This window comes from Streptomyces sp. NPDC001157, from assembly GCF_053598255.1.
The window spans coordinates 1-50,225 of record NZ_JBSFJW010000051.1 but is presented as its reverse complement, the minus strand read 5'-3'; the positions used below and the strand labels follow the sequence as shown (position 1 = coordinate 50,225).

At 69.7% G+C, this 50,225-nt stretch carries 42 protein-coding genes; 17 read left to right on the top strand and 25 right to left on the bottom strand.

From position 1 onward, the window contains the following. Positions 1-126 precede the first annotated feature (126 nt). The 4 genes from ACWDAG_RS44015 to ACWDAG_RS44000 all read right to left on the bottom strand — a co-directional run bounded on the left by ACWDAG_RS44015 (position 127) and on the right by ACWDAG_RS44000 (position 3,742). On the bottom strand, positions 127-2,349 hold the full coding sequence (locus ACWDAG_RS44015; protein WP_450701196.1) for a HelD family protein: 2,223 nt from the start codon (positions 2,347-2,349) through the stop codon (positions 127-129). A 156-nt stretch (positions 2,350-2,505) separates the two neighbouring features. After that, positions 2,506-2,820 carry a thioredoxin family protein gene (locus ACWDAG_RS44010; protein WP_450701193.1) on the bottom strand — a complete coding sequence of 105 codons (315 nt, stop codon included), beginning with the start codon at positions 2,818-2,820 and terminating at the stop codon, positions 2,506-2,508. Continuing rightward, complete coding sequence (locus tag ACWDAG_RS44005) at positions 2,817-3,203, bottom strand: MerR family transcriptional regulator (protein ID WP_450701192.1); 387 nt, start codon at positions 3,201-3,203, stop codon at positions 2,817-2,819. The genes ACWDAG_RS44010 and ACWDAG_RS44005 overlap by 4 nt, the downstream gene beginning before the upstream one ends. Before the next feature lie 29 nt (positions 3,204-3,232). Then, a complete protein-coding gene (locus tag ACWDAG_RS44000; protein ID WP_450701191.1) occupies positions 3,233-3,742 on the bottom strand; it encodes an Lrp/AsnC family transcriptional regulator in 510 nt (169 codons plus the stop codon). 45 nt (positions 3,743-3,787) lie between these two features. Between ACWDAG_RS44000 and ACWDAG_RS43995 the strand changes: the two genes are divergently transcribed. Both ACWDAG_RS43995 and ACWDAG_RS43990 read left to right on the top strand, forming a co-directional pair. Next, a complete protein-coding gene (locus tag ACWDAG_RS43995; protein WP_450701190.1) occupies positions 3,788-4,705 on the top strand; it encodes an NAD-dependent epimerase/dehydratase family protein in 918 nt (305 codons plus the stop codon). Between the two features lies 1 nt (position 4,706). Further along, on the top strand, positions 4,707-5,603 hold the full coding sequence (locus ACWDAG_RS43990) for an aldo/keto reductase (protein ID WP_450701189.1): 897 nt from the start codon (positions 4,707-4,709) through the stop codon (positions 5,601-5,603). Positions 5,604-5,630: 27 nt separating this feature from the next. Here the strand turns inward: ACWDAG_RS43990 and ACWDAG_RS43985 are convergent, their stop codons facing one another. From ACWDAG_RS43985 to ACWDAG_RS43975, 3 genes are all read right to left on the bottom strand, one after another. Next, a complete protein-coding gene (locus ACWDAG_RS43985; RefSeq protein WP_450701188.1) occupies positions 5,631-7,220 on the bottom strand; it encodes an AAA family ATPase in 1,590 nt (529 codons plus the stop codon). A gap of 101 nt (positions 7,221-7,321) precedes the next feature. Continuing rightward, on the bottom strand, positions 7,322-8,104 hold the full coding sequence (locus ACWDAG_RS43980; protein WP_450701187.1) for a DUF2127 domain-containing protein: 783 nt from the start codon (positions 8,102-8,104) through the stop codon (positions 7,322-7,324). A 223-nt stretch (positions 8,105-8,327) separates the two neighbouring features. Then, entirely contained in the window at positions 8,328-9,710 is a 1,383-nt protein-coding gene (locus tag ACWDAG_RS43975) for a cation:dicarboxylate symporter family transporter (protein ID WP_450701186.1), read from the bottom strand. 221 nt (positions 9,711-9,931) lie between these two features. Here ACWDAG_RS43975 and ACWDAG_RS43970 point away from each other — a divergent pair, with 221 nt between their 5' ends. Both ACWDAG_RS43970 and ACWDAG_RS43965 read left to right on the top strand, forming a co-directional pair. Next, positions 9,932-11,593: an ATP-binding protein gene (locus tag ACWDAG_RS43970; protein WP_450701185.1), complete on the top strand. Its 1,662-nt coding sequence runs from the start codon at positions 9,932-9,934 to the stop codon at positions 11,591-11,593. A 148-nt stretch (positions 11,594-11,741) separates the two neighbouring features. Further along, positions 11,742-12,437: a response regulator gene (locus ACWDAG_RS43965; RefSeq protein WP_450701184.1), complete on the top strand. Its 696-nt coding sequence runs from the start codon at positions 11,742-11,744 to the stop codon at positions 12,435-12,437. Here ACWDAG_RS43965 and ACWDAG_RS43960 read toward each other — a convergent pair. Beyond that, positions 12,434-14,806 carry a tetratricopeptide repeat protein gene (locus ACWDAG_RS43960; RefSeq protein WP_450701183.1) on the bottom strand — a complete coding sequence of 791 codons (2,373 nt, stop codon included), beginning with the start codon at positions 14,804-14,806 and terminating at the stop codon, positions 12,434-12,436. The two genes, ACWDAG_RS43965 and ACWDAG_RS43960, sit on opposite strands and share 4 nt — an antisense overlap. Before the next feature lie 91 nt (positions 14,807-14,897). Further along, complete coding sequence (locus ACWDAG_RS43955; protein WP_450701182.1) at positions 14,898-15,434, bottom strand: hypothetical protein; 537 nt, start codon at positions 15,432-15,434, stop codon at positions 14,898-14,900. Positions 15,435-15,460: 26 nt separating this feature from the next. Here ACWDAG_RS43955 and ACWDAG_RS43950 point away from each other — a divergent pair, with 26 nt between their 5' ends. From ACWDAG_RS43950 to ACWDAG_RS43930, 5 genes are all read left to right on the top strand, one after another. Then, complete coding sequence (locus ACWDAG_RS43950; protein WP_450701181.1) at positions 15,461-16,321, top strand: 5'-methylthioadenosine/S-adenosylhomocysteine nucleosidase family protein; 861 nt, start codon at positions 15,461-15,463, stop codon at positions 16,319-16,321. 163 nt (positions 16,322-16,484) lie between these two features. Beyond that, complete coding sequence (locus ACWDAG_RS43945) at positions 16,485-18,395, top strand: tetratricopeptide repeat protein (RefSeq protein WP_450701180.1); 1,911 nt, start codon at positions 16,485-16,487, stop codon at positions 18,393-18,395. Between the two features lie 316 nt (positions 18,396-18,711). After that, a complete protein-coding gene (locus ACWDAG_RS43940) occupies positions 18,712-20,085 on the top strand; it encodes an extracellular solute-binding protein (protein WP_450701179.1) in 1,374 nt (457 codons plus the stop codon). Positions 20,086-20,101: 16 nt separating this feature from the next. Next, positions 20,102-21,052, top strand: a complete 951-nt coding sequence (locus ACWDAG_RS43935) for a carbohydrate ABC transporter permease (protein WP_450701178.1) — start codon at positions 20,102-20,104, stop codon at positions 21,050-21,052. A gap of 8 nt (positions 21,053-21,060) precedes the next feature. Continuing rightward, positions 21,061-21,900, top strand: coding sequence for a carbohydrate ABC transporter permease (locus ACWDAG_RS43930; protein ID WP_450701177.1), 840 nt, complete (start codon positions 21,061-21,063; stop codon positions 21,898-21,900). Positions 21,901-21,929: 29 nt separating this feature from the next. On the opposite strand, the gene ACWDAG_RS43925 is transcribed toward ACWDAG_RS43930, so the two are convergent. Next, complete coding sequence (locus tag ACWDAG_RS43925; protein ID WP_450701176.1) at positions 21,930-22,370, bottom strand: PPOX class F420-dependent oxidoreductase; 441 nt, start codon at positions 22,368-22,370, stop codon at positions 21,930-21,932. 187 nt (positions 22,371-22,557) lie between these two features. Between ACWDAG_RS43925 and ACWDAG_RS43920 the strand changes: the two genes are divergently transcribed. Then, positions 22,558-23,280 (top strand): XRE family transcriptional regulator, encoded by a 723-nt coding sequence (locus ACWDAG_RS43920; RefSeq protein WP_450701175.1) that lies wholly within the window; start codon positions 22,558-22,560, stop codon positions 23,278-23,280. A 16-nt stretch (positions 23,281-23,296) separates the two neighbouring features. Here ACWDAG_RS43920 and ACWDAG_RS43915 read toward each other — a convergent pair whose 3' ends face one another. Next, positions 23,297-24,322, bottom strand: a complete 1,026-nt coding sequence (locus tag ACWDAG_RS43915; protein ID WP_450701174.1) for an ATP-dependent 6-phosphofructokinase — start codon at positions 24,320-24,322, stop codon at positions 23,297-23,299. 251 nt (positions 24,323-24,573) lie between these two features. Here ACWDAG_RS43915 and pta point away from each other — a divergent pair, with 251 nt between their 5' ends. From pta to pyk, 3 genes are all read left to right on the top strand, one after another. Further along, complete coding sequence (pta, locus tag ACWDAG_RS43910; protein WP_450701173.1) at positions 24,574-26,673, top strand: phosphate acetyltransferase; 2,100 nt, start codon at positions 24,574-24,576, stop codon at positions 26,671-26,673. Continuing rightward, the gene (locus tag ACWDAG_RS43905; protein ID WP_450701172.1) at positions 26,670-27,875 is read left to right on the top strand and encodes an acetate kinase; all 1,206 of its coding nucleotides are present in this window, start codon (positions 26,670-26,672) and stop codon (positions 27,873-27,875) included. The genes pta and ACWDAG_RS43905 overlap by 4 nt, the downstream gene beginning before the upstream one ends. A gap of 140 nt (positions 27,876-28,015) precedes the next feature. Beyond that, on the top strand, positions 28,016-29,443 hold the full coding sequence (gene pyk, locus ACWDAG_RS43900) for a pyruvate kinase (RefSeq protein ID WP_450701171.1): 1,428 nt from the start codon (positions 28,016-28,018) through the stop codon (positions 29,441-29,443). A gap of 79 nt (positions 29,444-29,522) precedes the next feature. Here pyk and ACWDAG_RS43895 read toward each other — a convergent pair whose 3' ends face one another. From ACWDAG_RS43895 to ACWDAG_RS43865, 7 genes are all read right to left on the bottom strand, one after another. Continuing rightward, complete coding sequence (locus tag ACWDAG_RS43895) at positions 29,523-29,909, bottom strand: hypothetical protein (protein WP_450701170.1); 387 nt, start codon at positions 29,907-29,909, stop codon at positions 29,523-29,525. Continuing rightward, positions 29,906-30,298, bottom strand: a complete 393-nt coding sequence (locus ACWDAG_RS43890; protein ID WP_450701169.1) for a hypothetical protein — start codon at positions 30,296-30,298, stop codon at positions 29,906-29,908. Before ACWDAG_RS43890 ends, ACWDAG_RS43895 begins: the two co-directional genes overlap by 4 nt. A gap of 20 nt (positions 30,299-30,318) precedes the next feature. Beyond that, positions 30,319-34,107, bottom strand: coding sequence for a hypothetical protein (locus tag ACWDAG_RS43885; protein WP_450701168.1), 3,789 nt, complete (start codon positions 34,105-34,107; stop codon positions 30,319-30,321). Between the two features lie 442 nt (positions 34,108-34,549). Further along, positions 34,550-35,881 (bottom strand): hypothetical protein, encoded by a 1,332-nt coding sequence (locus ACWDAG_RS43880; protein WP_450701167.1) that lies wholly within the window; start codon positions 35,879-35,881, stop codon positions 34,550-34,552. After that, positions 35,871-36,428 (bottom strand): DUF6114 domain-containing protein, encoded by a 558-nt coding sequence (locus ACWDAG_RS43875; protein WP_450701166.1) that lies wholly within the window; start codon positions 36,426-36,428, stop codon positions 35,871-35,873. The genes ACWDAG_RS43880 and ACWDAG_RS43875 overlap by 11 nt, the downstream gene beginning before the upstream one ends. A gap of 131 nt (positions 36,429-36,559) precedes the next feature. Next, entirely contained in the window at positions 36,560-37,222 is a 663-nt protein-coding gene (locus tag ACWDAG_RS43870; protein WP_450701165.1) for a DUF6230 family protein, read from the bottom strand. Positions 37,223-37,867: 645 nt separating this feature from the next. Beyond that, positions 37,868-38,848 carry a tetratricopeptide repeat protein gene (locus ACWDAG_RS43865; protein WP_450701164.1) on the bottom strand — a complete coding sequence of 327 codons (981 nt, stop codon included), beginning with the start codon at positions 38,846-38,848 and terminating at the stop codon, positions 37,868-37,870. Positions 38,849-39,078: 230 nt separating this feature from the next. On the opposite strand from ACWDAG_RS43865, the gene ACWDAG_RS43860 reads away from it, so the two are divergent. Continuing rightward, positions 39,079-39,708, top strand: coding sequence for a TetR/AcrR family transcriptional regulator (locus ACWDAG_RS43860; RefSeq protein ID WP_450701163.1), 630 nt, complete (start codon positions 39,079-39,081; stop codon positions 39,706-39,708). A 23-nt stretch (positions 39,709-39,731) separates the two neighbouring features. On the opposite strand, the gene ACWDAG_RS43855 is transcribed toward ACWDAG_RS43860, so the two are convergent. Further along, entirely contained in the window at positions 39,732-40,733 is a 1,002-nt protein-coding gene (locus ACWDAG_RS43855) for a trypsin-like serine peptidase (RefSeq protein ID WP_450701162.1), read from the bottom strand. 106 nt (positions 40,734-40,839) lie between these two features. After that, complete coding sequence (locus tag ACWDAG_RS43850; RefSeq protein WP_450701161.1) at positions 40,840-42,540, bottom strand: acyl-CoA mutase large subunit family protein; 1,701 nt, start codon at positions 42,538-42,540, stop codon at positions 40,840-40,842. Between the two features lie 157 nt (positions 42,541-42,697). Here ACWDAG_RS43850 and ACWDAG_RS43845 point away from each other — a divergent pair, with 157 nt between their 5' ends. After that, entirely contained in the window at positions 42,698-42,952 is a 255-nt protein-coding gene (locus ACWDAG_RS43845) for a hypothetical protein (protein WP_450701160.1), read from the top strand. Positions 42,953-42,998: 46 nt separating this feature from the next. Here the strand turns inward: ACWDAG_RS43845 and ACWDAG_RS43840 are convergent, their stop codons facing one another. Genes ACWDAG_RS43840 through ACWDAG_RS43830 form a run of 3 tightly spaced genes read right to left on the bottom strand, consistent with a single transcriptional unit; the run spans position 42,999 to position 44,101 of the window. Next, a complete protein-coding gene (locus tag ACWDAG_RS43840; RefSeq protein WP_450701159.1) occupies positions 42,999-43,337 on the bottom strand; it encodes a DUF3817 domain-containing protein in 339 nt (112 codons plus the stop codon). A gap of 43 nt (positions 43,338-43,380) precedes the next feature. Next, complete coding sequence (locus ACWDAG_RS43835) at positions 43,381-43,890, bottom strand: MarR family winged helix-turn-helix transcriptional regulator (RefSeq protein ID WP_450701158.1); 510 nt, start codon at positions 43,888-43,890, stop codon at positions 43,381-43,383. A 10-nt stretch (positions 43,891-43,900) separates the two neighbouring features. Further along, the gene (locus ACWDAG_RS43830) at positions 43,901-44,101 is read right to left on the bottom strand and encodes a hypothetical protein (RefSeq protein WP_450701195.1); all 201 of its coding nucleotides are present in this window, start codon (positions 44,099-44,101) and stop codon (positions 43,901-43,903) included. Here ACWDAG_RS43830 and ACWDAG_RS43825 point away from each other — a divergent pair. Together ACWDAG_RS43825 and ACWDAG_RS43820 are read left to right on the top strand one after the other, a co-directional pair. Beyond that, a complete protein-coding gene (locus tag ACWDAG_RS43825; protein WP_450701194.1) occupies positions 44,066-44,926 on the top strand; it encodes a DUF5937 family protein in 861 nt (286 codons plus the stop codon). The two genes, ACWDAG_RS43830 and ACWDAG_RS43825, sit on opposite strands and share 36 nt — an antisense overlap. A gap of 102 nt (positions 44,927-45,028) precedes the next feature. Then, positions 45,029-46,027 carry a glycoside hydrolase family 6 protein gene (locus ACWDAG_RS43820; protein ID WP_450701157.1) on the top strand — a complete coding sequence of 333 codons (999 nt, stop codon included), beginning with the start codon at positions 45,029-45,031 and terminating at the stop codon, positions 46,025-46,027. Between the two features lie 41 nt (positions 46,028-46,068). Here ACWDAG_RS43820 and ACWDAG_RS43815 read toward each other — a convergent pair whose 3' ends face one another. After that, on the bottom strand, positions 46,069-48,048 hold the full coding sequence (locus ACWDAG_RS43815; protein ID WP_450701156.1) for a galactose oxidase-like domain-containing protein: 1,980 nt from the start codon (positions 48,046-48,048) through the stop codon (positions 46,069-46,071). Positions 48,049-48,052: 4 nt separating this feature from the next. Further along, on the bottom strand, positions 48,053-49,849 hold the full coding sequence (locus tag ACWDAG_RS43810) for a glycosyltransferase family 2 protein (RefSeq protein WP_450701155.1): 1,797 nt from the start codon (positions 49,847-49,849) through the stop codon (positions 48,053-48,055). Positions 49,850-50,225: the final 376 nt, after the last annotated feature.

Genomic DNA, 50,225 nt, shown 5'->3' with positions numbered 1-50,225 from the left:
GAACGGCCTCGTCCTCAAACGCCGGACGGGCTGAAAAAATCAGCCCCTCCGGCGTTTGAGGAGCGGGGGTCCGGGGGCTGGCCCCCGGGTCGGGACGGGAAGGGGCGGAGGGGGCGAAATCAACCATTACCCCAGCGCCGCAGCCAACGCCTTCGGCAGCGCCCGACTGTGCAGCACCCCCAACCGCTGCGTGGCCCGGGTCAACGCCACATACAGGTCACTCGTGCCGTACAGCCCGGGCTCGACCACCAGCACCGAATCGAACTCCAGCCCCTTCGCCCCGCGAGGATCGAGCAGCACCACCCTCCGCGTCAGATCAGGCGCCTCCCCCGCCACCACCCCGTCCAGCCGAGCGGCCAGCTTCCCGTGCAGATGCCGCGGCGCAATCACCGCAAGCCGCCCCTCCGCAGGCGTCAGTTCCTCCACCGCCTTGGCGACAGCGCCGGGCAGATCATCGGTCGCCCGCGCCCAAGGCCGAACGCCGGTGGCCCGCACCGAACTCGGCGGTTCAAAGCCCGGCTGCTCGGCCCGCACCACCGCCGCCGCGACCTCCATGATCTCGGCCGGAGTCCGGTAGTTGACCCCCAACCGGGCGTGCTCCCAGCGGTCCTCGACATACGGCTCGAGAATCCCCGCCCAGGAACCGACCCCCGCCGCCTCCGCGGTCTGCGCCGGATCCCCGACCAGCGTCATCGACCGCGTCGGACTGCGCCGCATCAGCAGCCGCCACGCCATCGGCGACAGCTCCTGCGCCTCGTCGACGATGATGTGCCCGAACGCCCAGGTCCGGTCGGCCGCCGCCCGCTCTGCGGCGCTGCGGTGGTCGTCCTCCTCCTGCCGCTCGGCGAACCGCTCGGCGTCGATGATGTCGTGCGCGGACAGGACCTCGGAGTCCTCCTCGTCCTTGTCCTCGAACTCGTAGGTCCGCGAGGCGTACGAGACGTCGAGCACACCCTGTGCATACGCGACCTGCGTCTCCCGCTCCCGCTCGGCCCGCGCCCGCGCCACCCGCTCGTCCACGCCGAGCAGTTCGGCCGCCTCGTCCAGCAGCGGTACGTCCGCCACCGTCCAGGCCCGCGTCACCGGACGGCGGATCGCGGCCGCGTCCTCGTCGGGGAGATAGCCGACGGGATCGGCGAGGAAGTCCGCGACCAGGCGCTGCGGGGTCAGCCGCGGCCACAGCTGGTCGATGGCGGCCCACACTTCGGGGTTCTCGGCGATCTCGTCCCGGATCTGCGTGATGTCGCTCGGGTCCAGCAGACTGCTGCCGTCGAAGGGGTCCGTCCCGACCCGCTCGGCGTACATCTCGGTGAGGGTGTTGAGGATGTGCCCCTCGAAGTGCTCCCGGGCCACGTTGTGCGGCAGCCGGGCGGCACGGGTGCGCTCGCGGGCCATCTTCACCAGGCCGTCGTCGAGCATCAGGATCTCCCGGTCGTGCTCGATCGCGATCACCGGGTCGGGCAGCGCCTGCCAGTCGCGCACGGCCTCGGCGAGCACGTCCGCCATGTCGGCGCGCCCCTTCACCGCGGCCGCCGCGCGGCTGTCGCTCGCCGTCGCCTTCACTCCGGGGAACAGTTCCCCGACCGTGGCGAGCAGCACGCCCGTCTCGCCGAGCGAGGGCAGCACCTCGCCGATGTAGCCGAGGAAGGCGGGGTTGGGGCCGACGATGAGCACGGCCCGCTTGGCGAGCAGCTCCCGGTGCTCGTAGAGCAGATAGGCGGCCCGGTGCAGGGCGACGGCGGTCTTGCCGGTGCCCGGACCGCCCTCGACCACCAGCACTCCCCGGTGCGGCGCCCGGATGATCTCGTCCTGCTCGGCCTGGATGGTCTGCACGATGTCGTGCATACGGCCGGTGCGCGCGGCGTCCAGGGCGGCGAGCAGCACCGCGTCGCCGGTCGGGTCCTCATGGCCGGTCCGCTCCTGGTCGCCCAGGTCGAGGATCTCGTCGTGCAGGGCGGTGACCCGGCGCCCCTCGGTGGTGAGGTGCCTGCGCCGGCGCAGGCCCATCGGGGTGTGGCCGGTGGCCAGGTAGAAGGGGCGGGCGACATCGGCACGCCAGTCGATCAGGACCGGCGTGCGCTCGGCGTCGTCGGTGCGCAGCCCGATACGGCCGATGTGGTGCCGGGTGCCGGAGGTGAAGTCGATGCGGCCGAAGCACAGCGAACCGTCGACGGCGTTCAGCGCGGCGAGCAGCCCGGACCGCTCGGCGACCAGGATGTCCCGCTCCAGCCGGGCCTGCATGGGCGTGTTGCCCTGGGCGAGCGCATCCGTGACGCCGGCCTCGGTGTGGCCGCGCAGGGCGTCCACGCGCGCGTACAGGGTGTCGATGAATTCCTGTTCTCTGCGAATTTCATCGCTGTTTGACAATTCCACTCCCGGGCAGATACAATGACGCCAGTGAACTTCTTAGCGACCCAATCCCCTTGAAGTCGCGAATCATTAAACTTACACAGAGAAATCCCCCGAGCGCAATTGCCCGGGGGATTTCTTCTGTACTGCGTGAGGTCAGAGGACCTCCGCCAGCTCGGCCAGCAGCCGCCGCTTGGGCCGGGCCCCCACCATCGACTTGATCGGCTCACCGCCGCGAAAGACCATGAACGTGGGCATCGAGAGCACCTTGTAGGCGTTCGTGGTCTCCGGATTGCGGTCCACGTTCAGCTGCACCACCTTGAGGCGGTCGGCCTCCTCGGCGGCCAGGGCGTGCAGGACCGGCCCCATCTGCCGGCACGGCGGGCACCAGTCCGCCGTGAACTCCACCAGCACCGGCACCTCGGACCCGATCACCTGCGCCGCGAAATCCTCGTCCGTCACATCGATCACAGTTCCCGCCCTCCCAGTTCGCACAACGGTGGTTCCCCGTCGGCCACGGCCAGCCGCACGGCGATCCGCGCCCGCACGGCCTGCAACTCGCCGATCAACGCGTCGAGTTCGTCCAGCTTGCGCCGGTAGACCGCGAGCGAGGCCGGACAGGAGTCGCCCTCCGGGTGCCCGGCCCGCAGACACTCCACGAACGGCCGCGTCTCCTCCAGGTCGAACCCGAAGTCCTGCAGCGTCCGGATCTGCCGGAGCAGCTTCAGATCGCTCTCGTCGTAGGTGCGGTACCCGTTCCCGCCGCGCCGCGCGGACAGCAGCCCGCGCGACTCGTAGTACCTGAGCGTCCGCGTCGTGGTCCCGGCCCGTGCGGCCAGCTCGCCGATTCGCATGCGTACGACCGTACGACTTGACGCCGACGTCAAGGCAACAGCGGTTTCCGCTCCACCGGGGAGGTGAGCACGATCGAGGTCGTCGTGCGGCCCAGGACGGAGACCTCTTCGAGGATCTCCTCCAGGTGGACCGTGTCGCGGACGGCGGCCTTGAGGATCCAGCAGTCCTCGCCGACCACGTGGTGCACCTCGGTGATCTCCGGCCGTCCGATCAGCTCCAGGGTGCGGGGGTGCTTCAGGTTGTAGCCGCCGTGCGGGTTGACCCTGATGAACGCTTGGATGCCGTAGCCGAGACGGGCCGGGGCGACCCGGGCGCCGTATCCCGTGATCACGCCCGCCGCCTCCAGCCGCCGCACCCGCTCGGTGACCGCCGCCGGGCTGAGGCGCACCCGGCGGCCCAGCTCACTGAGCTTGATCCGGCCGTCGGTCTGGAGCAGTTCCAGGATCTGCCGGTCCAGCACATCGAAGGCCACCGAGGTTTCGTTGGCGGTGGCGCGCAGATGCCGCGGTTCTTTCGGTACGGCGGCCTGAAATCCCATGGTTCCCCCTTCAGGACGTGGACATACGCCGGGAGAATTATGGTCATGAAGAAGACGCGAGAGGTACTGGTCATCGGCGGCAACCGCTATTTCGGCAAGCGGCTGATCGCACGTCTGCTGGCCGCCGGAGACCAGGTGACGGTCCTGAATCGCGGTTCTTCACCACCCCCCGCCGGGGCAATTCACCTGATCGCCGACCGGAACGACGAGAATTCCCTGCGCGAGGCTCTCGGTCCGCGCACGTTCGACGTCGTCGTCGACCAGGTCTGCTACACCCCGCGCCAGGCGGCGATCGCCCGCCGCGTCTTCACCGGCCGCACCCGGCGCTATGTGCTGACGTCGACGGTCGAGGTGTACGAGTACGAGGACTCCCCCGCACTGGTGAGGGAGGCGGCCGTCGATCCGCGTACGGTCTCCGTCGACCTCGAACTCCCGTGGGACGACGAGGACTTCCTCGAAGCCCACTACGGCGAGGGCAAGCGCCAGGCGGAAGCGGTCCTGACGGCCGCCGGACCCGGGTTCCCGTACGCGGCCGTGCGTGTGGCCCATGTCCTGGGCGGCGAAGACGACTTCACGGGACGTGTGGACCACTACGCCGAGCGCATCCGCAGCGGCGAACCGATCTCCGTGCCCCTCACGAACCGGCCGGCCACCTACATCCACGTCGAGGAGATCGCCGACTTCCTGTTCTGGGCGGCGGGCGAGGACTTCACAGGCCCCGTCAACGCGGCCTCTCACGGGCTGCTCACCACGGAGGAACTGTGTGCCGCGGTGGCGGTGCACTTCCCGGAGGGCAGGACGATCCTTCGGCCCGTGGAGGTCGGCGAGGTCTCCCCGTTCTCCTTCACCCGCTCCTACGGCATGGACAACTCCCGGGCCGCCCGGCTCGGTTTCACCTTCGGTGAGGCGCGGCGTTGGCTGCCGGGAGCAGTAGCAGAGACACTGCGCAAGGACGGCAACTGACATGCGTTTCCGCACCCTTGGCGATCTGCGGGTGAGCGCGATCGGCCTCGGCGCCATGCCGCTGTCCATCGAGGGCCGCCCGGACGAGTCCCGTGCCCTCGCCACCGTGCACGCCGCCCTCGACGCGGGCGTGACGCTGCTCGACACGGCGGACTCCTACCACCTGCCCGGCGCCGAGCCCGGCCACAACGAGCACCTCGTCGCCCGGGCCCTGGCCGCGTACGGCGGCGACACGGCGGACGTACTGGTGGCCACGAAGGGCGGCCGGGGCCGCCCGGCGGACGGCAGCTGGACCGTGGACGGCACGCCCCGCCATCTCAAGGCGGCGGCCGAGGCCTCCCTGAAGCGGCTGGGCGTCGAGGCGATCGGCCTCTACCAGCTGCACAAGCCCGATCCGGCGGTGCCCTTCGAGGAGTCGGTCGGCGCGCTGCGCGAACTCCTGGACGAGGGCACGATCCGGCTGGCCGGCGTCTCCAACACCGACGTGGACCAGATCCGCACCGCGCACCGGATCCTCGGCGACCGTCTGGTCTCGGTACAGAACCAGTACTCTCCCGCCGTCCAGGACAGCGCGGCCGAGCTGCGGCTGTGCGAGGAACTGGGGCTGGCCTTCCTGCCGTGGAGCCCGCTGGGCGGTATCTCCCGCAGCTCCCTGGACGGGCCGTCGAGGAGCGAGGGCGAGGTCCGCTTCGGGGCGTTCCACTCCGTGGCGGCGCAGCGCGGTGTCAGCCCCCAGCAGGTCTGCCTGGCCTGGCTGTCGGCGCGGTCCGAGGTCGTCGTCCCGATCCCGGGGGCGAGCCGTCCGGAGACGATCCGGGACTCGTCGGCCGCGGCGGACCTGGTGCTCACCGGGGAGGAGCTGGCGCGGCTGGACGAGGCGGTCGCGCCGGCCTGCTGAGGCGTCCGGTGTTCGGACGTCCGCACGTCAGCGGGGATACGGGCCGGGACGGGGGCGGAGCAGCCACTCCCCTGAAGGGGGTCCGCCATGGCCCCGTACGTCTGCGTCGTCGTCCTCGTCCCCGTCCTCGGCCGAGAACCACTCCTCGTCCTCGCTCCCGTCCCGCACGCCGAGCAGCCGACGCGTGAGGCGGTCACGGTCGGACAGGAGCTCGTCGAGGGCCGCCCGTACGTCGGCCGGTTCGGTGCGGGGGGCCTCGCGTTCCGCGCCGATCAGGACCGCCCGCCGTACCAGCTCCTTGGTGAAGGAGGCCGTCGTGCCCTCCGTCCGGGTCACGACCTCCTCGGTGATGTCCTCGTCGAGGCCGAGACCACCGCCGTAGAGAGCGAGCAGGGCGGCACGGCCCTCCGCGTCCGGGAGGGGGATCTCGACGGCGAGGTCGACGCGGCCGGGGCGCTGGACGAGGGCCGGTTCCAGCAGGTCGGCGCGGTTGGTGGTGAGGAGGAACGCGACGTCGGCGTCGTCGCCGAGGCCGTCCATCTCGTTCAGCACCTGGAAGAGCAGGGGCTGTTCGCCGCCTCCGTAGTCGCGGGCCTCGGCGATCAGGTCGCAGTCCTCCAGCACGACCAGGGCGGGCTGGAGCATCCGGGCCAGCGCGCAGGCCGGGCCGATCGCGCCGATGCTCTCGCCGGACAGGATCACCACCGTGAACTGCGGGAGGTGGGAGAGGAGATAGCGGATGGTGTGGGTCTTGCCGGTGCCGGGAGGGCCGTAGAGGAGGAGGCCGCGGCGCAGATGCTGGCCCGCGGCGCGCAGCTGTTCGCGGCGCCGGGCCACCCCGACCACCTGGCGTTCCACGCGCTCCAGGAGTCCGGCCGGCAGGATGATGTCGTCCCGGGTGAGGCCGGGGCGGCGGTGGAAGCGGAACGGGCCGAGGCCGTGGCCGAACTGGGAGCCCTCGAAGGAGAGGACCTGCCCGCGGAAGACGTTGTGCTCGCGCACGAGGGCGTCGATCTCGGCGAGCAGGCGGTCCGCGAACTCCTTCTCCCCGGCGAGGACTTCGATCTCCACCTTGTTGCGGCCGTACTCGTCCTGCGGGCCGCGCAGCAGGACGGCGAAGCGTTCGTCGCCCTCCGCGCCGAGGTAGAACCCGCAGGAGACACAGGCCAGTTCCTCGTCGGCCGAGACCGGCATATGGGCGTAGTCGACGGCGCCGATCACGAAGCGGTCGTAGCGGTCGGCGGCCTCGATGATGTCGCCGAGGGTGAGCTCTCCGTGGTGCTGGGCGCCGCGCATGCCGACCAGCTCGTAGGAACGGCCGTCGGCGGCGAACCAGCGCTCCAGGGCGAGATGGACGTTGGGCAGGTCGTACGGTGCGTACGCGGCCTTGACCACCGGGCGGTCGGTCGGCGCCGAGCCCAGGTGCTCGCGCAGCCGCTTGGCGAGGTCGCGGCTGCCGTCGGCGTCACTGCGCTTCGGGCGGGCGACCGCCGTCAGGAACTCGTGGAACAGCTCGTTGATCCGCTCCAGCGAGAGCGGCGAGGGCTCGCGCCCCGCGCCGTACCGCTTCTCGTACTCGTCCGAGCTGATGATCTCCAGCCCGTCGGGCTCCCCCATGTCCGCCTCCGTGTGTGCGACTGCGCGGCCCCCGAGGCTCTCCAGCCTGGGACCCTACGGGCTCACGGGTCAAAGGATTTGGGCAGCCAGGAGGAGACGACTCAGACGGCCTGGCCGGTGTGGGCCGGCACCCCTGCCGACTCCTCGACCTCCAGCAGCGACGCGCTCTCCCGCTCCTCCTCGAACGCCCTGCGGCCGCCCCGGAGCCCGAACAGCCGCTTGGCGAGGGCGATGTAGAGGACGGCGAGGATGTTGAGGACCAGCGTGCCGATCTTCAGCCAGCTGATGTGCTCGGTGAGTTCGTAGATCTCCAGGGGGAGGAAGGCGGCGGTGGCGACCACCGTGAGGTACTCCGCCCAGCGCTTGGCGTACCAGAGGCCGACCGCCTCCACGAGCTCGATCAGGGCGTACGCCAGCAGCAGTGCGGCCACCAGGAGCAGCGTGGAGTGCTTGTAGCCGAAGGTCTTCTGTATCGTGCCGACGATCGGCGAGTGGTCGAGGTCGTAGTGGAAGTGCCGGAAGACGGGCCGGAAGACGTCGAGGTACTCGTCGAAGAGCCGGCGCACCGAGTCCTGGCTGTTGCTGAACTTCCACACGGCCAGCGCCACCAGCACGATGAAGACGCCGCGCACGGCCCGCTCGATCGCCAGGAAGCGCAGGATGAACAGGTCCCGCAGGACCTTGCCGCGCGGCACGAGGGGCGCGTGGTCCGCCGGTCCCGAGCCGTGCGGCTCGCCGAGCACGAAGTCGCCGCAGCGCAGACAGCGCCAGACGTCTCCGAGGGCGGTCTGCGCGTGCAGCCGCGCCTTCAGTCCCGGCTCGAGGGGCGCATAGGTGATGTGCCCCTTGCGGGCACATGTGCGCCGGTCCCAGTCGATCTTCATCCCCCGTGCCTCCAACCAACGAAACGCGTCGCGCGTGTACTGCACCGGCGCGGCACGCTAGTGGACTTCGGTAAGAGATCGGTGAGGATCGCTGGGCATGAGCAGGAGGAGATGACGAAGCCGAGCGGTCGGGTCCACGAGGGAGGAACCCGACTGCTCGGCGTTCTCGGCCGGGCGACCGACCGACGGGGGGTGTGCCGGCCGCCCGGAGTCCCGGCGGGGCTCAGGCCTTCGCCAGCTCCTTCTCGCCGCCCTGCTCCGGCACCTCGATGTGCGGCTCGACGTCCTCGTCCAGGAGGGTCGTCTCGTCGAAGGGCAGCTCACCGGCGAGGACCCGGCCCACGCGCTCCTTGTCGATCTCCTTGGTCCAGGTGCCGATCAGGACCGTGGCCACGGAGTTGCCCGCGAAGTTCGTCAGGGCACGGGCCTCGCTCATGAAGCGGTCGATGCCGACGATCAGGCCGACGCCGTCCACCAGGGCGGGCTTGTGCGACTGCAGACCGCCGGCCAGGGTCGCGAGGCCGGCGCCGCTGACACCCGCCGCGCCCTTGGAGGCGAGGAGCAGGAAGAGCAGCAGCGGGATCTGCTCGCCGATCGCCATCGGCGTGCCCATGGCGTCGGCGATGAACAGCGAGGCCATGGTCATGTAGATCATGGTGCCGTCGAGGTTGAAGGAGTAACCGGTCGGGACGGTGATACCGACCACCGACTTGCTGACACCGAGGTGCTCCATCTTCGCGATGAGGCGCGGCAGCGCGGACTCGGAGGAGGAGGTCGACAGGATCAGCAGGAACTCACGGCCCAGGTACTTGAAGAGCCTGAAGATGTTGAGCCCGGAGACGATCCGCAGCAGGGCGCCGAGCACGATGAAGACGAAGAGGAAGCAGGTGACGTAGAAGCCGAGCATCAGGATGGCCAGCTGCTTCAGCGCGCCGAGACCCGCGGATCCGGTGACGGCGGCGATGGCACCGAAGGCGCCGACGGGGGCGGCCCACATCACCATGCCGAGGATGCGGAAGACGAGCTTCTGGAGGTGCTCCACACCGCGCAGGATCGGCTGCCCGGCCGAGCCCATGGCCTGCAGCGCGAAACCGGTGAGCAGGGCGACCAGCAGGGTCTGCAGCACCTGCTGCTGGGTGAAGGCCGAGATGAAGGTCGTCGGGATGATCGACAGCACGAAGTCGACCGGCGGCAGCGCCTCACTGTCCACCTGGTCGTGCCCGGAGGCCTTGATCGCGTTGGTGATGTGCAGCCCGTCGCCCGGGTGCAGGATGTTGCCGACCACCAGGCCGATGGTCAGCGCGACCAGCGACATCGCCACGAAGTAGCCGAGCGCGATACCGCCGACGGCGCCGACCTTGGCGGCCTTCCGTACGGAGCCGATACCGATCACGATCGTGCAGAAGATGATGGGGGAGATCATCATCTTGATCAGGTTCACAAAGCCCGTACCGAGCGGCTTGAGCTCCACGCCCACGCTCGGCCAGATCAGCCCCACGGCGATACCGAGGGCCACCGCTGCGATGACGGCGATGTAGAGATAGTGGGTGCGGTCCCGCTTCCCAGCGGGTGCGGCAGGTGCCGTATCGGGGGTGCTGGCGGCCACGGCTGCCCTCCTTGACGTCTTCGTCGGCATCACCGGCGTGCGGCTCACGTCCGGATGGAGATGGGGATGGGGGTGCGGATCTCTGTGCCGGGAACGGTGGCTGGAACCTGATGCCCCGCTTCCACTCGCTCCCTCAATGCCGTGACTATGTCGTGCCCTGTGAGGGCGGTCACCCTTCCGTTCATTTAGTTCATGCTTAACCTGCGAGGCACACTGACGGCATGCGCATCCCCGTCCCGCGCCCCCGCAGCCTGGCCGCCCAGCTCTTCGCCATGCAGGCCGTGCTGATAGCGGTGCTCGTGGCCGGATACGCACTGTTCACCTACGTCAGCGACAAGCAGCAGGCCGAGGACGCGGCACGCCGGCAGGCCCTGGCGGTGGCCCGCTCGATCGCGGACGCTCCGTCCGTACTGGCGGCGACCCGCACCCCCGACCCCAGCGCGCAGCTCCAGCCGTACGCGCTGCGGGTGATGCGCGACGCCGACGTCGACTTCGTCACGATCATGAACCGCCAGGGCATCCGGTGGACCCACCCCAACAAGAAGGAGATCGGCAAGCACTTCCTCGGCAACATCGAGCGGTCCCAGAACGGCGAGACCATCACCGAGACCTACAAGGGCACCCTCGGTCTGTCGGTCCGCGCGGTCACCCCCATCGAGGACGCCGACAAGCGGGTCGTCGGCCTGGTCAGCGCCGGCATCAAGGTCAAGGCGATCAGTGATCGGGTGCAGGGCCAGGTCTCGGCCCTCCTCAGCGTCGCCGCCGGCGCCCTCGCCCTGGGTGCGATCGGCACGTACGTCGTCAACGCCCGCCTGCGCCGGCACACCCACGGCATGAACGCGACCCAGCTCAGCCGGATGCACGACTACCACCAGGCCGCGCTGCACGCGGTGCGGGAGGGGCTGCTGATGCTGGACGGCCAGTACCGGGTGGCTCTGATCAACGACGGCGGCCGGGAGCTGCTGGGCGTCGGCCCCGAGGGCGAGGTGGTCGGGAAGTCGGTGGCGGATCTCGGGCTGCCCGGCCCGCTGACGGGGGCACTGCTGGCGTCCGAGCCGCGGGTGGACGAGGTGCATCTGACGGCGGACCGCGTCCTCGTGGTCAACACCTCCCCGGTGTCGGGCGGCGAGCGCCGGGGAACGGTCGTAACCCTGCGCGATGTCACCGAACTCCAGTCCCTGATGGGCGAGTTGGACTCCGAGCGGGGCTTCACACAGGCTCTGCGCTCGCAGGCGCACGAGGCGGCGAACCGCCTCCACACCGTCGTGTCGCTCATCGAACTCGGCCGCGCGGAGGAGGCGGTGGACTTCGCGACGGCCGAACTGGAACTGGCCCAGGCACTGACCGACCAGGTGGTGGCGGCGGTGAGCGAGCCGGTGCTGGCAGCCCTGCTGCTCGGCAAGACGGCGCAGGCCAACGAGCGAGGCGTGGAGCTGGTCGTCTCGGAGGACAGCCGCCTCGACGACGGCCTGCTCCCGCCGAGCCTCCCGGCCCGCGACCTGGTGACGATCCTCGGCAACCTGATCGACAACGCGGTGGACGCGGCGCAGGGCAGCATCGGCGCCCGGGTGACGGTGACGGCGTACGCGGAGGGCACGGAACTGGTGATGCGGGTCGCGGACACCGGCACGGGGGTGGATCCCGCCCATGCCGAGCTGGTATTCCAACGGGGGTTCTCGACCAAGCCGTCCGGTCCGGGCGGCCGGGGCCTCGGGCTGGCCCTGGTACGGCAGGCGGTCACCCGGCAGGAGGGCACGTTGACGGTGGCGGAAGGTACAGAGGGTGGGGCGGGCGGTGCGGTGTTCGAGGTACGGCTGCCTCTGGACACGGGCGCCTCTCCGGCCGAGGCGCCCGGGCGTGCCGCGGTGAGAGGTGACGTATGACGACTCGGCAGCGCATCCGCGTTCTCGTCGTGGACTCCCCGGCTGCGCAGAGACAGGGACGCGCCGCCGCGTTCGAAGCACGACTGCCTCCAGACGCAGCCGCCCGGCCCACCGAAGCGACCGGGCACGCCGCCACGAGAGGTGACGCATGACGACCCAGCAGCCCATCCGCGTCCTGGTCGTGGAGGACGACCCGGTGGCCGCCGACGCGCACGTCATGTACGTCGGCCGGGTGCCGGGCTTCGTGGCCGTGGGCAAGGCGCACACGGGCGCGGAGGCGCGGCGGCTGCTGGACCGTACGCCGGTGGATCTGCTGTTGCTGGATCTGCATCTGCCGGATGTGCACGGGCTGCAGTTCGCGCGGTCGCTGCGGGCGGCCGGGCATCACGCGGATGTGATCGCGGTGACGTCGGCGCGGGATCTGACCGTGGTGCGGGAGGGGGTCTCGCTGGGCGTGGTGCAGTACGTGCTGAAGCCGTTCACCTTCGCGACCCTGCGGGACCGGCTGGTGCGGTACGCGGAGTTCCATGCGGCGGTGGGGGAAGCGAGCGGGCAGGACGAGGTGGACCGGGCGTTGGCTTCGCTGCGGGCGCCGTCGCCTGCGGCGCTGCCGAAGGGGTTGAGTGCGCCGACGCTGGAGCGGGTGACGGTCGCTCTGCGGGATTCCGGGGAGGGGCTTACGGCAACAGGGCTGGCCGAGGTGGTGGGGATTTCGCGGATTACTGCTCGGCGGTATCTGGAGCATCTTGTGGATGCGGGGCGGGCGGCGAGGGCTCCGCAGTATGGGACTGTGGGGCGGCCGGAGTTGCAGTATCGGTGGGTTCGGGGGGAGTTGGGGCGTTAGAGGGTGGGGGTGTCGAGGGCAGCGGCCCAAATGCGGGCTTGGGCGGCCTCGGTGGGGGCGTTGGCGCGGGTGAAGGCGTCGGCGGCCTGGAGATAGGCGGCGCGGGCCTCGGCGGGGCGGTGGGCTTCCTCGTAGGCGCGAGCCAGGTTCCCCAAGGTCTGCCCCTCGCCGTACCAGTCGTCGAACTCCCGGCAGATCTCCAGGTCCTTGCCATACGCCTCGATCGCCTCCTCCACCCTGCCCTCCTCCGCCAGGGCGAGGCCGAGGTTGTTCCACGCCCTGGCCTCACGGTGGCGGTCCCCAACCGCCTGATACAGGTCGCGGGCCCGGGTGTGGGCCTCGATCGCCTCCTCCGCCCGGCCCGCCTCTCGCAGCGCGTTGCCGAGGTTGTTCCACGCCATGCCCTCACGGTGGCGGTCCCCAACCGCCTGATACAGGTCGCGGGCCCGGGTGTGGGCCTCGATCGCCTCCTCCGCCCGGCCCGTCTGCCGCAGGGCGAGACCGAGGTTGTTCAACGCCGTGGCCTCACGGTGGCGGTCCCCGGCGGCCTGGTGCAGGTCGCGGGCCCGGGTGTGGGCCTCGATCGCCTCCTCCGCCCGGCCCGTCTGCCGCAGGGCGAGACCGAGGTTGTTCAACGCGTCGGCCTCGCCGACCTGGTCCCCGGCCTGCTGCGCGGCCGCCGCTGCCGCCTGCGCGACGGCGGTCCCGTCGTCGAAATACCGCCGCCAACGCAGGTACTCCTCCAGGCACGAGGCCAGCCCCACCCCCGCCTCGGCGAACCGCTCCTCCCGCGCCCACCCCGCCGCCGCCACCAGACCCGCCCGCTCCCCGTCAAACCACGCCAACGCCCCCGCCCGGTCCCCGAACCGTTCCGGCTCGTCCATCCCCGGCAGCCACTTCAACCGGTCGTCCGCCGCATCCGCCCGCCGCCAGTAGAACCAAAGCACCCGCTCCCGAGCAGCCTCCCCCTCCTCCCGCAACCCCACATCCCCCGCCACTACACCCACCCCAAACACCCGCACCAAGTCATGCACCCGCCACCACCCACGCCCACTCCCCCGCTCAACAAGATGGGCACGAGCCAGCGCCTTCAGCTCCCGTACCGGAGGCATCTCCGCGCCGACCAGTGCGGCGACCACCTCATCACTCACGTCGGGCCCCGGCGCAAGGGCGAGCAGCCTCAACAACCGCGCCTGCTCGGGCGGCAGACGACGGTAAGAGAGTTCGAAGGCGGCGCGAACGTTGCGCTCACCGTCGTCGAGGTGGTCGAGGCGATCACGGGACTCGGCAAGCTCAGCGACGAGTTCGGTCACCGGCATCCCGGGGTCTTCCGCTAACAGAGCGGCCGCAATCTGCAAGGCCAGCGGCAAGTGCCCACAGATCCGTGCAAGTTGCTCAGCCGAGTCACGATCGTCGGCGATCCGGGTGTCGTGCGGATCGGCGATCCACAGGGCACGTTCGAGGAGCTCGTGCGCCTCCTCCGGTGTGAGCTGGTCCAGAGACAAGAGCCGCGCCCCCAGTTGGGGCAGCCGGTCGCGGGAGGTGACAATGACATGATGCCGGGAGTCCCCCGGCAGGAGGGGCCGCACCTGGTCCGGTGACGAGGCGTTGTCGGCGAGGACGAGTACCGCACCGCGCTCCCGAGCCCGCGCGTCGAGAGTCGAGCGATAGAGGGCCGCACGCTCGTCCGCCGTGGCGGGGATGTGTTCCGGAGGGATGCCTAGGGCGCGGAGGAGGGCCTGAAGGGCTCGGTCGGCGGTGACGGGCTCGGGGCCGTAGCCGTGCAGGTCGAGGAACAGAAATCCGCCGGGAAACCAGTTCCGCTCGCGGGCCAGGTGGGCGGTCTCGACGGCGAGCGCGGTCTTGCCGATGCCGCCGAGGCCGGACACGGCGGCGACGAGGACGGCGGGTGACTCGGAGGAATCGGCCGTGGCCGGGTCCAGCGCGGACAGCAACGCCGCCGTCTCCTCCGCCCGACCGGTGAAGGCACCGGCCCTCGGCGGCAGACCGGCCATCGCCTCGGGTACGGCGGCGGCACCCTGCTGGATCACCACCTGTACGCCGACCACCTCACGCAGGAATACCCCGCCCCGGAAGTCGGCGTGATCACCGTCGTACCAGGAGTTCCCGCTCCCCGGCGCGTGCCGCTCCATGACCTGCGCCACGGCACCGGCGACACCCCGAGGATCGGTGGCGAGCAGGTCGGCAACGGCCTCACCCCACTCGCGCACCGCATCCCGCCGCGCCGGAGCCATCGCCGCCTCGGCAATCTCCCCGGCGGAAGCCCCAGGCCCCAGCCCCACCGCCTGCGCCAGCTTCTCCACCGCCCGGCGCCCAGCGTCCCCGCCCGAGCCCTCCACCAGAGCCATCAGAAGAGCCGAAAGCCACGCCGCCGCTTCCATCCGCCCGTCCCCCGCCGTTCCGTACCCGTACGTCAAAGGTAGGGCGTCCTACTGGAGTTCACGCCGCGTTCGCGTACCACACCACCTGCGAGGCGAGCCCACCCAGGGCGAGCGCTTCCAACCCGGACAGGGCGACGAGCAGCCCGCTGCCTCCGGAAGCCCAGAAGACAACCAGCGCAGCCAACGGCACCCCACAGAACGCCAGCAGATCCACCGCCAACTGCACGGCCTTCCGCGACCCCCGCCGCGCATCCCCCCGATGAGCGGTCTCCCACCCGAACGCCTGCACCCCACCCCCCGGCTTGGCCAACTCCGCGAGCTTCGGCGCGAGTTCACCCCGCACATAGGCGCCGATCGCCGAGATCTTCTGGTCATTCACGAGATACGTCCACCCGAGCACGACACACACCGGCGGCAGCGCCAGCAGCATCGACGCCTGCTTGGCCTGCGCGGCGGCGGCGATGACGGCGGCCACGACGGTCAGGGTCACGTACAGCAGGTTGTCCCGGAACCCGATCCGCGCCTTCTGCTCGTCCTTGATGGTCTGATACTCGGCGAGCAGCAACTGCCCGACGGTGACGTCCTGTTCAGCCACGCGTGCCCCTTCCCCCGGCGTACCTTATGAGTGTGCCCGAGACCGTATCCACCGCTCTCGTCCTGACCGCGCTCCCACTCGAATACGCCGCCGTACGCGTGCACATCGAGGAGCGCCGAGAGCGAACGCATCGCGACGGAACCCGTATCGAGCAGGGCCGACTGCCCGGTACGGCATGGCAGGTCGTCCTCGCCGAACTGGGCGTGGGCGCCGACCGGGCCGCCGCGCTCACGACGCAGCTCATCGACTGGCTGCGCCCGGAGGCGGTGTTCTTCGTCGGTGTCGCCGGCGGCCTGAAGGACGACGTCGAGATCGGGGACGTCGTCGTGGGCACGCAGGTGTACGAGATCCACGGCGGCAAGCAGACGCCGGAGGGCTTCCTGGTCCGCCCGAAGTCGTTGCCGGGTTCGCACGCGCTGGAGCAGGCGGCCCGTTTCGCGGTCCGGGACATGCCCGACGTACGGCCCCACTTCGCGCCGATCGCGACGGGCGACGTAGTCCTGGCGGACGCCGACTCAGAGATCGCCCAGTTCATCCGCCGGAACTACAACGACGCGGCGGCGATCGAGATGGAGGGCTATGGAGCGACTCAAGCGGCCCATCTGAACGGCCGGTTGGACTCCTTGGTCGTCCGTGGCATCAGCGACCATGCCAACGCGGACAAGCACGCGGCCGACGCCACGGGTTCACAGCCGCTCGCCGCCCAGCAGGCTGCGGCGGTGACGGTGGCGGTGCTCCGTAGACACGGGCCACGTGGCGGTTCCTCCGACCAGGAGGGTCCCTATTCACGCGGGGACGGGGGAGCAACCTACGGCGGAGACCACATCGACTTCAGGGGCGGGACGTTCTACGGTCCCGTCACCGGCAAGAGAACCGAGCAGCGGTAGGGGTACGGCCTACGGCCCGGTTCCGCGCGCCACGGCGACGCTGCCGCTGCGCCCGCCGGGTTTTACAGGGCGGTCGGCGGAACTGGGCCGTCTGCTGCCCCACCTCGCCCCTAGGGAGGACGACTCGGCCTCGCTCCCCCTCCTCATCTTCGCCGTGACCGGCATGGGCGGCATCGGCAAGACGGCGCTGGCGGTGGAGGCGGCGCACCAGGCGCGGGGAAAGGGCTGGTTCCCGGGCGGAACGCTGTTCGTAGACCTGCGCGGTTACGACGACGATCCAGTCATGGCTGATCAGGCAGTGCTGGCTCTGCTGGATGCGCTAGGGGTGCGGGACCAGGATCTGCCGCCGACGGCAGAGCGCCAGTACGACGCGTATCGTGCGTTGCTCGGCGAGCGCCGGGAACGGATGCTGCTGATCCTGGACAACGCGTCGGACCCGTCGCAGTACTTGCCGCTGCTGCCCGGCACTGACCACCACAGGGTGCTGATCACGTCACGAGACCGTCCCGACGCACTGCCGATCCGCCTCATCGACCTGGAGATCCTCGCCCCGGACGACTCCGTGGCCCTGGTGACGCGATCCCTGCACGACACCGACGAACGCGACGATCGCGCGGCGCGGGAGCCTGACGCGCTGCGCGAACTGGCCGACCTGTGCGGCCACTTGCCGCTGGCGCTCCAGATCGCCACGGGGATGCTGCGTCGGCGACGGAATCGGGACATCGCCTCCTTGGTGACCGAGATCCGGGAGGCCGGGGACCCGACCTCGGTTCTCGACGGTGGCAGTCTCGGCACGGATTTTTATGGGCGCTCGCTCGTTCTGCGGCCTGTGCTGGAGGCGTCGTACCGACGGCTGCCGGCCGACCAGGCCCGGATGCTGCGACTGCTTTGCCTGGCGCCGGGCGCGGAGACGGGCACGGAGACGATCGCCGCCCTGACCGACCTCGACACGGGGACCGCGCTGTCGCTTCTGGAGGATCTCGCCGCGACTCATCTCGTCACGCCGGTGCGGGGCGCCGACGGTTCGGGTTCCACACGGTGGCGGGTGCATGACTTGGTGCGCGTGTTTGGGGTGGGTGTGGTGGCGGGGGATGTGGGTTTACGGGAGGAGGGGGAGTCGGCGCGAGAGCGGGTGATGGCGTTCTATTGCCGGTGGGCGGGTGCCGCAGATGCCCGGTTGCGGTGGCTGCCGGGGATGCCGGTGCCAGAGCTGTTCGGAGACCGGGGGCGGGCATTGGCGTGGCTGGATGGGGAGCGTGCCGGTCTGGTGGCAGCAGTGAAGTGGGCGCGGGAGGAGCGGTTCGCGGAAGCGGGGGTGGGGCTGGCCTGGCACCTGACGGAGTATCTGCTCTGGCGGCGGTATTTCGACGACGGAATCGCCGTCGCTGAGGCGGCGCGGGCGGCCGGGCAGCGGACCCAGGATCGACCGGGCGAAGCAAGCGCGTGGAACAACCTCGGCCTCGCCCTGCGGTCTGCAGGCCGGGTTGAGGAAGCGATCGACGCCCACACCCGCGCCCGCGACCTGCACCAGGGCACCCAGGACCGCCACCGTGAGGCTATGGCGTGGAACAACCTCGGCGCCGCCCTACAGCAGGCAGGCCGGACAGAGGAAGCGATTGACGCCCACACCCGCGCCCGCGACCTGTACCAGGACACCCAGGACCGCCACCGTGAGGCCACGGCGTGGAACAACCTCGGCGCCGCCCTACAGCGGGCGGGCCGGGCTGAGGAAGCGATCGACGCCCACACCCGCGCCCGCGACCTGTACCAGGACACCCAGGACCGCCACCGTGAGGCCACGGCGTGGAACAACCTCGGCAACGCCCTGCAGAAGGCGGGCCGGACGGAGGAAGCGATCGAAGCGTACGGCCAATCCCTGCAGGCCGGCCGGGAATTCGACGACTGGTACGTCAAGGGACAGACCCTGCAGAACCTGGCCCGCGCCCACGAGGCCGCTCGCCGCCCCGCCGAAGCCCGCGCCACCTACCTCCAGGCCGCCGACGCCTACACCCGAGCCAACGCCACCACCGAAGCCGCCCAAGCCCGCACCTGGGCCGCCGACCTCCCCGAGTAGCCCTCGCCCTCACCCCACCCCCGAATACCCCCGAGCCCCCCGCCAAGGCACCACCGCCCACATCCGAGTCCCACCCCCAGGCTCCCGAGCCTCCCCGAATCCCCACTCCCCCCTCACACGCCCGCACCACGCACCCGAGCACCCGCAACGCCGCCCGCCTCCGCGACATCAAGGCAGGCAAAGCCGACCACCTCCTGTAGCCCCACCCCGCCCCGCCTCAATCCCGCGCACACGCATTGACCTGACTAGACCACCCCACCTACGTTCACCAGGCACCCATCCCGCGCTCCACCCCCACGTGAGCCCGCAGGAGGTCATGCCCGTGCGCCCCACCGCCGCTCTAGTCCTCGCCCCCACCCTCATCGCCACCGCAGCCCTCAGCACCGCGTGCAGCAGCAGCTCCGGAAGCAACCCGGACACCCTGAAGGTCTCCTTCAAACAGTCCACGGACAACTCCATCAAGGTGATGGACGACTATCTCGCCGACATCAAGAAGCAGTTCGAGAAGAAGTACCCCGGCAAGAAGGTCGACCTCGTCCCGATCAAGGCGCCGGACTCGGAGTACTACACCAAGCTCCAGCAGATGCTCCGCTCCCCCAAGACCGCCCCGGATCTCGTCTACGAGGACACCTTCCTCATCAACTCCGACATCACCAGCGGATACTTGAAGCCGCTCGACCCGTACCTCGACAAGTGGCCGGACTGGAAGCAGTTCATCGATACGGCGAAGACCGCGGCCAAGGCCGAGGACGGAAAGACGTACGGCGTCCCGGACGGCACCGACACCCGCGGGCTCTGGTTCGACCAGGGCATCTTCAAGAAGGCCGGTCTGCCTGCGAACTGGCAGCCGAAGACCTGGGACGACGTGCTCAGCGCCGCCCGCGCGATCAAGAAGAAGGTCCCCGAGGTCACCCCGCTCAACGTCTACACCGGGAAACCCGCCGGTGAGGCCGCCACCATGCAGACCTTCGAGATGCTGCTCTACGGCACCGGCGACGGGACCGCCGACCCCCTCTACGACAAGTCGGCCAAGAAGTGGATCGCCGGGAGCCAGGGCTTCAAGGACGCGCTCCGGTTCGTGGAGACGGTCTACAAGGAGAAGCTCGGCCCGGACGTCTCCGATGCCCTCGACCCCAACATCCAGACCATCGTGGCCGGCGACCTGCTGCCGAAGGGCAAGCTGGGCATCGCCCTCGACGGCTCGTGGCTGCCGCAGGCCTGGCTGAAGGGCAGCGGCCACGAATGGCCGCAGTGGTCCAGCGAGTTGGGGCTGGCGTACATGCCGACCCAGCACGGCCAGGCCCCCGGCAAGGTGAGCATGTCCGGCGGCTGGACCTGGGCGATCCCGTCCAAGGCCGGCAACCCCGACCTCGCCTTCGACTTCATCAGGACGATGCAGACGAAGGCGAACGCGGAGAAGTGGTACATCGCCAACTCGGGCATCGCGGTCCGGAAGGACGTCGCGAGCGACCCGTCGTACGCCACCGCCCAGCCCGGCATCAAGTTCTTCACGGATCTGGTCGCTAGCACCCACTACCGGCCCGCCTACCCGGCGTATCCCAAGGTCTCCACCGCCATCCAGGAGGCCATGGAGGGCGTCACGACGGGCGACACGTCCGTCGACAAGGCGGCGAGCGGCTACGACGACGCGCTCAAGGACGCCACCGACAACCAGGTCGTCACGAAGTGAGCGGCGGCGACCACGTATGACCGCCGCAACCCCGCACGCGCCAGGCGCGAAGGCGGCCGAGTCGACATCGCGCCCACCCGCCCCCTCCGAGAACCGGCCCCGCCGAACGCTCCCCCGCACCCTCGCCCGTCTCCTCCCCCTCTCCCCCGCCGTCGCCCTCCTGCTCCTCTTCCTCGCCGGCCCGATCGCCTACTGCGCCTACATCGCCTTCACCGACCTCCAGCTCACCGGCCAGGCCCACTCCTCCTTCGTCGGCCTCGCGAACTTCCGCAAGGCCTTCGAGGACGAGGAGTTCCTCAACGCGGTATGGCTGACGCTGGTGTTCACGGTCGTGTCGTCGCTGCTCGGCCAGAACACGCTCGGACTGGCGCTGGCAGCGCTCGTGCAGCGCGCGTCGAAGCCCGTCCGCACGCTGACGGGCGGCATCGTGATCACGGCATGGGTCCTGCCGGAGGTCGTCGCAGGCTTCCTCCTCTACGCCTTCTTCCGCCGCGAAGGCACCCTGAACGCCATCCTGGACTGGCTCCGACTCCCGTCCCAGAACTGGCTGTTCACCCTTCCGATCCTGGCGGTGTCCTTCGCGAACGTCTGGCGCGGTACGGCCTTCTCGATGCTGGTCTACTCGGCCGCACTCAACGAAATCCCCAAGGAGATCACGGAGGCCGCCGAGGTCGACGGCGCGGGCGGCTGGCGCCGAATGTGGCACATCACCCTTCCGATGATCCGCCGCTCCATCGCCACGAACCTGATGCTGAACACCCTGCAGACCCTGTCCGTCTTCGGCCTGATCTGGGTGATGACGAGAGGCGGCCCGGGCAACAAGAGCCAGACCCTCCCGCTGTTCATGTACGAGCAGGCCTTTCAGAACAGCATGATCGGCTACGGCACCGCCGTCGCCCTGCTGCTGCTCCTGGTCGGCTCGCTGTTCTCCCTCGTATATCTGCGCCTGCTGCGGACGGAGCTCTGACCCCCACCATGGCCCGCACACTCGCCTCCCGCCGCAGAACCCACCGGCTGGCCGCCGACGCCGGCCTGCTGGTGGTGGCCGCCGGCTTCGCGCTGCCGCTCGCCTGGGTGCTCCTGTCGTCGGTGGACCCGCACGCGAACCTGAAGGTTAAGGCCCCGGACGGCCTCACCTGGTCCAACTTCGACGCCATCCTGACCTCGGACATCACCTTCACACCGCTGCTCAACAGCCTCATCCTGTGCGGCGGCGCGACGCTACTGACGGTGGTGTGCGCGGCCCTTGCGGCGTACCCGCTCTCCCGTTTCCGGTCCCGGCTCAACCGCCCGTTCCTGCTCACCATCCTCTTCGCGACGAGTCTGCCGATCACGGCGATCATGGTGCCGGTGTACGCGCTGTTCGTTCAGGTGGACCTGATCGACACCCTGCAGGGCACGATCCTCTTCTTCGCCGCCTCCCAACTCCCCTTCGCCATCTGGCTGATGAAGAACTTCATGGACGGCGTACCGAAGGAGCTGGAGGAGGCGGCGTGGACCGACGGGGCATCGTCGATGCAGTCGCTGCTACGGATCGTGCTGCCGCTGATGGGTCCGGGAGTGGCGGTGGTGACGGTGTTCTCGTTCGTGATCATGTGGGGGAACTTCTTCGTCCCCTTCATGCTGCTCCTGACGCCCGACCAGATGCCGGCCTCGGTGAGCATCAACGAGTTCTTCGGCAACCGGGGAATGGTGGCGTACGGGCAGCTGGCGGCGTTCTCGATCGTCTACTCGACGCCGGTGATCCTGCTGTACGTGCTGATCGCCCGGCGGCTGGGCGGCGGGTTCGCGCTGGGCGGGGCGGTCAAAGGGTGAGCCGCTCAGGAATCCGCCCAGGATCCTGCTCAGGCCTCCGGCAGCACCCCCACCCGAAACGGCTCCACCCCCACAACCCTCCGCACCCGCACCGGCTCGATCAGCAGCATCACCCGCCGCTCCCCGGGCAGCAGCCACGGATACCGGTCCTCGCCGATGTACTTCCGCGCCAGCCGGTCCATGGCCCGCTCCGCCTCCTCCCCCTCCACGAACCGTATGACCCGCCCCCGGATCTCGGCCCGGTCGTACGGGTTGTCGGGGTCGTGGTGGGACAGCGAGACGTTGGGATTGAGCCGCAGGTTGTCGATCTTCACGCGGCCCATCGACGTATTGACCATGGCGTACTCGTCTTCGATGTCCGCCCACATGGGCGAGACGTGCGGCATCCCGTCCGCGTCCACGGTGGCGAGATGCCAGAAGTTCGGCGCCAGCAGACGCTCGCGAATATGCCCCTCGAGCTTGACGTTCACAAAGTCACCGCCCTTTTGGGCCGCCCGCCCGGACGGCTTCGCGCCATCCTCGCGAGCGCGCCCGCCGCGACGACAGACGATCTTCGGCCACCCCGTTCAGTCCGCACAGGTGGCCGAATCCGTACGTTCCTACAATCCGTGATCCTGGCCGAACAGACCGTAGTCACCGCGTCACGGCCCGCCTACGTTGTGGCCCGTGCGCCAACGTCCAGCCCGCTCGAACCAGTCCGCCCCGCCCTTCAACGCCCCCGCCGCCCGCCGGCTCCGCGCGGCCCTCAACATGGGCCCCGAACATGTCGCCTACGGCCTGCGTGCCTCGTACGGACTGCCGTACGTCTCCCCGGATCTCGTGCTGGCCTGGGAGCGCGGTTCCGTCACCCCTTCCAGCCCCGAACTCACCGCTCTCGCAGGCGTGTTGTGGTGTTCCCCCGGTGAGATCACCGGTCCGCCCCGCACCCTTCGCGAGCACCGCGTCGCCCGCGGCCTCGCCCCGGAGGACGTCGCCCGGGCCGTCGGCCTGGAGTTCCTCGCCTATATGCACATGGAGGAGCACAACGCCTGGCGCGGCAACGAGCGCCAGTCGGCCACCCTCGCCGATGTGCTCGACCTCTCGCTCCCGGACTTCGTCACCGTCACGGGACGCGAGCCGAAGCTGGCCGAGCTGCTGCGCAGTGCGGTGACCACACGCTGGCAGGCGTACGTCCGCCCGGTGGCCAAAACCGTACCCCTGGACCGACGCCTCCTGGAGGACGCCCTCCAGACGCTGCACCAGGACTACCAGGGGCAGATGGTCGCCTCGCTGAGCTGGGGCGACGGAAACGCGGCCGGCGAGTCGAGCGACGCCGGCCGCGCGTTCCTGGACCGGATCGTCGACCACTTCTGGGCCGCGGTCCAGGACAACACCGGATGAGGCGGATCCAGCAGGCCTAGAAGACCGACTCCGCCTCGTCCATCCGGTCCTTCGGGACCGTCTTCAGCTCGGTCACCGCCTCCGCCAGCGGCACCATCACGATGTCCGTGCCGCGCAGAGCCGTCATCCGGCCGAACTCGCCCCGGTGCGCGGCCTCCACCGCGTGCCAGCCGAAGCGGGTGGCGAGCACACGGTCGTACGCGGTGGGGACGCCGCCGCGCTGCACATGGCCGAGGATGACCGGCTTGGCCTCCTTGCCGAGCCGCCGCTCCAGCTCGTACGCCAGTGCCGTACCGATGCCCTGGAAGCGCTCGTGGCCGAACTGGTCGATCTCGCCGTGGCCGTAGTCCATGGTGCCCTCGGCGGGGTGGGCGCCCTCCGCCACACACACGACCGCGAACTTCTTGCCGCGGGAGAAGCGCTCCTCGACCATCTTGACGAGGTCGGCCGGGTCGAAGGGGCGCTCGGGGAGGCAGATGCCGTGCGCGCCGGCCGCCATGCCGGACTCGAGGGCGATCCAGCCCGCGTGCCGGCCCATGACCTCGACGACCATCACGCGCTGGTGCGACTCGGCCGTGGTCTTCAGGCGGTCCATCGCCTCCGTGGCGACCCCGACCGCGGTGTCGAAACCGAAGGTGCGGTCCGTGGACGAGATGTCGTTGTCGATCGTCTTCGGTACGCCGACCACCGGCAGGCCCGCGTCGCTCAGCATCCGGGCCGCGGTCAATGTGCCCTCGCCGCCGATCGGGATCAGCGCGTCGATGCCGAACTCGTGGATCATGTCGGAGGCGTTGACGCAGGCCTCGCGCAGGCGGTCGCGTTCCAGCCGGGAGGAGCCGAGGATGGTGCCGCCGCGGGCCAGGATGCCGCCGACGGAGTCCAGGTCCAGGGTGCGGTAGCGGCCGTCCAGCAGACCCGCGTACCCGTCCTCGAAGCCGATCACTTCGTCGTCGTACTGTGCGACCGCTCGGTGCACGACCGACCGGATCACGGCGTTCAGGCCGGGGCAGTCGCCGCCTGCGGTGAGAACTCCGATGCGCATCGTGCTGTGTCTCCTGCTCGCTGTCGTTACCGGTGAGCCAGCCCGGTGGTTCCGGTGAGCCGGTCCGATTGTTTCATGCCCGACAGGACGATATCCCTTCCGCTCCCTATGACCCGATTGGCCCTATCGGGACGTCGGCCCCGACCCTGGTCCTGACGGGCGCCTTATCCAGCGTCAGGGGTATTGTCAAGAGGGTTCTGCTCACCTCGGTGGGCGATTTTTGTAACAGCGTAAGGAAACGGAGAGCACGCGTGACGCGCAGCGTGTACGTGACCGGGATCGACCGAGGCGACGGCCGTCAGGTCGTGGAGCTGGGAGTCATGGAGCTCCTGACCCGGCAGGTCGACCGGGTCGGGGTGTTCCGGCCGCTCGTCCACCACCAGCCCGACCGCCTGTTCGAGCTGCTCCGCGCCCGCTACCGGCTCTCCCAGGACCCGGCCACGGTCTACGGCATGGACTACCACGAGGCGTCCGCCCTCCAGGCGGAACGGGGGACGGACGAGCTGGTGTCCACCCTCGTCGAACGCTTCCTCGTGGTGGCGCGCGACTACGAGGTCGTCCTCGTGCTGGGCACGGACTTCGCCGACACCCAGCTCCCCGACGAGCTCTCCCTCAACGCCCGGCTGGCGAACGAGTTCGGCGCGTCCGTGATCCCGGTCGTGGGCGGCCGGGGGCAGACCACCGAGTCCGTGCTCGCCGAGACGCGCAACGCCTACCGTGCCTACGAGAGCCTGGGCTGCGACGTCCTCGCCATGGTGAGCAACCGGGTCGCGCGCGAGGACCGGGAGGAGATCGCGCAGAAGCTCGGCTCCCGCCTCCCCGTGCCGTGCTACGTCGTCCCGGACGAGCCCGCCCTCGCCGCCCCCACCGTCTCCCAGATCGGTCAGGCGCTCGGTGCCAAGGTCGTCCTCGGCGACGACTCGGGGCTGGCGCGCGACGCCCTGGACTTCGTCTTCGGCGGTGCGATGCTGCCGAACTTCCTGCCCGCCCTGACCCCGGGCTGTCTGGTCGTCACCCCGGGCGACCGCGCGGACCTGGTCGTCGGCTCACTGGCCGCGCACAGCGCCGGCACCCCGCCGATAGCCGGCGTGCTGCTCACCCTGAACGAGGTGCCGAGCGACGAGATCCTCACCCTCGCCGCCCGCCTCGCCCCGGGCACCCCGGTGCTCTCTGTGTCCGGCAACAGCTTCCCGACGGCCGCGGAACTCTTCGCCCTGGAGGGGAAGTTGAACGCGGCGACCCCGCGCAAGGCGGAGACCGCGCTCGGCCTCTTCGAGCGGTACGTCGACACCGGCGACCTCAACAAGCGGGTCTCCGCGCCGAGCAGCGACCGTCTCACCCCGATGATGTTCGAGAACAAGCTGCTCGAACAGGCACGCTCCGACAAGCGCCGGGTCGTCCTCCCGGAGGGCACCGAGGAGCGCGTCCTGCACGCCGCCGAGGTGCTGCTGCGCCGCGGGGTATGCGACCTCACCCTGCTCGGCCCGGTCGAGCAGATCCGCAAGAAGGCCGCCGACCTCGGTATCGACCTCGGCGGGTGCGAGCTGATCGACCCCGCCACCAGCGAGCTGCGTGACTCCTTCGCGGAGAAGTACGCGCAGTTCCGCGCCCACAAGGGCGTCACCGTGGAGCTGGCGTACGACGTCGTCTCGGACGTCAACTACTTCGGCACGCTGATGGTCCAGGAGGGCCTCGCGGACGGCATGGTGTCGGGCTCGGTGCACTCCACGGCCGCGACGATCCGCCCCGCCTTCGAGATCATCAAGACGAAGCCGGACGCCGACATCGTCTCGTCCGTCTTCTTCATGTGCCTCGCCGACAAGGTCCTCGTCTACGGCGACTGCGCCGTGAACCCCGACCCGAACGCCGAGCAGCTCGCCGACATCGCCATCCAGTCGGCCGCCACCGCCGAGCAGTTCGGTGTGGAGCCGCGGATCGCGATGCTGTCGTACTCGACGGGTACGTCCGGCTCGGGCGCCGACGTCGACAAGGTGCGGGAGGCTACCGAGCTGGTCCGGGAAAGGCGGCCCGACCTGAAGATCGAGGGGCCGATCCAGTACGACGCCGCGGTGGAGCCGACGGTCGCGGCGACGAAGCTGCCGGACTCCGAAGTCGCCGGGCAGGCAACGGTTCTGATCTTTCCTGACCTCAATACAGGTAACAACACCTACAAGGCCGTGCAGCGTTCGGCCGGCGCGATCGCCGTCGGGCCGGTGCTGCAGGGTCTGCGCAAGCCGGTCAACGACCTGTCCCGGGGCGCTCTTGTTTCCGACATTGTGAACACCGTCGCGATCACCGCCATACAGGCCCAGACCCCGATCGCCCTTACAGAGAAGGCGTCCGCCCAGTGAGTCCGACCCGTGTCCTCGTCCTCAACTCCGGCTCCTCGTCGGTGAAGTACCAGCTGCTCGACATGCGGGACAGCAGCCGGCTCGCCGTGGGCCTCGTCGAGCGGATCGGCGAGGAGACCTCACGGCTGAGGCACACACCGCTCGGGACGGGCGGCGCGTCCCGTGAGTGGAGCGGGTCGATCGCCGACCACGAGGCGGCCCTGAAGGCCGTCTCGGAGGAGCTGGCGAAGGACGGGCTGGGGCTGGACTCCCCCGAGCTCGCCGCGATCGGGCACCGGGTCGTGCACGGCGGGCAGTCCTTCACCGAGCCGACCGTGATCGACGAGGCCGTGCTCGCCGAGATCGAGCGGCTGATACCGGTGGCCCCCCTGCACAACCCGGCCAACCTGACGGGTATCCGCACCGCGCAGTCGCTGCGGCCCGACCTGCCGCAGGTCGCCGTCTTCGACACGGCGTTCCACACGACGATGCCGGAGTCGGCCGCCCGCTACGCGATCGACGTGCGGACCGCCGACGAGCACCGCATCCGCCGGTACGGCTTCCACGGAACCTCGCACGCATACGTGTCCCGGGCCACCGCCGAGCTGCTCGGGAAGGCGCCCGAGGAGGTCAACGTCATCGTGCTGCACCTGGGCAACGGGGCGTCCGCCTCTGCCGTACGGGGCGGGAAGTGCGTGGACACCTCCATGGGGCTGACGCCTTTGGAGGGGCTCGTGATGGGTACGCGATCCGGGGACATGGATCCGGCCGTCATCTTCCATTTGATGCGTGTTGGCGGAATGTCCACGGACGAGATCGACACTCTTCTCAACAAGAAGAGCGGGTTGATCGGGCTGTGCGGTGACAACGACATGCGGGAGATCCGTCGCCGGGTCGACGAAGGTGACGAAGAGGCGCAGCTCGCCTTCGACATCTACATTCACCGGTTGAAGAAGTACATCGGCGCCTATTACGCCGTACTCGGCCGGGTGGACGCGGTCGCCTTCACGGCGGGAGTCGGGGAGAACGCGAGTCCGGTGCGGGAGGCTGCCCTTGCGGGCCTTCAGGAGCTGGGCCTGGCGGTGGACGGGGAACTGAACGCCGTACGCAGTGACCAACCGCGGCTGATCTCGCCCGCGCACGCACGCGTGGCGGTCGCCGTGGTGCCGACCGACGAGGAACTGGAGATCGCCACACAGACCTATGCACTGGTCGGAGGGTAACGATTTGCTCCTTCTCCGCACGGCCAGCTGAAGAACCCCGAGGAATACACCGCAGTAACACGCCTGAGCGCGGACCCGCCCATTTGTATCTTCCGCCAGACGGAATATTCCGCGGCGAAACAAACCGATAGGATCGCCCCATGCGCCGTTCGAAAATCGTCTGTACTCTCGGCCCCGCGGTCGACTCCCACGAAATGCTGGTCTCGATGATCGAGGCCGGAATGAACGTGGCCAGGTTCAACTTCAGCCACGGCACCCACGCCGAGCACCAGGGGCGGTACGACCGTGTCCGGGCCGCGTCCAAGGAGACCGGCCGTGCCATCGGTGTCCTCGCCGACCTGCAGGGTCCGAAGATCCGTCTGGAGACCTTCGCGGAAGGCCCGGTCGAGCTCGAGCGCGGTGACGAGTTCGTCATCACCATCGAGGACGTCCCGGGCGACAAGTCCATCTGCGGTACGACCTACAAGGGCCTGCCCGGTGACGTCGACCGCGGCGACCAGATCCTGATCAACGACGGCAACGTCGAGCTGAAGGTCCTGGACGTCGAGGGCCCCCGGGTCAAGACGATCGTCATCGAGGGCGGTGTCGTCTCCGACCACAAGGGCATCAACCTGCCCGGCGCGGCCGTCAACGTGCCCGCGCTGTCCGAGAAGGACGTCGAGGACCTCCGCTTCGCGCTGCGCATGGGCTGCGACATGGTCGCGCTGTCCTTCGTCCGCGACGCCAAGGACGTGGACGACGTCCACCGCGTGATGGACGAGGAGGGCCGTCGCGTCCCCGTCATCGCCAAGGTGGAGAAGCCGCAGGCGGTCGACAACATGGAGGCCGTCGTGATGGCGTTCGACGCCGTGATGGTCGCCCGCGGCGACCTCGCCGTCGAATACCCGCTCGAGAAGGTCCCGATGGTGCAGAAGCGCCTCATCGAGCTGTGCCGCCGCAACGCCAAGCCGGTGATCGTGGCGACCCAGATGATGGAGTCGATGATCACCAACTCCCGTCCCACGCGCGCCGAGGCGTCCGACGTCGCCAACGCGATCCTGGACGGCGCTGACGCGGTCATGCTCTCCGCGGAGTCCAGCGTGGGCGCCTACCCGGTCGAGACCGTGAAGACGATGTCGAAGATCGTCGCCGCGGCCGAGCAGGAGCTGCTCTCCAAGGGCCTGCAGCCGCTGGTGCCGGGCAAGAAGCCGCGTACGCAGGGTGGTTCGGTCGCGCGTGCCGCGTGCGAGATCGCGGACTTCCTGGGCGGCCGGGGCCTGGTGGCCTTCACGCAGTCCGGTGACACGGCCCGCCGGCTGTCGCGCTACCGCGCCCAGCAGCCGATCATCGCCTTCACCACCGACGAGAACACCCGCAACCAGCTCACCCTCAGCTGGGGCGTCGAGTCGCACGTGGTGCCGTTCGTGAACACCACGGACGAGATGGTCGACATGGTCGACCAGGAGATCGCCAAGATCAACCGCTTCAACCCGGGCGAGATCGTCATCATCACCGCCGGCTCACCCCCCGGCGTCCCGGGCACCACCAACATGCTCCGCGTCCATCACATCGGGGGCGGCGGCAACTAGCAGCCCTGTAGAGGCTGTTGTACGACACTGGGGGCGCCTCCTGCGGCAGGGGGCGCCCCCAGTCATTCGCGTTCCTGTATCACACCCCGGCGGTCACCTCGACGATCCCGAGCGCCAGGGAGTCGAAGTTCTCCCGGTAGAAGCCCAGTTCCCGATGGAAGTCCTCCTCCGAGAACATGCCCTGTTCCAGGAACATGACGGCCGATGCGGTCATCGCGCTGTGCAGGATGTGCAACTCGTGGAGAGAAAGCCGGAGTTCGAATGAACTCTCGTGCTCGCCCGCGAGGCGTTCAACGAGGGCGTCGACCGTATCCGGGCCCGCGCCGAGTTGCACGACCAGTGCCGTGTCTCCGAGATTGCGGCTGCGTAGGAAGATCAGCGCCCGGTGGAAGCTCTCGGCCTGGGCCGGGGTGATCCGGACGGTGAACGCGTCGCCGTCCCGGGTGAGCCGGAGCCGTGACCTCATGCCGTCACCTCGGAAGCAGCATGGACGATGCCGAGCGCGAGAGCGTCGAGGTTCTCCCTGAAGAAGCCCAGCCGAGTACGGAACGCCTCCTGCGAGATTCTGCCGTGCGAGACGAACATTGTTGCCACCGAGGTCAGCGCGGCGTGCACCACGTGCAGTTCCTCCCACTGGAACCGAACCTCGACCGGTTCCCCAGTGCCGACGGCCAGACGCTCAACGAGGCTGTCGACCACGTCCGCGTCTGCGCCGAGTTGCAGCGTCAGGATGCCATCACCGAGATTCCGGTCGCGCAGGAAGGACAGAGCCTCGCGTATGGCGAGTGCCTGGGAGCGCGTGAGCCGAGCGACGAGATCCTCTCCGTCCCGGTCGAGCGCGATATCGGTTCTCACGCCGTCACCGTCCTGTCTCTCTAGGGGTTCGGTACATAACGCCCACCTCTCAGGAAGTCGGCCTTGGACAGCTTGTAGCCGTGGATGAACCGGGACGTGATGATGACGATCACGCCCTTGTCGTCGTCGTAGGCGACGGGGTTGCCGGTCCGCGAGTCCCTGTGCGTTGCCTTCCCTCGCCAGCCCTTGAAGTACTCGGCCATGGCCTTCAGGTCGCGGCCGATGCCAGGGATGTCGTGGTCTGCGGCCTCGCTGCTGTCCCCCATCATCCGCTTCCACTGGTACTCGATGCCGTCGGCCACGTCGGGCCCGTACTTCTCGTCGAAGTGGTCCAGGATCTCGTAGGACAGGTCCGCCAGTTCGTCGAGGTTGCACAGATCCGGCTCGTCGTCGTCCGAGGCAGCGGCGAGGGTCGCCGACGCCGACATCGCCGAGAAGGCGGCAGTCCGCACCGCGGGCTTGCGCGCACACGCCGGAAGCCTGGGCTCCTTCTTCGCCTTCTCCGCCAGCTTGCGCAGCGTGTCGAGTGTGCGCTTCGCCTTGGCCGAGCTCTCGAAGAAGCCTGTGACACCCTTGGTGACCTTGATGATCGCCTTGCCGACCGCGGGGATCTTCGTGAGCGGAATGGCGACGCCGACCACGTTGACCAGCGTCCACAGACAGCTCTCGACATCGCCCTTGGTAAAGCAGTTCTTCAGGTCGGTCCAGCCGATGTAGTCGAGGAGGATCTCGCCGCCGTTCTCCTTGACCCAGGCCAGCAGGTCCATCGAGGCGAGTGCCTGGGCCGCGCGGTACTGGGCCAGGCACTCCTGGCCACAGACGCGCAGCAGGGCCGCTTCCAGATCACTGCTCAGGTCTGGAGCGTCGTACGGCTGATCGGCGCGCTCTTTCCGGAGGGCCTCGATCTGCTCGCGCTGGGCCTTCTCGGCACGGTCGGCGGCGCTGTCGGCCTCCTTGGCGTGTCCCTCCGCGTCGGAAGCCGCCTTTTCCGCCTTGCCCGCGTCCGACTCGGCGGTGGTGGCGATCTGGTCGGCCTTCGCCGAGGCGCTCTCGGCGGAGTCGGCTGCCGAGCGGGCGCTCGCCGCGTCCCGTTCGGCGTCTGTGGCGTCGCGGTCGGCCTGGACGGACGCCGACTCGGCCTCGTTCGCAGCGAAGTTGGCGTAGAACGCGTCGGTGCCCGCCTGCGCGTCGTACGTCTGGGCGTTGGCGTCGGCCTTCTTCGCCGCCGCCGCGTCGGTGGACGCCGCTGCGGCCGAGGCATTCGCGGCTGCAGCGGAGTCGACCGCCTGCACCGCGTAGTCAGCGGCGTCGGCTGCGGCCTGGAGCGCGATCTTGGCGTCTCCGGCTGCCTTGTCGGCCAGCGCCTTGGCCTGGGCCGCCGCCTTCTTCGCTTCGTCCGACTTGGCCTTGGCCGCGGCGGCCTGCTGCTGGGCGAGGGTCTTGGAGGTCTGGCCGACCAGCACCGCGAACGCGGCCGACGAGTCCGACTCGCGGTACGGGGAGCCGATGGTGATCGCCTGGTCGGCCGCCTTCGTCACCTGGGCCGCGGCGTCGCGGGCGGCCTGCGCGTACTGTGCCGTGGCGGTGGCGTAGCCAGCCGTCTTCGCCGACCATACGGCCGTCTTGGCGGCCTCCGCCTGTGCGGCGGTGGCTTCCTTCCGCGCGGTGATCGCGGCCGCCTGGGCCTTCTTGGCCTCCCCGTCGGCCTTCTTGGCCTTCTCCTTCGCCGCTGCCGCCGCGTCGATCGCCTCGGCTGCCGCGGCGTGTGCGGTGGCCGCGGCCGCGCTGGTCTTCTGGTAGGCAGCCTGCGCGGCGTCCGCGGCGGAACGAGAACGTGAGGCCGCGGCCTCGGCGCGCGTGGCCGCGGCACGAGCGTTCACCGCCGCTGTGGAGGCGTCGTTCGCCGCGGCCCGGGCCCGCGTCGCCGCGCCGGCTGCGGTGCCGGCCGCGCTGCGCGCCTCGGTTGCTGCCTGCCGCGTCTCAGCGGCGGCACCGGTGCCCTGGGCCGCCGCCGCGGCCGATTCGAGGGCCGCTGCCCGGGACGCAGTGGCGTCCCGTTCATGCTCGGCCTTCACCGCCTCGTTCCGCTTCTGGAAGGCGAGCCGTTCGGCCGCCCCGGCCGCCGCCCGTTTCTCGGACGCCGTCACACCCGCTGTAGTCGCGTCGGAGAGGGCTTTCTGAGCGGTGGACTCCTCACCGCGCGCCCGGGACTCCGCCGCCTCGGCCTTCTTCCGTTCGGCGGCGGCGTTGTCGCGCTCCCGCTCCGCGCTGGCCTTCTCGGCCTCCGCGATACCGCGCTGCCGCTTCGCCTCGGCGGCCTGTTCCTTGGCCGTCTGCTCCGCCTTCTCAGCGGTCGCGCGGGCGTTCTTCGCCGTGGTGGCGTCGGCCGCCGCCTCGGTGGCCAGCTTGGCCGCGGACTCGGCCGCCGCCTTGGCCTGCGCCTTCGCCTCCAGCGCCGCCGTCTTGCGGAACTCCGTGTTCAGCGCGTGCGTCTGGGTCTTCGCCAGCGCCAGCAGCGTCTGGGAGTCGGCCACCGTGGCCTTCGCCGCGTTCGAGGCCGTCAGCGTGGCCTTCGCCGCCGCCTGGGCAGCCGCGGCCGAAGCCTTGGCGACCTGCACCGACTGCTGGGCATACAACAGGCCCCGGCCGCGGGGCAGTTTCGCGGCGTCGGCGATCGCATACGCCTTCGTCTGCTGGGTGCCCGCGGTGTCCGCGGCCGTCTTCGCCCGGGCGGCCGCCGCGTCCGCCACCGTCACCTGCTTGGCCGCGGCCGTCTTCGCCGCGTTCAGATCCGCCGTCGCCTTGGTGAACTGGGCCTTCGTCGGATAGTCGAGGGAGTCCTTGTGCGCGGCCCAGTACTTCTGCCAGTACAGGATCTGGTCCGCCTGCCAGGCCTGCCGGACCGCCTCGATCATCGCGCCGGTGGCGGCCCGTGCCGCCTTCGCCGCGTCGGACTCGGCGGTGACGATGGCCGCCCGCTGCTCGGCCTGGCCGGAGTACTCCGCCTCCCACTCCGAGTACGCCTGCACGACCGGCCCGGTCAGAACCCGGTACTGATCGATCGGGTTGCTGCTGTCACAGGCCGCCCAGGCCGTCTTGAGCGCCTCGACCTCGGTGCGGAACTCGAGCGTGTCCGGCTCGGGGGCCTTGGTCGGGAAGCCGCCGAAGCGCAGGAAGGTCGCGACGTCGTTGGCCGAGGAGTAGCCCAGGTTGCTGGTGTTGAGGAGTTCGTCGCCGGCGACCTTCTTGTACTCGGCGGCCCACGCGTCGTCCCCGGTGTCGAACGCGTCAAACACCTTCCGGGCCTGGTCCAGCGCCGCCTGGCCGGGCCTCGGCGTCGGGTTCTCCCACGTCTTGTTGTACAGGTCCTGCTGGGTGCCGAGGGTGAAGGCGACGATGTCCTTGCCGAAGTCGGGCGCGAAGTAGTCCCGGCCGCCCTGGTCGTTCACCGCGGCGTAGGGCTTGTTGCCGGTGTTCAGCTTGTCCTGGCGGTCCCGGTAGGTCTGCAGGTCGGCCAGGCCTGCGTCCTTGTCCCGCTGGTGGGCGTCGCCGAGTCCGCCGAACGTCCAGTTCGCCACGACGGTGCGCAGTTCGGCGTCCGTGCCGGCGAGCTTGGTCGCCGCGTACGTCTTCATCTCGGGCCCGCCGAAGTGCACGGCCCGCGCCACCTGGCAACGGTCCTTGCGGGCCTGGGCGCCGAGGCTGATGCGGAGGGTGCGTTCGTACGGGTTGGCCGGGTTGTCCCCCGGTTCGTCGGCGGCCGCGGGGGCCGTGGAGACGAGACCGCCGAGCACGGCCGTCGCGGTCACGAGCGCGACGGCCGCGAACTTCCTTCGTGCACGCCCGGTCGGGAAAGGTCTGAGGGGTCTTCTTCGTGTCGTTCGCACGTCTGCCTGCCTGGATGGTCAGTCCGAAGGGTTGGTCTCGTCCGCGCGGGAAGAAGGCACGCCAAGGCGTCGGCGGTGCCCGGCCGGTGGTCATGCCGTTTCGGACCCGCCATGCGAGAAAGTCAGGAAATGAAGAGATCCCCGTCTGTGTCGCGTGTGGTCAACACGCGCCCCCCGCGCCCCCTCCCCAGGGGGACGCGATCATCATGGCATCGAGAAAGACTTTACGAAACCCTGGTTCGCTCTTGAATTCGACTAAGGGGCCCGCGCCGCACGGCAGGACCGGCACAACTGTGCCCCCGCCGGGTCAACGCCCGGCGAGGGCACAGTCTTTTGCGGCTCCCGAACGGGTCTGTGACGGCGCTCAGCCGGTTCCGTCGGTCGTGTAGATGCGCATACCGGGCACGTTCAAGGTGCCGCCGAACTGCGCGGCCTGGACGACCTTCACGTTGGTGAAGAGGATCTCCGGGAGGTTCAGCGGGGGCGGGCTGTCCGGGGTGAACGTCAGCGGGATCAGACCGAGCAGATTCCCGGAGATGGATTCCGTGTACATCGTCGTCGGACCACCGGTGATCTTGGACGTCGTACCCGGCCCGGCCTGCACGTGGTAGGTCTTGTTGATGCCGTGGTCCTTGACCGTCTGGTGCAGGTCGCCGATGTCGGTGCCGCCGGAGATGACGTACTTCAGCACCCTCTTGATGGTGCCGTTGGCCGTCCTCACCTTGACGATGCCCTGGTAGTCGGCGTGATGCAGCTTCAGCACGCTGGCGCTCAGGTACCAGGGGTCGTCCGCCACGGGCACCTTGTTGTCGACGCCGCCCGTGTCGTCCGTGGCGGCCGGGCAGTTCTGCGCGTCCGTGGACGAACTCGGCGAAGGGCTGGCGGAGGTGGCCGAGTCGGCCGCCTTCTGTGCCGCCTTGGTGGCCTCCTCGACCGTCTTGGTCGCCTTGTCGGTCGTGTCCTTCACGGTGTTGTTCACCGTGTCGGTGACCTTCTTGGTCGTGTCCTTGACGGTGTCCGAGGCGCTCGTGCCGGGGGACGACGAGTCCTTGCTCGCGCTGTCCGAGGCGGACGGCGTGGGCGTTGGGCTCGCGCTCGACGTGGAACTGCCGCTGCCGCCGGTGAAGATGCTGCCGATCGCGTTGCCCAGGTCGCCCAGGAGACCGCCTCCGCTGCTCGCGGACGCCGAGGGACTCGGCGTCGCGGTGCCGCTGCCCGAGGTGTCCTTGGACGAGCTCTCCGAGGGGGACGGGGCGGGCGTCGCCTTCCCGTCGGAACCTGAATCCGACGAACCGGACGAACCCGTCTTGCCCGAGTCCGAGCTGTCCTTGGACGTGCCGGTGGACGACGAGGACGAGGGCGTCGCCTTGTCGGCCGTGTCACCGGAGCTCGGCGAGGCGGACGGCGACGGCGAGGCCGACGCGTTGTCGCCCAGCGCGGCCACACAGTCCTTGTACTCGTCCGCGGTCAGGCTCTTCGACGACGGCGACGAGCCGCCGCTGTCGGCGAGCGCGAGCGAGGACGTGAACCCCATTCCCATGAGGACCGCGGTCGGCATCGCCACCGTGGCTATCGCCTTGCCCGCCGGCATGTGGAACCTGGTGAACAGCGGCTTCTTGGGTGCCGCGTGGCGCGGCCCGGTTCTCACACGGGACTCGTCCACATCAGCCCCGTGGGTCACCTCGTCAGCCGGCACTGTGCCTCCCGTTCGCCCCGTTCGCCGGGCTCGTTCCTGACAGATCGATCGGCTCGCCCACCACGGGCTTCAGGATGGTGGTGTCCGGGTCCAGTGCCTGCGGGGCACCGCCCGCTCCCGGTGCTTCCCCCTGCGCCGCCTCGGCCGGCGGCTCGCCCGGCGCCCAGGCCACGGCCAGCGCGCCGCCGAGCATCGCGAACAGGAAGCCCAGCAGGAAGCCACCGAGGTTGGACACAGGGATCGACACCAGCGCCAGCAGGATCGCCGCGACGCCCGCGAAGGTACGCACGTGCTTCTGGAACCAGAGGCTGAAGCCCAGGACGATCAGCAGCACGCCGATGATCAGGGACCCGGCACCCGCGGTGGTGGACATCGCCAGCGTCAGATGCCCCAGCTGCAGGTGGGCGTACGGGAAGTAGGCGATGGGGAGTCCGCCGAGCATGACGAACAGTCCGGCCCAGAACGGCCGCGTGCCCCGCCAGGCGCGGAACTGCGCCCTCCGGCGACTGAACTGGCCGGCGGATACGGCAGGAGTCTCGGCGCTCATGGAAAACAGCTCCCTGGTGCGGCTTTGCTGTGGTGGTGATGCTGTGGTGGTGAGTTGCACTACATGTGAAGAATGTGGTGGAAGGTCGACGGGCGGGGGCGCCATAGGCTCCCCCGCCCGTCACCGAGTGCCTAGTAGCACTCGTGGGTGCCCGCCTTGACCTCCATGCTCAGACCGCTGAGCTTGAAGGTTCCGGCAGTGGTCGCCCACGCCGTCTGCTTGACATCGGTCAGCGACGCTTTCTCGGCCTGCTGTGCGAATCCGAACGGGTTGGCGGCCTCGCCGCCGCCCTTCATGCCCGGACCCTTGCCGCCCTTGTCCTTGCCCGTGGTGCCCGCGGCCACACCGATGTCGATGTTCGTGAACGTCGCATCTTTGGCGTCCAGCTTGTCGAGGTCGATGTACAGCTTGTCGGCCTCGACCGCGTCCTCCGGCTTCGGGCCGTCACCTGCATGCAGGAGCAGGCTGACACTGCCCAACACCGGGATGTTCGGGGTGACCACCGACTGGCACAGATGAGTGATGGTCGCGTGATCGAACGCCGAGACCGCCACCGGGCGGGTGGCCTTCTGGCCGTCGAGGGCGTACCCCGAGTCAAGGGCCCCGTACTGCTCGAAACCTGTACCTTCCAGCGTGGCGGCCCGCACCTTGAACTGCTGCCCGGACACACTGAACGACGCGGCGAGAGCGCCCTGCGCGAGGGCGACACCTATCGCGGCCGTAGCGGCGACGCTGGGCACCATGACCACAGCGAACCGCTTCCATCTGGTCCCGCCACGCACCTGGGACTCCATATTTCCTCCTTCTCGGACGTACATCTCCTGGCCCTGACTGCTGCCTGTCGGCGGCTCAGCCGGGCAGGGATGGGAGAAGTGCTACGTCCTCGGGAAGGAGAGCGCCCGCACTCGGAGGCGCAAACCGCGCACCGATCACCGGCGATCACCCCCGAGCGACAACCACTGGTCGCGCCTGACGCACATCACGCACAACCTTGCTGGACAGGCTTCGCCGAGCGGCGAAGACCCCCCTGCCCAAGAGCCGGCGCCAGGGGCACAGACTCTGCTCGGTGGGGACCCAGGAACTCCCGCGACCCAACCGGCTGTCGGGGTACGGGAAAGGACCGAGCGTCGCCGATCGTGGTGCATTCTCGCCGCCCGCACAAGGGGCTTCGTTACTGGGTAGTAACGGCCGGATAACCGAAGGACGACCCACAGGTCTCAGGTGGCGACAGAGGGTACAGCCGGAGGGCTGGACAAAACTATTGATCGTTGGACAGAAACCGACAGATCAACGGCCGGAACTTACTCCCAGTAACAGCGGCCGCGTTTACCAAGATTTGGTAAAGCGCGGCCGCACTGACGTTCCTTCGGCAAATCTTTCACTCGGGCATCACATGCCCTCGTGTTTAGCGACTGGTCAGAACCGGGCCGCCGCCCCGCTCAGAACAGGGCCCGAGCGAGCGCCCTGCGGGCCGCCGCCACCCTCGGATCATCCGCCCCGACGACCTCAAAGAGCTCCAGCAGTCGCAGACGTACCGTGTCCCGGTCGTCACCCGCCGTGCGCCGGACGGTGTCGATGAGCCGCCCGAAGGCGTCCTCCACATGACCGCCGACCAGATCCAGATCGGCCGCGGCGATCTGAGCCTCTACGTCGGCGGGCTTCTCGGCGGCGTCCTTGCGCACCTGCTGCGGGTCGAGTCCGCCCACGCGCTGCAGCAACTCGGCCTGGGCGAGCCCCAGTTTGGCCTCCGGGTGGCCCGGGTCCTCGCTCAGCACGTTCTTGTACGCCTGCACCGCACCGCCGAAGTCCCCCGAGTCCAGGGCCCGTACGGCCGCCTCGAGCAGCGCGTCGTACGGTCCGGCCGGTGCCGCCTCGGCCGCGGCCTGGCCGCCGCCCGGCTGGGCGTCGGGGTCAACGGTCAGGCCGGTCAGGCCGAAGCGCTGCTCGGCCACCTGCACGAGCTGGTCGAGGGTCTGCCGGATCTGCTGCTCGCCGGCGGCCCCCTGGAAGAGCGGCAGCGCCTGCCCCGCCACCACGGCGAAGACGGCCGGGATCCCCTGGACCCCGAACTGCTGCATCAGCATCTGGTTGGCGTCGACGTCGATCTTCGCGAGAAGGAAGCGTCCGTCGTACTCGACGGCGAGCCGCTCCAGGACGGGGCTCAGCTGCTTGCAGGGCTCGCACCACTCGGCCCAGAAGTCGATGACGACGGGCACCTCGGTGGACCGCTGCAGGACGTCGCGCTCGAATCCGGCCTCGTCGACGTCGATCACCAGGTCGGCCGGGGAGACGGCGCCCGGGGCACCGCCGTGCCGGGCCGCTTCGGCGCGCGCCTGCTCCGCCTTCGCCTTGGCCTCCTGGGCCGCCTTCACCGCGGCGAGGTCGACGACTCCGCTCATGGACATGTTCCGTGGCTGCATGCGTCTATCCTCCCCCGTTCCCGCGCATCAGTGAAAAGCGTTGAGAAAGCCGGTCCTGTTGCGTTCTGTTCGACGCCGGGTCCCCACCCCACGCCAGTGGTTGTCGCCCGCGGAGCCACTCACGAGCTTTCGCTACGAGTCGTAGCGTAATGGCACCGAGTGCCTCCCTGACACCACCCCCCGGTGATCTCCCTCACGACCTCACAGGACCCGCCGGTTATGGTCGTGGGATGCAGAGCCGCACTCCCGCCACCCGTGCCTCAGGACGCCCGCGCAGCGTCGAGGCGGACGCCGCGATCCTGGCGGCCACCCGGGAGGCCCTGGTGGAGCTGGGCTGGTCGAAGCTCACCCTGGGAGACGTCGCGACGCGGGCGGGGGTTGCAAAGACCACGCTCTACCGCCGCTGGTCCGGCAAGAACGAGCTCGTCGTCGACGCGGTGGCCGAACTCTTCGACGAGCTGGTCCTCCCCGACCGCGGCACCCTGGCGGCCGACATCGAGGGCGTGGTCCTGCAGTTCGCGGCGATCCTGGCCCGCCCGGAGGCGAAGAGCGGCCTGATGGCGGTGGTCGCGGAGTCCACCCGCGACGACGCCCTGCGCGACCGCATCCGCTCCTCGATCGTGGAGCGCCAGAAGAGACTGGTCCTGGAGGGCCGCGCCCGCGCCCAGACCCGCGGCGAACTGCCCCCCGAGACCGACCCCGAGGAGGCCGTCCGCACGGTCGACCTCATCTTCGACGTGGTCGCGGGCGCCGTGGTCCACCGCACCCTGGTGAGCGGCTACGCCGCCGACGAGGAGTGGGTGCGCGGGTTCACGACCCTGCTCCTGGGCGGCCTGGGAGCGGACACCCGGGCGCCGTAGTCGCGCCCCCGCTTCCCGGAGGTCTACGACGCCGGGCGGGCCGGCGGGGCGCCGGTGACCGCGTCGCCGTAGAGCTGACCGACGCTCTTGCCGAAGTAGGCGCTGTAGGAGATCTGCGAGGTGTAACCGCCGGTGTGGTAGCCGCCGATGACGCCTACCACCGCCCAGCCGCCCTTCCACGGCACCAGCATCGGTCCGCCGCTGGTGCCGCCCACGAACGCGTCGCAGGCGATGCGCGGATAGCTGCCGGGCTCGTCGGGGTCGTCGCTGTCGTAGCGGGTGGTGCGGCTCCAGCACTCCAGCGGCTTGTCCGCGCCTCCCGGGTAGCCGATCATCCGCACCGGGGCGTGGTGGTACCCGGTGTCAGTGAGCAGCTGCACCGCGCCGGCTGCGTCCTGCACCTGCTTGCCGTCCTGGTTGGGCTCGGTGACGGCGAAGCCGTAGTCGTACTGGGCGCCGGCGTGCTCCTTCAGGTCGTAGTACTGCTGCGGGACGTAGACGCCGTTGACCCGGACCGGGAACACGCCGAACGGCTTGAGTCCGTCGTGGTACTGCGGCACGAAGGCCAGATTGCGGCGCGGGGAGGTGCCGGAGTACCCCCGCAGACAGTGGCCGGCGCTCAGCACCAGGTTGTGGCCCGGACTGCGCACCACGGAGCCGCTGCAGGTGCGCCCGGTGCCGCTGGGGTCGGTCCAGAAGAAGGTGCCGGCCTGGGGCATGCCGTCGAAGCTGTGGCTGGGCGGGATGAACTCGCCGGGCATGGGGCCGTCCACCGCGGAGGAGGCGGCGGCGCCGGTGTCCGGGGCGGTGGAGTAGACGGAGTCCCGGTCCAGGCCGGTGTCGACGGGCAGCGCGGCCGTCAGCCGGGCCGGGTTCCAGTAGGCGTCCAGCCGTTGCGCCACCGGGTTCGCCGGTGGCGCGACGGAATGTGCGGACGCGACCGGGACGAGCGCGGCACACGGCAGCACGGCCACCGCGACCGCGACCGCGGCCCGTACCACTCTGGGTCTGAAAAACCTACGCACCGTCAGTTCCCCTGAGCATCGGCGGACTCGACGAGCCGATGCTATGCACGGGAACGATCGCAGAGAAGGAGGCAGGTCACATTTTCATAAACCCTTCTCCCGGATGTCAGAAGCCCGCCGGTTCGGTGTACACCCCCCACTCGTCCCGCAGCACCCCGCAGATCTCGCCCAGGGTCGCCTCGGCGCGTACGGCGTCCAGCATCGGCTCGATCATGTTGCTGCCGGAACGGGCGGCGGCGAGCATGGCGTCCAGGGCCGTCCGTACCGCGGCCTCGTCCCGCGCGGCCCTGCGGCCGCCCAGCACCCGCACCTGCTCCCGCTCCACCTCATGGCTGACCCGCAGGATCTCCAGGTCCCCGGTGACGGACCCGTGGTGGACGTTGACGCCGACGACCCGCTTGTCGCCCTTCTCCAGCGCCTGCTGGTAGCGGAAGGCCGACTCGGCGATCTCGCCCGTGAACCAGCCGTCCTCGATCCCCCGCAGAATCCCGGAGGTGATCGGACCGATGGGGTGCCGGCCGTCCGGATGCGCCCGCAGCCCCCGCTCCTTTATCTGCTCGAAGATCTTCTCCGCGTCCGCCTCGATCCGGTCCGTCAGCTGCTCGACGAACCACGAACCGCCCAGCGGATCGGCCACGTTGGCGACCCCGGTCTCCTCCATCAGCACCTGCTGCGTACGCAGCGCGATCTCCGCCGCCTGCTCGCTCGGCAGCGCGAGGGTCTCGTCCAGGGCGTTGGTGTGCAGCGAGTTGGTCCCGCCGAGCACCGCCGCGAGCGCCTCCACGGCCGTACGCACGACGTTGTTGTACGGCTGCTGGGCGGTCAGGGAGACACCGGCCGTCTGTGTGTGGAAGCGCAGCCACTGCGCCTTCTCGGACTTCGCCCCGTACACGTCCCGCATCCAGCGCGCCCAGATGCGCCGCGCCGCACGGAACTTGGCGATCTCCTCGAAGAAGTCGACGTGTGCGTCGAAGAAGAAGGACAGCCCGGGCGCGAACACGTCCACGTCCAGCCCGCGCGAGAGCCCCAGCTCCACGTACCCGAACCCGTCGGCCAGCGTGTACGCCAGCTCCTGCGCGGCCGTCGACCCGGCCTCCCGGATGTGGTAGCCGGAGACGGACAGCGGCTTGTAGGCGGGGATCCCGGCGGCGCAGTACTCCATCAGGTCGCCGATCAGCCGCAGATGGGGTTCCGGCTGGAACAGCCACTCCTTCTGCGCGATGTACTCCTTGAAGATGTCGGTCTGGAGTGTGCCGTTGAGCACCCGCGGATCCACGCCCTGCCGCTCGGCGGCGACGAGATACATGCAGAAGACGGGGACGGCGGGCCCGCTGATGGTCATGGAGGTGGTGACGTCCCCCAGCGGGATGTCCTTGAACAGGACCTCCATGTCGGCGGCGGAGTCGATGGCGACCCCGCAGTGCCCGACCTCGCCGAGCGAGCGCGGATCGTCGGAGTCGCGCCCCATGAGGGTCGGCATGTCGAAGGCGACGGACAGACCGCCCCCGCCGTTGGCGAGGATCATCTTGTAGCGCTCATTGGTCTGCTCGGCGTTCCCGAACCCGGCGAACTGCCGGATGGTCCACGTCCGCCCTCGATAGCCGGTCGGATACAGCCCGCGCGTGAAGGGGTACTCCCCTGGCCACCCGATCCGCTCGAAGCCGTCATACACGTCCCCCGGCCGGGGCCCGTACACCGGCTCCACGGGATCCCCGGAGAGCGTGGTGAAGTCGGCCTCACGCTTGCGCGAAGCGTCGTACCGGGCCTGCCAGCGACGGCGGCCCTCCTCGATGGCGTCAGCGTCCATGCTTCGAATTTACTAGGACGTCCTAGTAAATGTCGAGGGCAGTCCGGGGGTGACCGTCCGACCGCGGCCTGACGGCGGCACAGCGCCTGGCCCGGCACCTCGGCCCCTCCTGGGCGGTCCGCTACTGGGACGAACGCCGTCGCACGGCGAAGTGGCTGTGCTGGGGCTGCGACCGTCTCCGGGGAACGCGACAGCCGTCGGGCTGGATCTGTCCGACGGCCTGGTCGCCGAGCTGCGCGCATGGGCGCGGAGCATCGACGACACGCTCGACCTGGACGTCCGGGACCGGCTGAACGTCCGGGACCGGGTGGACGGCAAGTACGACGGCGAGTGGGAGCGGCTGTGCCGTGCGGGCTCGGCGCCGGCGCAGCGGCTCGCGAACGAGCTCGGGCCGTCGCGGGCGGTGACCTAAAAGGGCCTGGCCAACGGCGGCCTGGCGGCCATCACGTCGGTCGTCGTCACACCTTCGCGACCGCGGGCGAGCCCTCCGTGAACTGCGCCTCCAGCTCGTGGCTGATCTTCCGCTCGACGAAGAAGGCGGCCGTCGGGATCGTCCCGGCGAGCAGCACCCACAGCTGCTTGCCGACCGGCCACTTCGCCTTGGAGCCCAGGTCGAAGGCGAAGATCAGGTAGACCACGTAGAGCCAGCCGTGCGCGATGGCGACGACGCGGGTGAAGTCCGCGGCGCCGTCGACGTCCAGGCCGTACTTGGCGATCATGCTCAGGCACAGCAGGACCAGCAGGACGCCGGTGACGTAGGCCATGACGCGGTAGCGGGTCAGCACGCTCTTCTTCATGGCGTCGAGCGTAACCGCCCGTTCCGGGAGATCTTGGGCCGGGTCAGTCCTCGGCGAAGTCGCCCGCCGCCACCCGCAGCGGTCGCAGCATCGCGAAGATCTCCGCGCACTCCTCGGCGTCGTACGCGCCGAGGCCGAAGTCCATCGCCATCAGGTCGCGGGTGGCCGCCTCGACGACCTCGCGGCCCTTGTCGGTGATGGAGGCGAGGGTGCCGCGACCGTCGTTGGGGTTGGGGCGCTTGGCCACCAGGCCCGACTTCACCAGGCGGTCTACGGTGTTCGTCACCGAGGTGGGGTGCACCATGAGCCGCTCGCCGATCTTCGACATCGTCAGCTCGCCCTCCTTGGAGAAGGTGAGCAGCACCAGTGCCTCGTACCGCGCGAAGGTCAGTCCGTAGGGCTTGACCACGGCGTCGACCTCGGCGAGCAGGATCTGGTGCGCGCGCATGATCGAGGTGATGGCCGCCATGGACGGCACGTTTCCCCAGCGCTGCTTCCAGAGTTCGTCGGCGCGGGTGATCGGATCGAAGGGAAGACTGAGCGGCTTCGGCACGTGACCGACCTTACCGGCCGGTCACATGGTGGTCAGCCCCGTCTCGCCTTTCGGTCCGACGGGCTTCCAGAGCGAGCAGTACGCAGCACACCGCGCCCAGCGCTCCGTCCCCCGCGGCGGTGGCCGGCACCCCCGCGAACCCGGCGACGACTCCCGCCAGGGCCATCCCCACTCCCTGGATCGTCATCAGCCCGGCGGTGAGCAGGGTCATGGCCCGTCCGCGCCGCTCCTCGGGCACGGCCCGCACCACGCACCCTGGCTGCGCCGTATGGGCAAGGTGGCCGCCGGGCCCGACCTCACCGCTCTGTGGCTGCTGATGCCGCGGCGCGGCCACTGCCCCGACTGGCTCTGCCCGCCCCCGATCGGCCCTGCCGCCACCTTCGAGGAGGAGATCGCGGCCGTGCGGGCGAGCGACCCGGGTGCGGCCCGCGCGGACACCGCGATGTCCCTTGCGGACACCCCGGGCGCCCTCGACTCGCCCGAGGCCCGCAGATGGCTGAAGGACCCCGTCCGCATGATCACGGAACTGTCGGACGCGATGGAGGAGGCCTGGCGGGCCCTCATCGCCCCGGACTGGCCCCGGCTGCGCACCCTCCTGGAGGCCGACGTCACCTTCCACTCGCGGCGACTGGCCGAGGCCGGGCTCGGCGGACTGCTGCCGGAGATCAACCGGCGGTTCGGCCGACAGGCCGGGACGCTCACCGTCGAGTTCCAGGGCCGGCACGAACGGCGGCTCGGCGGGCGGGCCCTGGTCCTGATGCCCAGCGTCTTCATCTGGCCGGACGTGGTGAGCACCTTCGATCCCCCGTGGCAGCCCACCCTGGCCTACCCGGCGCGCGGCATCGGCGGCCTGTGGGCCGAACCCGCCGATCGCGCCCCGGACGTTCTCGTACGACTCCTCGGACACGGCCGGGCGGCCGTGCTCGCCGCACTCGACGAACCCGCCACCACCTCCTCCGCCTCCGCGCATCTGACACTGCAGGTGCAGTACAAGCGCACACCACTCGGCATCGCCCTCGTCTCACCGGACGCCTGACCCGTCCCACGGCTGCCATGTCGAACCCTGCAGCCTGAAATCCCTTGTGCAACGATTGCTGACGAATCATCAGTAAATGACACCTTCGCCCCAGGGAGCAGCATGTCCCGGCTGATCCACATCCTCGCGGCTGTCGCGGTCCTCGGGCTGGCGGCGGGCTGCTCGTCCGCGTCCGACATCGACACGGCCGCCGCGGCGGGCCGCGCCTCGAAGAAGGTGGCCCGCGCAGGCGCCTTGGACTTCTGGGTCGACCCGGACAGCCCGGCCGCCAAGCAGATCAAGGAGTGGCGACGTGCGGGCCGCGCCCAGGACGCGCACCTGCTCAAGCGGATCGCGGACGAACCGGAGGCGCTGTGGCCGGCCGGCGAGATCGACCCGGGCCCCATCGTGAAGGCGGCCGTCGAGGCCGCGGCCGAGGAGAACCGCACGGCACTCTTCGTGGCGTACGACATCCCGCACCGCGACTGCGGCCAGCACTCCGCGGGCGGCGCGGCCGACGCGGACGCCTACCGGGAGTGGATCGGCAGGTTCGCGGACGCGCTCGGGGACGGCAAGGCCCTGGTCGTCCTCGAACCGGACGCGGTCGCCCACATCGTGGACGGCTGCACACCGGCCGGCTACCACGACGAACGCGAGCAGCTCCTGAACGAGGCGGTCGTGCGCCTGAAGCAGCAGCCGAACACCAAGGTGTACCTGGACGCGGGCAACCCGGCCTGGATCCGCGATCCGTGGAAGCTGGTCGACCCGCTGAAGCAGGCCGGTATCGAGAAGGCCGACGGTTTCTCCCTCAACGTCTCCAACTTCCAGACGGACGAGCTGACCAAGGCGTACGGCCTCGAACTCTCCGCCGACCTCGGCGGCAAGCACTTCGTCGTCGACACCAGCCGCAACGGCAACGGCCCGCTGCCCGGCGCCTGGTGCAACCCGCCCGGCCGCGCGCTGGGCACCCGCCCGACCACCGACACCGGCGACCCCACCCTCGACGCCTACCTGTGGATCAAGCGGCCCGGAGAGTCCGACGGGACGTGCGGGAGCGGGCCGGCCGCGGGGAAGTGGTGGCCGGAGTACGCCCTGGAACTGGCCCGCAACTCCAAGCCGTAGCGGCCGGGTCGGGGCACGGGCCGAGCCGGCGGGCGGGCGGGTCACTTCACCTGGATCCACCTGGCCTCGGACGGCGTGCCCTGCGCGTCCGTCACGAACAGCATGTACCAGCCGGGCGGCACCAGGGCCGGGTCGTCGGGTACCTCGACCGTCACCGAGTGCGCGTCCTTGGTCAGACCGAGCTCGATCGAGCGCTGTTCGACGTCGGTGGTGTGGGTGACCGCACTGGGCCGCATGAGGCGGGCCTTCGCCACCCGTTCGGGGTGGTCGGTGCGGTAGGTCGCGCGGCGGTTCTTGGCGAGCTTCTGCGGTCCGCCCTCCAGTACGGGGCGGTTCTTGCCCCGGTGCAGCACGGGCGGTGTGAAGACCTCCATGCGCTGCTCGAAGTGGCCGAGCTTGGTGTTCTGCTGGTCGTCGAAGAGCGGGTCGGAGCCGAAGGTGGCGACCCGGCCGTCGGGCAGCAGCAGCGCCTCGGAGTGGTAGTTGCGGCCGACGGTGGGCGCGGCCGCCTCGTGGAAGGCGTTGCTCTTCGGGTCGTAGAACTGGGCCTTGAAGATGTTGCTGGCGCTGCGGCCGCGGTAGTCCTCGGAACCGTTGGTGGTGAACACCGAGTCGTCCGGCATGATCACGCTGTTCAGGTACCGCGTGCCCTGGGGGAGGTCGGGCCCGTCCTTGAAGACCGGGTTGGCCTGCTTCAGATCGACGACGGCCGTGCGCGGGGTCGACCTCCTTGACTCTCCGACGCCTCCGCCACCCAGGATCATCACCTTCTGGTCCTGGGCGGGCGGCAGCAGCAGGGAGGAGGAGGTCTCCGTCTGGTCCGGGTCGCGCAGCCCCGGAACCTTCCGGAAGGTATTGGTCTTCAGGTCCCACAGCCCCGGCTCCCGCCCCTGGTCGGCAGGCCCGTAACCGGCGTTGGAGGACGTGTAGAAGAGCTTGCCGCCCTTGGTCAGGAAGAGCGCGGGGTAGGTGGGGAAGTACCGCTTCGGGCCGGGTGACCACTTCTTGGTCCGAGGGTCGTAGATCTCGTTGTCCCCGGGGTCGATCTGGCCGACGTCGTCCAGGCCCGATACGGCGAGCACCCGCCCGTCGTCGAGTCCGACGAGCGTCGGATACCAGCGGGCCTTCTGCATCGGGTCGACGGGCACGTACCGCTCGGCCACGGGATCGAACTCGTAGGCGGCGCGGATCCCCTGGAAGTCCTGCTTGTCGAGGGTGATCTTCTCGCTCAGCCCATAGGTGTTGGCCGCGTCCTTGCCGGTCAGCCCGACGATGTCGTACTGCGCCTGCTTCTCGGTGACGGACAGCGGACCGGCCTCGGCCGCCTCGACGAAGACCCGGGCCTCGCCCGCCACCACCGGGGCCGGAGCCGGCGCCTGCCCGGGCCGCACCGCGGCGGCCGCGGCGGCTGCGGGCTTGGCCTTCGGGACGGTGACGTCGAACCTGCTGACGTACTCGACGCCCGCGGGTGAGCGGAAGCGGGTGCCCTTCTTCAGGAAGACCGCCTTGAGGGGGTTCTCGTTCTTGATCCGCATACCGCCGCCGGCCCGTTTGACCTCACCGTCGAGCAGTTCGTAGCGGGCGGTGCCGCCGGCCACGAGGAGCCGCCCGTCCGGGAGTTGGGTGTGGCCGGAGCAGAAGAAGTCGGCGGGGGTGGGGATCTTCTTGAAGGTGTTCGCCTTCGGGTCCCACAGGACGGTGTCGAAGGACCCGGCGTTGAACTTCTTCTGCTCGTTGCCCGACCCGGCGACGATCAGGACCTTGCCGGTGTGCAGGAGTGCCGCGTGGATGGCGTTGGTGCGGTACTTCGCGGGGATGTCGACCCGCTGCCAGGACCCGTACTTCGCCTGGTACTCGGGCTGGGCGATCTTGTACTCGTGGTACTCCTCGCCGGCGAACTCGACCGCGGCGGGGGCGTTGAGACCGGCCAGGACCATGATGCCCCCGACCCCGAGGACGGCTCTTCTGGTCGTTCTGTTCCCGGGGCTCTTCCGGTACTTGCTGTCAGCGTTCCGGGCCATGGCGCTAGCTGCCTCCTGTCGTGGTTCCGGAGACCGGGGAGCCCGCGCCGCTGGTGGCGAGGGCGGGCTCCGTGCCGTCGACGGCACGGGTGGTCCGATGCCGTGCCTGCCGCTCCCGCCGCTCCTTGAGGAGCGTGCAGCACCACACCGCGACCGGCGCGAGGGCGATGGCCATGGCCAGGACCGCCCAGGTGCGCATGGCGGCATGGGTGTGGTCCAGGACGACCGAGGCGGCCAGGGAGGTCGCGAGGAGGATCGCCCAGAAGAGGTGGATACGGAAGGTGAGCAGCCGGTCGGCACTGGCGTCCGCGCCCTTGGGGGTCACGACGAACCTGCTGGGCCGGCGGAGGAGCGCCTCACCGAAGGACTTGAGGTAGATCGGCGCGGCCAGGGCCGACATCGCCATGCCGGCGAGACCGCCGGACCCCTCCGGCTCGTGGGGCGAGATGTTGTGCCGTCGGTTCCACAGATACAGCCCGATCTGCAGGGCGGCGGCATCGCTGTAGAGCATCAGCCACACCGAGGAGGCCACCTGCGTGCCGGAGGCGCCGAACCAGAGGAAGAGGACACAACTGAGGATGCCCAGAAGCCAGTTGACGGCCGTCATCGGGTAGTAGACGAGCATCAGGGTGTACGAGAACAGCCGCCCCGGAGGCATCCTGAACAACGCCTTCCCGTACTGCTTCAGCAGCGTCTCGTAGGTCCCCCGCGACCAGCGCATCTGCTGCGTGAAGAAGTCGGTCCAGGAAGCCGGTCCCTCTCCGACGGCGAGTACGTCCGGTGTGTACACGGACCGCCAGTGATTGCCGGTCGCGGGATTGCGCCGCTGATGGATCTCGAATCCGGTGGCCATGTCCTCCGTGATGGAGTCGTACAGCCCGCCGATCTGCTTCACCGCGGCGATCCGCACCACATTGTTCGTACCGACGAACATGGGTGAGCGATACCGGTTCCCGGCCCGCTGGATCAGCGCATGGAAGAGGAACTGCTGCGACTCGGCGGCCTTGGTGACGGGATGGTCGGCGTAGTTCCCGTACACCTGAGGCCCGACCACGAAGGCGACATCGGGGTCCCGGAAGTACCCCATCATCCTTTCGAGGAAGTTGGGGCGCGGGACGTGGTCCGTGTCGACGGAGGCGAAGAAGTCGTACGCGTCGCCGTGCACGGCGATCCAGGCGTTGTAGTTGCCGTGCTTGGTCAGGGCCTTGTGGACACCCTCGGCCTGGTTCCACTGCGGAACGCCGCGCCGGGTGAAGTGCCTGACCCCGAGCTCCGCGCACAGGGCCTTCGCCTGCTCGTCGTCGCCCTCGTCCAGGAGCCATACGTCGAGGACGCTGCCGGGCCCGGCGTGGGTGATCTTGACGGCTCCCTCAAGGGTTGCGCGGACCATCGAGAGAGGTTCCTTGCCGGGGACGTACGTGGTGAGAAACGCGACGCGGGTACCGGCTTCGGGCACCACCGGAACGGGGTCACGTGCGACCAGCGTGGCATGGGCGACGGAGGCGACATTGACCACCATGAACAGCTCGATGAGCCCGATGGATATGAGCATCGTGACGTCGAGCCCGACCAGCCAGCTCTCCCCGCCGTCGCGCTCCACCCAGTGCGTGGGCCAGACGAGGTAGACGAGCAGCGTGCCGGTGAGCACCGGGGCCAGGGTCATCAGCAGGACGGCGTGTATTCGGCGCGGCTCACTGGACAGCAGCGAGGTGTACTGCACCTGGTACGACGCGTCGCTCGGCTCCGTCAGAGGTCCGGCCAGTCGGCTGTGGGTGTCGTATGCGTAGCCCTCCGACTGCACGGCGCCCTCCAGTGAGTGAGGTGTGATCGGGAGACGAATACCGACCACTCCATACAAAAGTGGACTTCCGAGACCACGGCGACCTGAGGGCGTCCAGGCGGGTGGAGCGAGGACGGAGACGAGGGCGACTCCCACAGAGGGGCGCTCGACTCCCACGGAGGGGCGCTTGACTCCCACGGAGGGGCGCTCGACTCCCACGGGCAGGGACGCCGATCTTCGTGGGCCGGGGCTTGATCTTTTCAGCCCGTCCGGCGTTTGAGGACGAGGCCGTTCAGGCCGACAGCGGGGGTCTGGGGGCGACAGCCCCCAGGGACGGGACGGGAAGGGGCGGCGGGGGCGGCCGCCCCGGACCAGCCCGGCTCGGGTGGCGCACCCC

Coding starts and splice junctions, on each gene's coding strand:
- ACWDAG_RS43970 (WP_450701185.1), top strand. CDS start 9,932: ATGCGCATCCCCGTCCCGCGCCCCCGCAGCCTGGCCGCCCAGCTCTTC.
- ACWDAG_RS43950 (WP_450701181.1), top strand. CDS start 15,461: ATGAGTGTGCCCGAGACCGTATCCACCGCTCTCGTCCTGACCGCGCTC.
- ACWDAG_RS43940 (WP_450701179.1), top strand. CDS start 18,712: ATGCCCGTGCGCCCCACCGCCGCTCTAGTCCTCGCCCCCACCCTCATC.
- ACWDAG_RS43980 (WP_450701187.1), bottom strand. CDS start 8,104: ATGAAGATCGACTGGGACCGGCGCACATGTGCCCGCAAGGGGCACATC.
- ACWDAG_RS43840 (WP_450701159.1), bottom strand. CDS start 43,337: ATGAAGAAGAGCGTGCTGACCCGCTACCGCGTCATGGCCTACGTCACC.
- ACWDAG_RS43915 (WP_450701174.1), bottom strand. CDS start 24,322: ATGCGCATCGGAGTTCTCACCGCAGGCGGCGACTGCCCCGGCCTGAAC.
- ACWDAG_RS43860 (WP_450701163.1), top strand. CDS start 39,079: ATGCAGAGCCGCACTCCCGCCACCCGTGCCTCAGGACGCCCGCGCAGC.
- ACWDAG_RS44005 (WP_450701192.1), bottom strand. CDS start 3,203: ATGCGAATCGGCGAGCTGGCCGCACGGGCCGGGACCACGACGCGGACG.
- ACWDAG_RS43945 (WP_450701180.1), top strand. CDS start 16,485: ATGGGCGGCATCGGCAAGACGGCGCTGGCGGTGGAGGCGGCGCACCAG.
- ACWDAG_RS43990 (WP_450701189.1), top strand. CDS start 4,707: ATGCGTTTCCGCACCCTTGGCGATCTGCGGGTGAGCGCGATCGGCCTC.
- ACWDAG_RS43850 (WP_450701161.1), bottom strand. CDS start 42,540: ATGGACGCTGACGCCATCGAGGAGGGCCGCCGTCGCTGGCAGGCCCGG.
- ACWDAG_RS43870 (WP_450701165.1), bottom strand. CDS start 37,222: ATGGAGTCCCAGGTGCGTGGCGGGACCAGATGGAAGCGGTTCGCTGTG.
- ACWDAG_RS43865 (WP_450701164.1), bottom strand. CDS start 38,848: ATGCAGCCACGGAACATGTCCATGAGCGGAGTCGTCGACCTCGCCGCG.
- ACWDAG_RS44000 (WP_450701191.1), bottom strand. CDS start 3,742: ATGGGATTTCAGGCCGCCGTACCGAAAGAACCGCGGCATCTGCGCGCC.
- ACWDAG_RS43830 (WP_450701195.1), bottom strand. CDS start 44,101: ATGACCCTGCTCACCGCCGGGCTGATGACGATCCAGGGAGTGGGGATG.
- ACWDAG_RS43930 (WP_450701177.1), top strand. CDS start 21,061: ATGGCCCGCACACTCGCCTCCCGCCGCAGAACCCACCGGCTGGCCGCC.
- ACWDAG_RS43820 (WP_450701157.1), top strand. CDS start 45,029: ATGTCCCGGCTGATCCACATCCTCGCGGCTGTCGCGGTCCTCGGGCTG.
- ACWDAG_RS43965 (WP_450701184.1), top strand. CDS start 11,742: ATGACGACCCAGCAGCCCATCCGCGTCCTGGTCGTGGAGGACGACCCG.
- ACWDAG_RS43935 (WP_450701178.1), top strand. CDS start 20,102: ATGACCGCCGCAACCCCGCACGCGCCAGGCGCGAAGGCGGCCGAGTCG.
- ACWDAG_RS43875 (WP_450701166.1), bottom strand. CDS start 36,428: ATGAGCGCCGAGACTCCTGCCGTATCCGCCGGCCAGTTCAGTCGCCGG.
- ACWDAG_RS43985 (WP_450701188.1), bottom strand. CDS start 7,220: ATGGGGGAGCCCGACGGGCTGGAGATCATCAGCTCGGACGAGTACGAG.
- ACWDAG_RS43995 (WP_450701190.1), top strand. CDS start 3,788: ATGAAGAAGACGCGAGAGGTACTGGTCATCGGCGGCAACCGCTATTTC.
- ACWDAG_RS43815 (WP_450701156.1), bottom strand. CDS start 48,048: ATGGCCCGGAACGCTGACAGCAAGTACCGGAAGAGCCCCGGGAACAGA.
- ACWDAG_RS43960 (WP_450701183.1), bottom strand. CDS start 14,806: ATGGCTCTGGTGGAGGGCTCGGGCGGGGACGCTGGGCGCCGGGCGGTG.
- pyk (WP_450701171.1), top strand. CDS start 28,016: ATGCGCCGTTCGAAAATCGTCTGTACTCTCGGCCCCGCGGTCGACTCC.
- ACWDAG_RS43895 (WP_450701170.1), bottom strand. CDS start 29,909: ATGAGGTCACGGCTCCGGCTCACCCGGGACGGCGACGCGTTCACCGTC.